Origin of the sequence: Jiangella mangrovi (genome assembly GCF_014204975.1) — a bacterium.
Classification (GTDB): Bacteria; Actinomycetota; Actinomycetes; order Jiangellales; family Jiangellaceae; genus Jiangella; species Jiangella mangrovi.
In genome coordinates this window covers 2,111,826-2,169,496 of the sequence record NZ_JACHMM010000001.1, presented here as the reverse complement: position 1 = coordinate 2,169,496, position 57,671 = coordinate 2,111,826, and the positions used below count along the sequence as shown (strand labels likewise).

At 72.2% G+C, this 57,671-nt stretch carries 44 protein-coding genes and 1 pseudogene (1 of these 45 only partly in view); 27 read left to right on the top strand and 18 right to left on the bottom strand.

All coding sequences use genetic code 11. The features are described 5' to 3' along the window. Together HD601_RS10045 and HD601_RS35615 are read right to left on the bottom strand one after the other, a co-directional pair. A protein-coding gene (locus tag HD601_RS10045) for a GNAT family N-acetyltransferase (protein WP_184821475.1) crosses the window boundary here: on the bottom strand, positions 1–435 show its beginning. The gene continues 609 nt to the left of window position 1, outside the view; 435 of the gene's 1,044 nt are visible here — the first part of the coding sequence; its start codon is at positions 433–435; its stop codon lies beyond the left edge, outside the window. A 74-nt stretch (positions 436–509) separates the two neighbouring features. Further along, complete coding sequence (locus HD601_RS35615) at positions 510–1,484, bottom strand: CAP domain-containing protein (protein ID WP_184821472.1); 975 nt, start codon at positions 1,482–1,484, stop codon at positions 510–512. 230 nt (positions 1,485–1,714) lie between these two features. Here HD601_RS35615 and HD601_RS10035 point away from each other — a divergent pair, with 230 nt between their 5' ends. Next, a complete protein-coding gene (locus tag HD601_RS10035; RefSeq protein ID WP_246400351.1) occupies positions 1,715–2,161 on the top strand; it encodes a (deoxy)nucleoside triphosphate pyrophosphohydrolase in 447 nt (148 codons plus the stop codon). 79 nt (positions 2,162–2,240) lie between these two features. After that, complete coding sequence (locus HD601_RS10030) at positions 2,241–2,921, top strand: DUF1707 SHOCT-like domain-containing protein (RefSeq protein ID WP_184821469.1); 681 nt, start codon at positions 2,241–2,243, stop codon at positions 2,919–2,921. A gap of 291 nt (positions 2,922–3,212) precedes the next feature. Here HD601_RS10030 and HD601_RS35610 read toward each other — a convergent pair whose 3' ends face one another. The 4 genes from HD601_RS35610 to HD601_RS10010 form a co-directional block, all read right to left on the bottom strand. Then, positions 3,213–5,435, bottom strand: coding sequence for an Ig-like domain-containing protein (locus HD601_RS35610; RefSeq protein WP_184821468.1), 2,223 nt, complete (start codon positions 5,433–5,435; stop codon positions 3,213–3,215). Between the two features lie 219 nt (positions 5,436–5,654). Then, positions 5,655–8,546: a BTAD domain-containing putative transcriptional regulator gene (locus HD601_RS10020; RefSeq protein WP_184821467.1), complete on the bottom strand. Its 2,892-nt coding sequence runs from the start codon at positions 8,544–8,546 to the stop codon at positions 5,655–5,657. Further along, on the bottom strand, positions 8,543–11,434 hold the full coding sequence (locus tag HD601_RS10015; RefSeq protein ID WP_184821466.1) for a BTAD domain-containing putative transcriptional regulator: 2,892 nt from the start codon (positions 11,432–11,434) through the stop codon (positions 8,543–8,545). Before HD601_RS10015 ends, HD601_RS10020 begins: the two co-directional genes overlap by 4 nt. Before the next feature lie 87 nt (positions 11,435–11,521). Next, positions 11,522–12,160: a TetR/AcrR family transcriptional regulator C-terminal domain-containing protein gene (locus tag HD601_RS10010; RefSeq protein WP_221440778.1), complete on the bottom strand. Its 639-nt coding sequence runs from the start codon at positions 12,158–12,160 to the stop codon at positions 11,522–11,524. Between the two features lie 106 nt (positions 12,161–12,266). On the opposite strand from HD601_RS10010, the gene pdhA reads away from it, so the two are divergent. From pdhA to HD601_RS09995, 3 genes are read left to right on the top strand one after another with little or no spacing between them, the layout of a single operon-like run. After that, complete coding sequence (gene pdhA / locus HD601_RS10005; protein WP_221440776.1) at positions 12,267–13,343, top strand: pyruvate dehydrogenase (acetyl-transferring) E1 component subunit alpha; 1,077 nt, start codon at positions 12,267–12,269, stop codon at positions 13,341–13,343. Position 13,344: 1 nt separating this feature from the next. Beyond that, positions 13,345–14,352: an alpha-ketoacid dehydrogenase subunit beta gene (locus HD601_RS10000; RefSeq protein ID WP_184821465.1), complete on the top strand. Its 1,008-nt coding sequence runs from the start codon at positions 13,345–13,347 to the stop codon at positions 14,350–14,352. Positions 14,353–14,365: 13 nt separating this feature from the next. Beyond that, positions 14,366–15,643, top strand: coding sequence for a dihydrolipoamide acetyltransferase family protein (locus tag HD601_RS09995; RefSeq protein ID WP_184821464.1), 1,278 nt, complete (start codon positions 14,366–14,368; stop codon positions 15,641–15,643). A 26-nt stretch (positions 15,644–15,669) separates the two neighbouring features. Here the strand turns inward: HD601_RS09995 and HD601_RS09990 are convergent, their stop codons facing one another. Genes HD601_RS09990 through HD601_RS09980 form a run of 3 tightly spaced genes read right to left on the bottom strand, consistent with a single transcriptional unit; the run spans position 15,670 to position 18,068 of the window. Further along, a complete protein-coding gene (locus HD601_RS09990; RefSeq protein WP_184821462.1) occupies positions 15,670–16,593 on the bottom strand; it encodes a bifunctional helix-turn-helix transcriptional regulator/GNAT family N-acetyltransferase in 924 nt (307 codons plus the stop codon). A 30-nt stretch (positions 16,594–16,623) separates the two neighbouring features. Then, entirely contained in the window at positions 16,624–17,451 is an 828-nt protein-coding gene (locus HD601_RS35605) for a tetrahydrofolate dehydrogenase/cyclohydrolase catalytic domain-containing protein (RefSeq protein WP_184821460.1), read from the bottom strand. Continuing rightward, a complete protein-coding gene (locus HD601_RS09980) occupies positions 17,448–18,068 on the bottom strand; it encodes a cyclodeaminase/cyclohydrolase family protein (protein WP_184821459.1) in 621 nt (206 codons plus the stop codon). The genes HD601_RS35605 and HD601_RS09980 overlap by 4 nt, the downstream gene beginning before the upstream one ends. Before the next feature lie 196 nt (positions 18,069–18,264). Here HD601_RS09980 and HD601_RS09975 point away from each other — a divergent pair, with 196 nt between their 5' ends. The 4 genes from HD601_RS09975 to HD601_RS09960 all read left to right on the top strand — a co-directional run bounded on the left by HD601_RS09975 (position 18,265) and on the right by HD601_RS09960 (position 23,310). Further along, positions 18,265–19,305: a serine hydrolase domain-containing protein gene (locus tag HD601_RS09975; RefSeq protein WP_184821458.1), complete on the top strand. Its 1,041-nt coding sequence runs from the start codon at positions 18,265–18,267 to the stop codon at positions 19,303–19,305. A gap of 265 nt (positions 19,306–19,570) precedes the next feature. Then, positions 19,571–21,103, top strand: a complete 1,533-nt coding sequence (locus tag HD601_RS09970; protein WP_184821457.1) for a UDP-N-acetylglucosamine 1-carboxyvinyltransferase — start codon at positions 19,571–19,573, stop codon at positions 21,101–21,103. A 283-nt stretch (positions 21,104–21,386) separates the two neighbouring features. After that, positions 21,387–22,826, top strand: a complete 1,440-nt coding sequence (locus HD601_RS09965) for a DNA-3-methyladenine glycosylase 2 family protein (RefSeq protein WP_184821456.1) — start codon at positions 21,387–21,389, stop codon at positions 22,824–22,826. Positions 22,827–22,836: 10 nt separating this feature from the next. Then, positions 22,837–23,310 (top strand): methylated-DNA--[protein]-cysteine S-methyltransferase, encoded by a 474-nt coding sequence (locus HD601_RS09960; protein WP_184821455.1) that lies wholly within the window; start codon positions 22,837–22,839, stop codon positions 23,308–23,310. 15 nt (positions 23,311–23,325) lie between these two features. On the opposite strand, the gene HD601_RS09955 is transcribed toward HD601_RS09960, so the two are convergent. Next, the gene (locus HD601_RS09955; RefSeq protein ID WP_184821453.1) at positions 23,326–23,649 is read right to left on the bottom strand and encodes a hypothetical protein; all 324 of its coding nucleotides are present in this window, start codon (positions 23,647–23,649) and stop codon (positions 23,326–23,328) included. Positions 23,650–23,729: 80 nt separating this feature from the next. Here HD601_RS09955 and HD601_RS09950 point away from each other — a divergent pair, with 80 nt between their 5' ends. Together HD601_RS09950 and HD601_RS09945 are read left to right on the top strand one after the other, a co-directional pair. Beyond that, positions 23,730–24,518: an Fpg/Nei family DNA glycosylase gene (locus tag HD601_RS09950; protein ID WP_184821452.1), complete on the top strand. Its 789-nt coding sequence runs from the start codon at positions 23,730–23,732 to the stop codon at positions 24,516–24,518. An 89-nt stretch (positions 24,519–24,607) separates the two neighbouring features. Beyond that, positions 24,608–25,168 (top strand): hypothetical protein, encoded by a 561-nt coding sequence (locus tag HD601_RS09945; protein WP_184821450.1) that lies wholly within the window; start codon positions 24,608–24,610, stop codon positions 25,166–25,168. A 114-nt stretch (positions 25,169–25,282) separates the two neighbouring features. Here HD601_RS09945 and HD601_RS09940 read toward each other — a convergent pair whose 3' ends face one another. Beyond that, positions 25,283–25,975 (bottom strand): EcsC family protein, encoded by a 693-nt coding sequence (locus HD601_RS09940; protein WP_184821448.1) that lies wholly within the window; start codon positions 25,973–25,975, stop codon positions 25,283–25,285. Between the two features lie 85 nt (positions 25,976–26,060). On the opposite strand from HD601_RS09940, the gene aat reads away from it, so the two are divergent. Both aat and HD601_RS09930 read left to right on the top strand, forming a co-directional pair. Then, positions 26,061–26,774 carry a leucyl/phenylalanyl-tRNA--protein transferase gene (gene aat, locus HD601_RS09935; RefSeq protein ID WP_184821446.1) on the top strand — a complete coding sequence of 238 codons (714 nt, stop codon included), beginning with the start codon at positions 26,061–26,063 and terminating at the stop codon, positions 26,772–26,774. Between the two features lie 4 nt (positions 26,775–26,778). Next, positions 26,779–27,642 carry an Fpg/Nei family DNA glycosylase gene (locus tag HD601_RS09930; RefSeq protein ID WP_184821444.1) on the top strand — a complete coding sequence of 288 codons (864 nt, stop codon included), beginning with the start codon at positions 26,779–26,781 and terminating at the stop codon, positions 27,640–27,642. A gap of 3 nt (positions 27,643–27,645) precedes the next feature. Here the strand turns inward: HD601_RS09930 and HD601_RS09925 are convergent, their stop codons facing one another. Then, positions 27,646–28,272 (bottom strand): FMN-dependent NADH-azoreductase, encoded by a 627-nt coding sequence (locus tag HD601_RS09925; protein WP_184821441.1) that lies wholly within the window; start codon positions 28,270–28,272, stop codon positions 27,646–27,648. Positions 28,273–28,303: 31 nt separating this feature from the next. Between HD601_RS09925 and HD601_RS09920 the strand changes: the two genes are divergently transcribed. The 9 genes and pseudogenes from HD601_RS09920 (at position 28,304) to HD601_RS35600 (ending at position 39,943) form a co-directional block, all read left to right on the top strand. Beyond that, positions 28,304–28,945 (top strand): TetR family transcriptional regulator, encoded by a 642-nt coding sequence (locus tag HD601_RS09920; RefSeq protein WP_221440774.1) that lies wholly within the window; start codon positions 28,304–28,306, stop codon positions 28,943–28,945. 63 nt (positions 28,946–29,008) lie between these two features. Then, entirely contained in the window at positions 29,009–30,046 is a 1,038-nt protein-coding gene (locus HD601_RS09915) for a LacI family DNA-binding transcriptional regulator (protein WP_184821437.1), read from the top strand. Between the two features lie 55 nt (positions 30,047–30,101). Further along, a complete protein-coding gene (gene araB, locus HD601_RS09910) occupies positions 30,102–31,772 on the top strand; it encodes a ribulokinase (protein ID WP_221440772.1) in 1,671 nt (556 codons plus the stop codon). Then, positions 31,769–32,425 carry an L-ribulose-5-phosphate 4-epimerase gene (locus HD601_RS09905; RefSeq protein WP_184821435.1) on the top strand — a complete coding sequence of 219 codons (657 nt, stop codon included), beginning with the start codon at positions 31,769–31,771 and terminating at the stop codon, positions 32,423–32,425. Before araB ends, HD601_RS09905 begins: the two co-directional genes overlap by 4 nt. 28 nt (positions 32,426–32,453) lie before the next feature. Beyond that, entirely contained in the window at positions 32,454–33,962 is a 1,509-nt protein-coding gene (gene araA, locus HD601_RS09900; protein WP_221440770.1) for an L-arabinose isomerase, read from the top strand. Between the two features lie 310 nt (positions 33,963–34,272). Further along, entirely contained in the window at positions 34,273–37,374 is a 3,102-nt protein-coding gene (locus HD601_RS09895) for a beta-L-arabinofuranosidase domain-containing protein (RefSeq protein WP_184821431.1), read from the top strand. A 105-nt stretch (positions 37,375–37,479) separates the two neighbouring features. After that, the gene (locus HD601_RS09890; protein ID WP_184821429.1) at positions 37,480–38,682 is read left to right on the top strand and encodes a cytochrome P450; all 1,203 of its coding nucleotides are present in this window, start codon (positions 37,480–37,482) and stop codon (positions 38,680–38,682) included. A gap of 138 nt (positions 38,683–38,820) precedes the next feature. Then, a pseudogene (locus HD601_RS36245) lies at positions 38,821–39,102 on the top strand (hypothetical protein); the annotation flags it as partial. Between the two features lie 34 nt (positions 39,103–39,136). After that, entirely contained in the window at positions 39,137–39,943 is an 807-nt protein-coding gene (locus HD601_RS35600) for an RCC1 domain-containing protein (RefSeq protein WP_184821427.1), read from the top strand. Between the two features lie 76 nt (positions 39,944–40,019). Here the strand turns inward: HD601_RS35600 and HD601_RS09875 are convergent, their stop codons facing one another. From HD601_RS09875 to HD601_RS09865, 3 genes are all read right to left on the bottom strand, one after another. Further along, a complete protein-coding gene (locus HD601_RS09875) occupies positions 40,020–43,157 on the bottom strand; it encodes a family 43 glycosylhydrolase (RefSeq protein WP_184821425.1) in 3,138 nt (1,045 codons plus the stop codon). Between the two features lie 90 nt (positions 43,158–43,247). After that, on the bottom strand, positions 43,248–47,954 hold the full coding sequence (locus HD601_RS09870) for an Ig-like domain-containing protein (protein WP_221440768.1): 4,707 nt from the start codon (positions 47,952–47,954) through the stop codon (positions 43,248–43,250). A gap of 238 nt (positions 47,955–48,192) precedes the next feature. Then, a complete protein-coding gene (locus tag HD601_RS09865; protein ID WP_184821423.1) occupies positions 48,193–49,218 on the bottom strand; it encodes a LacI family DNA-binding transcriptional regulator in 1,026 nt (341 codons plus the stop codon). A gap of 288 nt (positions 49,219–49,506) precedes the next feature. Between HD601_RS09865 and HD601_RS09860 the strand changes: the two genes are divergently transcribed. From HD601_RS09860 to HD601_RS09840, 5 genes are all read left to right on the top strand, one after another. After that, a complete protein-coding gene (locus tag HD601_RS09860; RefSeq protein WP_184821421.1) occupies positions 49,507–50,829 on the top strand; it encodes an extracellular solute-binding protein in 1,323 nt (440 codons plus the stop codon). Positions 50,830–51,029: 200 nt separating this feature from the next. Next, positions 51,030–51,875, top strand: coding sequence for a carbohydrate ABC transporter permease (locus HD601_RS09855; RefSeq protein ID WP_184821419.1), 846 nt, complete (start codon positions 51,030–51,032; stop codon positions 51,873–51,875). A 10-nt stretch (positions 51,876–51,885) separates the two neighbouring features. Then, complete coding sequence (locus HD601_RS09850) at positions 51,886–52,710, top strand: carbohydrate ABC transporter permease (protein WP_184821418.1); 825 nt, start codon at positions 51,886–51,888, stop codon at positions 52,708–52,710. 66 nt (positions 52,711–52,776) lie between these two features. Next, positions 52,777–54,726 carry a beta-L-arabinofuranosidase domain-containing protein gene (locus HD601_RS09845; protein ID WP_221440764.1) on the top strand — a complete coding sequence of 650 codons (1,950 nt, stop codon included), beginning with the start codon at positions 52,777–52,779 and terminating at the stop codon, positions 54,724–54,726. A gap of 9 nt (positions 54,727–54,735) precedes the next feature. Continuing rightward, positions 54,736–55,416 (top strand): RraA family protein, encoded by a 681-nt coding sequence (locus HD601_RS09840; protein WP_184821417.1) that lies wholly within the window; start codon positions 54,736–54,738, stop codon positions 55,414–55,416. 13 nt (positions 55,417–55,429) lie between these two features. On the opposite strand, the gene HD601_RS09835 is transcribed toward HD601_RS09840, so the two are convergent. The 3 genes from HD601_RS09835 to ulaA are packed head-to-tail and all read right to left on the bottom strand — an operon-like array spanning position 55,430 to position 57,647. Continuing rightward, positions 55,430–55,888, bottom strand: coding sequence for a PTS sugar transporter subunit IIA (locus HD601_RS09835; RefSeq protein WP_184821416.1), 459 nt, complete (start codon positions 55,886–55,888; stop codon positions 55,430–55,432). Beyond that, positions 55,885–56,193, bottom strand: a complete 309-nt coding sequence (locus HD601_RS09830; protein ID WP_184821415.1) for a PTS sugar transporter subunit IIB — start codon at positions 56,191–56,193, stop codon at positions 55,885–55,887. Before HD601_RS09830 ends, HD601_RS09835 begins: the two co-directional genes overlap by 4 nt. Positions 56,194–56,201: 8 nt before the next feature. Continuing rightward, on the bottom strand, positions 56,202–57,647 hold the full coding sequence (gene ulaA, locus HD601_RS09825; RefSeq protein ID WP_184821414.1) for a PTS ascorbate transporter subunit IIC: 1,446 nt from the start codon (positions 57,645–57,647) through the stop codon (positions 56,202–56,204). Between the last annotated feature and the right edge of the window lie 24 nt (positions 57,648–57,671).

Here is a 57,671-nt window from a genome sequence, read left to right as displayed (position 1 = left end):
CGGCAGCTCGACCTCGGCGGCGGCGAGGCGCTGCCGGGCCCGGCCCTCGGACCAGGCGACGAGGGCTCGGCCGATGCCGCGGCGCCGGTGGCCGGGATGCACGGCGCCGAACAGGACCGGGCCGTGCGTGCCCTCGGTGACCGGCCGGTACTCGACCCAGGCGTAGGCGCGCAGCGCGCCGTCGGCGTCGAACCCGGCGACGCTGTCGAGCGCGGGGTCGCGCCAGGCGCCCTTGAACCGGTCGACCAGCTCGTACTCGGCGACCCGCTCGGTCGCCCGGTCGTGGTCGTCGACCACCCGGCACAGCGCGAACCAGGCGGGGACGTCGGCGGGCGTCAGCGGTCGCCAGGTCAGGCCCACGTCGGACGGGAGGGCCGGCAGCTCGGCCGGCGCCGCGGCCCGCACGGCGAGCGGCTGATGGTCGACGGTGCTCACGGCTCACACCGTAGGCCCCGCCGATACCCGCCGCGAGCGAATTTCCGCCCGGCCGCACGCTGCCGAAACAGCCGTCAGTCGGTGCCGAGCATCAGCGTCCACCACGACTTCAGCCCGAGCAGTCCGCCGCGCTCCGTCCCGACGCCCACCGAGGTGTACGAGCAGTCCAGCAGCCGGTCACGCTCGTCGCCGCCGTCCTCCCACGACCGCACGACCTGTTGCGCGTTGTTCATGCCCTCGGACAGGTTCTCGCCGACGCGGGCGGTGTAGCCCTCGGCGGCGGCCCGCTCACCGGGTCCTTCGCCGTCGGGGTTGACGTGGGAGTAGTAGGAGCGCTCCTGCATGTCCTCGCTGTGCGCCCGGGACGCCAGCGTGAGCCGCGGGTCGACCCGCAGCGCGGGACAGCCGGCCTCGGCACGTGCCTCGTCGACCTCGGCGACCATCTGCTGCTCGGCCTGGGAGAGCTCGAGGATCGGCAGGTCCGGCAGCCCCGAGTCGGGGTCGTCGGTGGGCTCGTCGGTCGGATCGTCCGTGGGATCGGGCTCGGAGGGCTCCGACGGCTCGGACGGCGACGGCGACGGGTCGGGGTCCTCGGAGGACGGGTCGTCGGTCGGCTCGTCCGGCGACGTCGGGCGGTCGCCGGGCTCGCGCGGCGGCGTGGTGGCCACCAGGTCCTCGTCCTCGTCGGACCCGCCGGCACCCGAGCCCGAACCAGAACCCGAACCGTCCGAACCGGGGGACTCCTCCTCGCCGGTCTCCTCGGGCGACGGCGTCGCGGAGTCCGTCGGCGACGGGGTCTCGCCGGCATCGGTCGGGGTGCTGGACGGCGAGCCGTCGGGATTCGAGGTCGAGGAGGTGCCCGGCGTCTCGAACGCGGGCATCCGGGAGCCGCCCTCGGCGCGCGCGGTCAGCGTGGGTGCGCCGTCGGTGATCGCCATGACGAGGCCGGCGATGGTCAGGAGCGGCAGCACCACCAGGAGGCCGATCCTGGCCAGCAGGGCCGTTCGACCGGTCGGCCATTGACGGTACCGCGGCAGGTTCGAGGTCACGGGGGCAAATCCTTTCGATCCGGGACCGACGCGCCGGTCCCGGTCATATCGGGGGGAGCTGACATTCCGTAGCCATCGCCCAGTTTTGTCCCGAAACCGCGCATCTCAAACATCGATCAAGAAGACCGACATGAACACGGATGGTCATACACCGAGAATGCCGAGGTCATGCCGGTGAACACCCCCTCCGAAGAACTGGTGGCCCGGCAGCATCGGGGAAGATGTCCCGCATGAGCGAACCGCAGTCGCCGGCGCCGGGCCGGCTCGTCGTCGCGGCGGCGATCGTCGACGACCTCGCGCGGCCCACGCGGCTGCTGGCGGCGCGGCGCAGCGAGCCGCCCGAGCTGGCCGGAGGCTGGGAGTTCCCCGGCGGCAAGGTGGAGCCCGGCGAGCAGCCGCTCGAGGCGCTGCACCGCGAGCTGCACGAGGAGCTCGGCATCGCCGTCGAGGTCGGCGCCGAGCTGCCCGGCCCGTTCGACGGACGGTGGGCGCTGGGGCCCGGGCTGACCATGCGGCTGTGGCTGGCCGTCGTCACCGACGGGGTGCCGGCGCCGCTCGAGGACCACGACGAGCTGCGCTGGCTCGGACCGGGCCAGTGGGCCTCGGTGCCCTGGCTGCCGGCCGACGTCGAGGTGGTGGACGCCCTGATCGCGCGGTCGCCGTCGGCCCGGGTCTGAGCCGCAGCTGTCGCCGTCGGGCGAAGAGTCCACTGAGCGGTGGACGACGGCGGCAGCCTGCGGCACTAGCCTGGCCGGTATGACCACCGCTCCCGATCCCGCCGACCCGGCCCGCGAGCCCCGGGTCCTGCGCGGCGTGCGCGCCTCTGACGCCGAGCGCGAGCAGGTCGTCCAGGCGCTGTCCGAGCACGCGACCACCGGGCGGCTCACGCTGGCCGAGCTCGAGGAGCGCATCGGCCAGGCCTACACGGCCGTCACCCGCGACGACCTCGACCGGCTGACCACCGATCTGCCGTCGCCGACCGGCGAGCTCGCGACCACCGCGACGACGCAGCCGGTGGCGTCGGACGGCCCGCGACGCTCGTCCACGCGCTGGATCGTCGCCTTCATGGGCGGCACGGAGAAGCGTGGCCGCTGGCGGGCGGCCGAGCGCATCAACGCCATCGCGGTCATGGGCGGCCACGACATCGACCTGCGCCACGCCGAGCTGGACTCCGACGAGACCACCATCGTCGCGATCTCGGTGATGGGCGGCATGGACATCTACGTGCCCGACACCATCGACGTCGAGGTCGGCGGGTTCTCGCTGATGGGCGGTACCGGCGAGCGGGGCAGCCGCCGGCCGGCCCGGGCCGGCGCGCCGCGCATCAAGGTGCTCGCGTACAACCTGATGGGCGGCATCGACGTGTGGCGGCTGCCCGAAGAGGCGAAGGACCTGTCGCTGAAGCAGGCCAAGAAGCTGGCGAAGCGCGCCGAGTAGCGCTGCCGCCCAGAGATACAGGCGGCCCCGCAGGCCGGGCACGGACCTGCGGGGCCGGTCTATATCCGGGACAGCTCCCCCGTGGAAGCGCCCGTGGGCGAGCGCGAGAGCGAGGCGGTGGAGGACTTCCTCGTCTCTCGCGCTGACTCAAACACTAGGCAGGCCCACTTTCAGATCGCTTTCATCGCGCATTCACCCCTGGTCAGGGCGGATCCGGACATGACAGCGGCCCCGGACCCCGCACGGAGCGGGGGTCGGGGCCGCCGGTGTGAACTACTGGAACGACGAGCCTCAGGCCGTCGTGCCGTTGCGCCGGGCGCGGATCGCGATGGCGACACCGCCCAGGGCGAGCAGCGCGACGCCGACCACGATCATCCAGGTGTTGGACGAACCGGTGTCGGGCAGCTCGTCGCCGTCGTCGTCGCCCTCAGCGGCGACGGTGAACGACACCGAGGCCTCCGAGGTCGTCAGCTCCGGGTCGCCGCCCTCGACGGTCGCGGAGGCGGTGAGCGTGTACTCACCGTTCTGCAGCGACTCGGCGGGGGTGAACGTCCAGGCGCCGTCGTCGCCGACCTCGAGGTCGCCCTCCCACTCGTCGGCGGCGGTCTGGACCCGCTCCGACGACTCGGTGACGGTGCCCTCGATCGCCAGGCTCAGCGTGGTGCCCGGGGCGGCGGTGCCGCTGAACACGACGTCACCGGTGACGGTCGAACCGTCCTCCGGCTCGGCGATGGTGACCGACGGCAGCGTGATGCCGAGGTCGGCGACCGTGACGGCCTGGGTGTCGCCGTCGAAGGTCTGCGTGACGGTGGCGTCGAAGCGCTGGCCGGCCGGCAGGTCCGCCGACGGGGTGAGGCTCCAGCTGCCGTCGTCGCCGACGGTCGCCTCGCCGTACGCCTCGTCGCCGACCGTCAGCGTCACCGTCGCGCCGGGCTGGCCGGTGCCGGTGAAGCCGGGGCGAGCGTTGCCGGTGGTCTGGCCGTCGCTGGGCGACGCGACCGTCAGCTGCTCGACCTGTGCCTCGGTCGAGGTGAAGGTGCCCTCGACGGTCTCGGACCGCGAGAAGTTGCCGTACGACGCGGTGACCTCGTAGGTGTGCTCACCCGGGGCCAGCTCGTCGGTGACGGGCACCGAGAAGGTGCCGTCGTCGGTGATGCGGGCCTCGTAGCTCTGCTCGCCGTCGACGACCACGTGGATCTTGTGCGTCGACCGGGCCGCCTCGACGGTGCCGGTGAAGGTCGGCCGGGGGCCGGTCTCGCCGCCGTCCTCGGGCGTCGCGACCGCGGGGGTGCTGACGGCGACCGCCAGCTCCCAGTCGCTGCCCAGCAGCGTCAGCGCGTTGTACTCGCCGGTGGCCAGCGAGTAGCCGATGCTGAAGTCGGCGTCGCCGGTGTTGGGCGACTGGGCCGGGTTCCAGCTGTCGCACTCGAGCCGGCCGTCGTGCGTCGAGCCCGAGTTGACGCCCAGCGCGTAGTTGCCGACGACGACCGAGCCGCCGCTGTCGCCGCCCAGCATGCAGGCGTTGAAGATGAAGCCGGTGACGGACTGGTCACCGACCGGCGTGCTCTGGGCCGGGACCAGGATCTCGCCGCAGGTCCAGCCCGAGGTGGCGCCGGACTTGCAGGCCTGGGCGCCCGCGACGGCGCCGATGGGGCCGCGGATGGTGACCGAGGCCTCGTCGGGCGCGCCGGAGCCGCCGCCCCAGCCGGCCACCTGCGGCACCGAGGTCCAGTCGGCGCCGGTGACGTCGACCAGGCCGCCGTCGTGCTCGCCGCCGAAGTGGAACGAGCCCGGGACGAACTCACCCAGGTCCGCGCCGGGGAAGTCCGCCGCCCAGTCCTCGGAGTCCCAGATGGGACCGTCGAGGTCGATGTGGTGCACCGGGTAGGTGAACTGCTCACCGGTGTCCTCGCTGACGCCGCAGTGCCCGGCGGTCAGGAAGCGCGAGTTGCCCTCGGAGTCGTAGCCGCTGAACCCGACGGAGCAGCGGCTGAGGTCGAACGCGCCGGTCTCGTCCGGCTCGCTGACCTGGTAGGCGTAGCCGTAGCCACCCTTGTGGTCGGCGGCCGGCAGGACCTTGCGCTCGGTGTTCATGGCGGCCAGCGGGCCGACCACGACGTTCGCACCGGTCGCCTCGACCGAGGCGGCGTCCGCCTCGCTCGCGACGTTGATGGTGACGTCGTTGCCGTCGATCGAGGTGCCGAGCACGTCGATACCCCGGTCGCGCAGCACCGTGGCCGCGTCGGAGGCGGCACGTGCCTGCTCCGCGTTGGCCAGGTACTGCTCGGGTGCGACGCCGAGGTCGCGCTGGATCGCCTCTTGCAGAGTCGCCGGCAGCTGGGCCGCCAGCTCGATGAAGTCGTCGGCGGCGAATGTCGGGACGGACACCGGGATCTGTTCGTCGGCCTGAGCCGCGATGCTGGAGGCGAAGACGCCTCCGTACACCACGGTCGAGGCGACGACCAGCCCGGCGACCCGTGCCGCCGTTCGCCGACGCGGCAGCGTTGTGGTCACAAATTCTCCAAATACTCCACTTGACATGGCGTTGCCCGGAATCGCCCATTCAGTCGGAATAGTGCGCCTGACGTGCGGAAACCCGGGCGAGATCACGTTACACAAGTCGCTGGGACCGTGACAGCATCATCACCATGTGGTCACACTGAATTCCCCGAACATTTCGGGTGAGAATTCGCCAGACCATTGTTTGTCCGGACGAATCCGGACACGTGGCTTTCAGCGGCCTCCGGCGCTGAGGGCGAGCTCCGCGCGGGCCTCCGCGGCCAGCCGGACATGGCGGTTCTCGGCCGCGACGGCGACGGCGTCGGCCGCGGCCTCGCTGCCGTCGGCGCCGAAGTGGCGCAGCGTCCGTGCGGTGTCGAGCAGCGACAGCGCCCGCATCCACGTCGACCCGAGCGCCTCGGCGACCTCGACGGCGTGCCGGCAGGACCGCAGCGCCGGTTCGCGCTCGCCGGCGGCCCGGTGCACCGCCACGGCCACGACGGCCTCGTAGTGCGCGTCGTAGGACACCGGCTGCGGGGTCTCGACGGCGTTCGCCGCGGCGAGGTCGGCGCGCGCGTCGGCGACCCGCCCGAGCCCGGCGTGCCCCCGCGCACGCGTGCGCAGGCAGCGGGCCCGCACCTGGGGAGACAGGAACTCGCGGTCGTCCACGCAGGCCTCGATGACGTCGACGGCGTCCTGGTAGCGCCCCGCCTCGACGTGGATGCAGGCCTGGTTCTCGAACATGATGAGCTCGCCGTACCGGTCGCCGAGCTCGCGGCGCAGCCCGATGGCCCGGCCGGCCGCCTCGAGCGCCTCGTCGAGCCGGTGCTGGGCGGCCAGCACGAGCGTCAGGTTCGTCCAGGCCGCCGCGGTGATGGCGGGGTCGGACGGCTGCGCCGCCGCGCGCAGCACCGTGCGCGCCGTCTCTTCGTCGTCGCCGCTGTCGCAGCACTCGCGGGCCACCGCGTCGAGCAGCACCAGCATGCCCGCGGCGTGGTCGACGGCGGGATACTCGCCGCGGGCCAGCTCGGCGCGGGCCAGCGACACCAGCAGGGTCCGGCGCGGGTGCAGCCAGGCGTGGATCTCGCAGCGGTCGGCGAACGGGCGCCCGCCCGGGCAGTCGCGCGGTGGTTCGGGCAGGCCGGGCACGCGGTCTCCGGGGCGCAGCGTCAGCCGGGCGTTGCGCAGGCTCAGCAGCAGGTGGCCGAGCAGCCGGCGGCGCGCCTCGGCGGCCGACACGGGGTCGGCGACGGCGCGGACGTGGTCATCGACGAGGTCGTGCCAGCCGTAGGCGCCGGCGTCGAGCGGCTCGACCAGCCGGATGTCGGCCAGCCGGTCCAGCAGCCGGCGCGCCTCGGCGACGTCGACGTCCCAGACGACGGCCGCCGTCTCGGGGTCGACGGCGGTGCCGGGCAGCGCGGCGAGGAGGCGGTAGCGCTGCGCCTGGACCGGCTGCAGGCTGAGGTAGGTGGCGTCGAGCATGGTGCGCACGGCCAGCCCGCCCGCGCGCAGCTCGCCGAGGCGGTCGCCGTCGCGCAGCCGGCCGGCGAAGTGCCCGATGGGCCAGGCCGGCCGGGTGGCCAGCCGGCCCGCGGCGATGCGGACCGCCAGCGGCGACCCGGCGCAGCGCTCGAGCACGGCGGCGGTGGCCTCGGGCTCCGCGGCCAGCCGGTCGGGTCCGACGACGGAGCCCAGCAGCCGGCGGGCCTCCGACTCGGAGAACATGCCGAGGTCGACCCTGGCGTCGGCCGGGAGGGTGGGCAGGCGGCGCCGGCTGGTGACGATGACGGCGGACCCGGGATCGGGCGGCAGCAGCGTCGCCACCGTCTCGGGGTCGGCGTCGTCGAGGAGCACGAGCAGCCGGCGCCCGGCGCACAGCTGCCGGAACAGCTCGGCCCGCTCGTGCGGGCACGGCGGCAGATCCGAGCCGCCGACGCCCAGCGTGCGCAGTAGCGCGGCCAGGGCGTCGGTTCCCAGCGCCGAGGCGTCGGTGCTGGTGCGCAGGTCGGCGAAGAGCTGGCCGTCGGGATAGCGGTCGCGCAGCTCGTGCGCCACCCGCAGCGCCAGCGTCGTCTTGCCGGTGCCGCCCGGACCGGACACGACCACCGTCCGGCACCGGCCGTCCGGCGGGGGTCCGTCGCGCAGCGCCGTCGTCAACGCGGCGACCTCGTCGGCCCGGCCCACGAAGGACGGCGGCCGGGCGGGGAGCTGAGCCGGCGCCTGCGTGACCGCGACCGGCGTGGCGGCCGGTGCGGGAAGGGCGGAGCGCCGTTCCGGCTGATCGATGGCGGACGGGACGGCCTCGGCGGTGCCGGCCAGCAGCCGCCCGTGCAGGTCGGCCAGCTCGGTGCCAGGCCGGCGGCCCAGCGCCCGCAGCGCGCGCACGGTGTCGTGGAAGACGGCGAGCGCGTCGCCCTGCCGGCCCTGCGCGGTGAGCGCGAGCATGAGCTGCCCGGCGGCGCGCTCGCGGTGCGGGTGCGCGGCCACCAGCTCGCGCAGCTCCCGCACCAGGCCGTCGTCGGGGCCGTGCAGTGTGCGCCGGATCTCGTGCGCGCGCTCGGCGGCGGTGAGCACCTCGTCGAGCAGCGACGGCGCGGTCTGCCGGGCCAGCGTGTCGGGCCAGAGGCCGGCCAGCGGGTTGCCCCGCCACAGCTCGAGCGCCTCGTCGAGCAGCGCCAGCTCGTGGGCGGGCTCGTCGGCGGCCCGGGCGGCGGTGAACAAAGCCCGGAACCGGGCGACGTCGACGACGTCGGGCGGCAGGCCGAGCCGGTAGCCCTCGCCGGCGGACTCGACGGCGGCCCGGCCGAGCAGGGCGCGCAGCCGCGCGACGTGCGTCTGCAGCGCCGCCCGCGGGTGCTCGGGCTGGTCGACGGGCCAGAGCAGCCGGGTCAGCGTGGCCTGCGAGACGACGGCGCCGGGCCGCAGCGCCAGCGCGGCGAGGACGACGGCCGGCCGCCCGGACGGAATCGGCACCGGGACGCCGTCGCGCCGGACCTCGACCACCCCCAGCAGCCGGACGTCCAGCCGGCCGGCCGGTTCGTCGCCGGGCCGGCCCACCGACCCGCCGCCCGGTCGCTCGCCCGGACCGAGGTCCAGGCGGGCGTCCAGGTCCGGCGTCGGGGTCACTGCCGCTCCGCCACCAGCGCCCGCAGCTCGTCGGCGCGCGGGGACTCGAGGGACTCGAAGATGTGCAGGGCTGCCGTCCAGTGCAGCTGCGCGGTCTCGGCGTCGCCCTGCCGGGACCGGCTGTACCCGAGCTCGCTGAGTGCCTCGGCCTCGACGTCGGCGAGGTGACCCTCGCGGGCCAGCGCCGCGGCGCGAGCGGCCGGGCCGCCGCCGTCGGCACCGGCCCGGCGCAGCGCGTGCGCCTCTTTGACCAGGCCGGTGGCCTGCAGCGGGATGGAGTCGAGCTCCGCGGCGACCGTGACCGCCCGCTCGAAACCGGCGACCGCGCGGTCGGACGCGCCGGTCTCGAGGTCGAGGTGGGCGACGGCGAGCAGCTGGTCGAACAGCTCGACGCCCGGCTCGTCGCCGACGCCGGCGCCGGTGCGCTCGAGGTTGCGGCGGGCGTCGTCGTAGCGGCCCATGCTGATCTGGACGTCGGCGAGGTTGCGCCGGCAGCGCCGCCGCACCTCGGGAGCGAGCACGTCCTCGGCGTCGGCGCACCGCTCGAACAGCTCGGCGGCCTCTTCGTACCGGCCGTCGAGCTCGTGCCAGACGGCCATGTTGTGCAACATGATGACCTCGCCGTAGCGGTCGCCCAGCTCGCGGCGGACGGCCAGGCCGCGGGCGCCGGCCTCGAGCGCGTCCTCGCGCCGGCTCTGCGCCCCCAGCGAGAGCGCGAGCGAGTGCCAGGCGCGCGCCGTCAGCACCGGGTCGCCGAGCTTGGCCGGGACGTCGAGCACGGCCCGCGAGAGGTCCTCGGTGTGCACCTCGCGGCAGCACTCGTAGCGCGAGCGGGCCAGCGCGAGCAGCAGCGCGGCGGACTCGTCGACGACGTCCTGCTGGTCCGAGTGCAGGCCGGACAGCCCGAGCGACGTCATGAGCGACGTGTGCGGGTGCAGCCAGGCGTGCACCTCGGCGCGCTCGGCGAAGTCGCGGCCGGCGACCTCGTGCGGGAACCAGGCCCCGGACTCGACGACGGTGCCGCCGGGCCGCAGCACCGGCCAGAGGTTGTGCAGGCAGCGCAGGTAGTAGCGGACCAGCCGGCGCCGGGCCGCGGTGACGCGGTGCGGGTCGGCGACGGCGCGCAGGTGGTCGTCGACGAGGTCGTGCCAGCGGTACTCGTCGGGCGCGGAGGAGTCGATGAGCCGGACGTCGACCAGGTGCTCGAGCACGCCGCGGGCGTCGTCGGGGCCGACGTCCCAGGTGGCGGCCGCGGTCTCGACGTCGACGGCGGGACCGGGCACGGCCGCCAGCAGCCGGAACCGGAACGCGATGGCGGGGTCGAGGCCCTGCACCGACGCCATGAGCATGGAGCGGACGCTGAGGTCGCCCATCTCGAGCTCGTCGAGGCGGCTGGTGAGCAGCCGCTCGGCGAAGTGGTCGATGGGCCAGGCCGGCCGGGTGACCAGCCGGCCGCCGGCGATCCGCAGCGCCAGCGGCGAGCCCTGGCAGGCGCCGATGACCAGCGCTGTCGCGTCGGGCTCCGCGGCCAGGCGGTCGTGCCCGACCATCGACTCGAGCAGCTCGTAGGCGTCGTCGTCGGTGAACAGCGCGAGGTCGATCTGCACGTCGGCCGGGATCATGCTCAGCTGCGGCCGGCTCGTCACCAGCACGCTGCAGCCGCCGGCGCCGGGCAGCAGCGGCGTCACCTGGGCGGCGTCGTGGGCGTCGTCGAGCACGACCAGCAGCCGCCGGTGCGCGCACGCGGAGCGGAACAGCGCCGCCCGCTCGTCGCGCGTCGCCGGGATGTCCTCCTCGGGCGTGGCGAGCGCGCGCAGGAACTCGGCCAGGACATCGGCGGGGTCGGCCGGGGCGGTGGACCCGCGCAGCTCGGCGAAGAGCTGGCCGTCGGGGTGCGCCTCGCGCAGCGCGTGCCCCACGTGCAGGGCCAGCGTCGTCTTCCCCGACCCGCCCGGCCCCGAGATCAGCCCGAGCCGGGCCCACTCGCGGTTCTCGGACAACACGGCCGTGAGCAGGTCGATCTCGTGCTCGCGGCCGACGAACCGCGTGGTCGACCGGGGCAGCTGCACCGGCGGCCGAACGACCGGCGTCGCCGCGCCACCGCCCCCCGCACCCGAGCCCGTTCGCCCGTCGGCCGCCGTCGCCAGCAGCGTCGGGTCGGTGTCGAGGATGCGCCGGTGCAGGTCGGTGAGCTCCGGGCCGGGGTCGATGCCGAGGTCGTCGCGCAGCACGGTCACGACCTCGTGGTACGCCGCGAGCGCGTCGCCCTGACGGCCCTGGCGGTACAGCGCCAGCATGAGCTGCGCCCAGAGCCGCTCGCGCCACGGGTGCGCCGCGACCAGCCGGCGCAGCGACGGCACGAACTCCTCGTCGGTGCGGTCCAGGCGCAGCCGCAGCTCGTTCATCCGCTCGGTGGCCGAGAGCAGCTCCTCGACCAGCAGCGGCGCGGTGGCCTTCTCGAGGTCGGCGGGGTTGAGCCCGGCGAGCGGGTCGCCGCGCCACAGCGCCAGCGCCTCGCGCAGCAGGGTCAGCTCGGCGACCGGCTCGGCGTCGCGGCCCGCGGCGACCAGCTCGCGGAACCGGGTGACGTCGACGCCGTCGGGCGGGAGGTCGAGCCGGTAGCCGTCGCCGGCCGCCTGGACGAACCCCTCGCCGAGCGCAGCGCGCAGCCGGGCGACGTGGGTCTGGATGGCGGCCCGCGGGTGCACGGGCTCGTCGTCGGGCCAGAGCCAGCCGGCCAGGGCGTCGACGGGCACGACGGTGCCGGGACGGGCCGCGAGCGCTGCGAGGATGACAGTGGGCCGGCCGGGTGGCACCGGGATGGCTACCCCGTCGCGGTGCACCTCGACCGGACCCAGAAGTGCGACCTCAAGCCGCGCCCGGCCCACCAGCTCTCACCCCTCCGTCCCCCTGCCAACGCCACCGTACCGGTGACTGCAAGGTGATCGCACAGTCATCCCGGTGCCGGAGACGGCTCAGCCCTCGGCCGGGGTGAGGATCAGCTCCAGCACCGTCGTGACGTGGGCCGCGGCGTCGTCCTCGGTGGGGGCCGGGTCCAACCCGAACATCCGCCGCCGGTGCCGCTCACCCATGAGCAGCGTGAACAGCTGTTCGGCCAGCACCTCGTGGTCGCCGGCGCGGACGGCGATGCGCTCCGGCGGCAGTGCGGCGAGCAGGCCGGCCAGCACGCCGATGTAGCGGCGCGGGCCGTTGGCGTAGTGGCGGGCGGCGAGGTCGGGGAACGTCGCCGCCTCGCCGGTGACCAGCCGGTGCAGCCCGATGGCCTCGTCGGACAGCATGAGCCGGACCAGCCGGACGCCGAAGGCGTGCAGGTCGGTGACGGGGTCGCCGGCGTCGGGCGCGACGGCGTTGACGACGCGGTCGCCGAGCCGGCGGACGACGGCCACGAACAGGTCGGCCTTGTCGCCGACGGTGGTGTAGACGGTGCGCTTGGCCACGCGCGCCTCCGCCGCCACGACCTCGATGGTCGTGCCGCCGTAGCCGTGGGCGAGGAACTGCCGCATGGCGGTCTCGAGCAGGGCGTCGCGCCGCCCGGCGCGATCGGCGTCGCGCGGCCGGCCACGCGGCGCTGTCGCCGCCCCCCGAGCAGTCACCACACCATCCTGGCGCGAGGTAGTCTTGGTTGCAATGAAACGCTAACGTTTCATTGTTCCCCGGCCACCGCCGGGCCCACCGCTGCGCGTCCCGGGGACGCGCCCCGTGACAACGAAGGGCGGGAGCAACGTGGCGACCACCAGTCGTAGGCGTCCTGCGCGCTCGGCCAAGAATTCCGAGGAGCTGCTCGGTTACTACCGGCAGATGCTCCTGGTGCGCCGATTCGAGGAGCGCACCGCGCAGGCCTACACCGAGGCGAAGATCGGTGGGTACTGCCACCTGAACCTCGGCGAAGAGGCCACCGTCGTCGGCCTCATGGCGGCCATCGAGGAGCGCGACTACCTCTTCACCAACTACCGCGACCACGGCTACGCGCTGATCCGCGGCATGGACCCCGGCCGCGTCATGGCCGAGCTGTACGGCCGGCAGGACGGCGTCAGCAAGGGCTGGGGCGGGTCGATGCACCTGTTCGACACCGACGTGCGCCAGCTCGGCGGCTACGGCATCGTCGGCGGCCAGCTGCCGCTCGCGGCCGGCGCCGCGCTCGCGGTCTCGTACCGCGACGGCGACGAGGTCGTCATGTGCCAGATGGGCGACGGCACCACGAACATCGGCGCCTTCCACGAGACGCTGAACATGGCGACGCTCTGGGACCTCCCCATCGTGTTCGTCGTCGTCAACAACCACCTCGGCATGGGCACGACGGTCGAGATGTCCTCCGCGGAGCCGGAGCTGTACAAGCGCGCCTCGGCGTACCGCATGGAGTCCGCGCGGGTCGACGGCAACGACGTCATCGCCGTCCGCGACGCCGCGAAGGTCGCCGTCGAGCGGGCCCGCAAGGAGCAGAAGCCGTACCTCCTCGAGACCGTGAGCGGCCGGCTGAAGGGCCACTCCGTCGTCGACCCCGCCGCGTACCGCAGCAAGGACGAGGTCGAGGCCGTCCGCGCCCAGGACCCCGTCGCCGCGCTGCACGACGCGCTGGTCGACGGCAAGGTCGCCGACGCCGACCAGCTGGCCGAGGTCGACGCCGAGGTCCACCGCATCGTCAAGGCCGCCGTCGAGTTCGCGGAGAAGAGCCCGGCGCCCGAGGTGTCCTCGCTGTTCGACTACACCTACGCCTCGCCGGTGCCGAACGACTCGCGCCGCCTCCCCGCTGACCCGCTGTTCCCGGTAGGAGCCTGACATGGCCGTCATGAGTTACCGCCAGGCGCTGCACGACACCCTGCGCGCCGAGATGCTCCGCGACCCGGACGTCTTCCTGATGGGTGAGGAGATCGGCCGGTTCGAGGGGTCGTACAAGATCACCGCCGGCCTGCTCGACGAGTTCGGCCCGAAGCGCGTGCGCGACACCCCGATCGCCGAAGAGGGCTTCACCGGCGCCGCCGTCGGCGCGGCCATGCTCGGCCTGCGCCCGGTCGTCGAGATCATGACGATCAACTTCTCGCTGCTCGCGCTCGACCAGATCGTCAACCACGCCGCGAAGATCTACGGCATGTTCGGCGGCCAGAAGTCGGTGCCCATGGTCATCCGCACGCCCGGTGGCGGCGGCCAGCAGCTCGCGGCCACGCACTCGCAGAACGTCGAGCTGTTCTACGCGTTCACCCCCGGCCTCAAGGTCGTGGCGCCGTCGTCGCCGGCCGACGCGAAGGCGCTGCTGCTCGCGTCCATCCGCGACAACGACCCGGTGCTGTTCCTCGAGAACCTCGCGCTCTACAACACCAAGGGCGAGGTCCCCGACGGCGACGTCGCGGGCGAGATCGGCCGCGCGGCGGTGACGCGGGAGGGGACGGACATCACGCTGGTCGCGTACTCGCGCATGGCGCACGTCGCGCTGCAGGTCGCCGAGAAGCTGGCGGCCGACGAGGGCATCTCGGCCGAGGTGGTCGACCTGCGAAGCCTCCGTCCGCTGGACCGCCCGACCATCATCGAGTCGGTCAAGAAGACCTCGTGCGCCGTGGTGCTCGAGGACGACTGGCTCACCTACGGCATCGGCGCGGAGGTCGCGGCCTCCATCTCCGACGGCGCCTTCGACTACCTCGACGCCCCGGTCCGCCGGGTCGCCATGGCCGAGGTGCCGCTGCCCTACGCGAAGTCGCTCGAGCTGGCGGCGCTGCCGTCGGCCAACGACGTCGTCACCGCCGTCCACCAGACCCTCGACGCCGTCGGCCGCCGGTCCGTCGGCGCGCACTGAGGAGGTCGTCTCGATGTCCGAGATCCTCATGCCCCGCCTCTCCGACACCATGGAGGAGGGCGTCGTCGCCGCCTGGCGCAAGCAGGTCGGCGACGAGGTCAAGACCGGTGACGTCCTGGTCGAGATCGAGACCGACAAAGCCGTCATGGAGCACGAGGCCTACGAGGACGGCGTGCTCGCCGAGATCCTCGTGAAGGAGGGCGACACCGCTCCCATCGGCGCGCCGATCGCCCGCCTCGTGGGCGCCGGTGAGCCGGTCGGCGGCACCGCCCCGGCCCCCGAGCCGACGGCAGCACCCGAGCCCACGGCTGAGGCTCCTGCTGCCGAGCCGGTGGCGGCCCCGGAGGCTCCTGCGCCGACGGCATCCGCCGTGGTCACCCGGCCCGACGGCGAGCGCATCCTGTCCTCGCCGCTGGCGCGGCGCGACGCCCGCGACCTCGGCGTCGACCTGGCTGCCGTCGAGGGCTCCGGCCCCGGCGGGCGGATCATCCGCGCCGACGTCGCGAAGGCCGCGGCCAACGGTGCGGCGACGGCGCCCGCCGCGGCACCGTCCGCCCCGGCCGCACCCGCGCAGCCGCAAGCTGCCCCCGTCGTCGATGAGACGGACGAGCTGATCCCGCTGACGTCGATCCGCAAGACGATCGCGCGCCGGCTGACCGAGAGCATGCAGTCGTCGCCGCACTTCTACGTGACGAAGACGATCGACGCCGGCCCGCTGTCGGAGCTGCGGGCGCAGCTGAACGAGCGCCTCGTGGCGGCGGACCGGAAGAAGGTCAGCGTCAACGACATCATCGTGCGGGCCGCGGCCGTGGTGCTGCGCGACCACCCGGTGGTGAACTCGTCGTTCACGCCCGAGGCGATCGTGCGGCACGGGCGCATCCACGTCGGCATCGCGGTGGCGACCGAGACCGGGCTGGTCGTGCCGGTCATCCGCGACGCCGACACGAAGAGCCTCACCAGCATCTCGGCCGAGACCCGCACGCTGGCCGGCAAGGCCCGCGACCGCAAGCTGGGCCTGGACGAGATGACCGGCGGCACGTTCACCGTCAGCAACCTCGGCATGTACGGCATCGACCACTTCACCGCCGTCATCAACCCGCCCGAGGCGGCGATCCTGGCGGTCGGCGCGGTGCGGTCCGAGCCGGGCGTGAAGAACGGCGAGCTGGCGGTCGTGCAGAAGATGACGATGACGCTGTCGTCGGACCACCGGGTCATCGACGGCGCGCAGGCCGCGGAGTTCGTGCGCGACCTCGCCGCCGTCCTCCAGGACCCCTGGCTGGCGATCGCCTAGCGCCGTCGCCCCGCATGATCATCAAGCTAGAGCTGGAGCCGCCAGATCTGGCCGACCAGGTCGTGGCCGAAGCTGTGGTGCCGGTTCTCCTCGACCAGCTCGAAGCCGGCCTTCTGGTAGATGCGCCGGGCGGCCACGAGCACGTCGTTGGTCCACAGGATCATCGACGCGTAGCCGGCCGCCCGGGCGAACTCGAGGCACTCAGCGACCAGCCGGGTGCCGATGCCGGCGCCGCGGGCGTCGGGGTCGACCAGCAGCAGCCGTAGCTGCGCCGTCGTCTCGTCCTTGCGCACGCAGAACACGGCCCCGACCGGGCGGCCGTCGAGCTCGGCGACCCACGCGTTCTCGCGGGCCGGGTCGTGGTGCTCGACGTAGTCGGCGACGATGCGCGCCACCAGGCCCTCGTAACTGCGGTCCCAGCCGTACTCCTGCGCGTAGAGGACGGCGTTGCGCTGCACCACCCAGCCGAGGTCGCCGGGGCGCAGGCCGCGGACGACGACGGTGCGCGGCCGCTCGGACTCGCTCAGCAGCCGGCGGACGGAGTCGAGGTCGGCGACCAGCCGGCGCCGGTCGGCCTCGGGCAGCGCGTCGAGGAGGTGCTTGGCCTGCCGGTCGGACCGGTCGACGAGGTCGGCTCGCGCCGCGCGGCCCGCGTCGGTCAAGGCGGCCAGCAGCTTGCGGCCGTCGGCGGCCGAGCGGGTCCGCTCGATCAGCCCGGCCGCCTCGAACCGGGCCAGTGTGCGGCTGAGCTGGGCGGCGTCGACGTCGAGCGCGGCGCGCAGCTCGCCCACCTCGGTGACGTCACGCTGCCCGAGCTCGAAGACGATGCGCGCCTCGGTGAGCGAGAACCCCGAGCGCAGCAGCTCCTGGTCGAGGAAGCCCATGACGCGCGTGTAGAAGCGGTTGAACTGCCGGACCGCGGCCACCTGGTCGCGTTGCACCTCGGTCATACCGTTGACTGTATCAACAAAACCCTTGACTCAGTCAACGACATTCTGGAGGAGCAGCGCCGTCGTCACCGGGCCGACGCCGCCGGGGACCGGCGTCAGGGCCGACGCAACCGACGCGACCGCCGGGTCGACGTCGCCCGCGAGCCCGCCGTCGGGCGTCGGGTTGGTGCCGACGTCGACGACGACCGCCCCGGCACGGACGTGCTCGGGGGTGATCAGGTGCGTGCGGCCCACCGCCGCCACCAGCACGTCCGCCGTCGACGTCACGGCCGCGAGGTCGCGCGTGCGCGAATGGCACACCGTCACCGTCGCGTCGCGGTCGAGCAGCAGGTGCGCCAGCGGCTTTCCGACGACGGCGGACCGGCCGACCACGACGGCCCGCGCCCCGGCGAGGTCGACGGCGTACTCGTCCAGCAGGGCGACGACGGCGGCCGCGGTGGCCGGCGCATAGGCGGGCCGGCCCACGGCGAGCCGCCCCAGCGAGAGCGGGTTGGCGCCGTCGACGTCCTTGGCCGGGTCGATGGCGCCGGACACCTCGGCGAGCGCGAGGCCGGCCGGCAGCGGCGTCTGCAGCATGACGCCGTCGACGGCGTCATCCTGGCTGAGAGCGGTGAGCCGGGCCGTGATGTCGCCCGCCGTCGCCAGAGGGCCCAGGTCGGCGACGTCGCAGTCGATGCCCACTTTGCCGGCCGCGGACGCGAGCGACCGGACGTACCAGGCGCTCGCCTCGTCGTCGGTGGCCGTGACGATGACCAGCCGAGGGGCACGCCCACCGGCCCGCCGGGCACCGGCCAGTTCCGTCACCCGCGCACGGATCCGGGCGGCGAGCTCCCTCCCGCCGAGCGGCTGGGCCGTCACGCCCCCACCTGCCGGCGCACCGCGGCCGTCACCTCGTCGGCCCGGGCCGCGAGGTCGTCGACCTCGCCCGCCGTCGCCGCCAGCCGCTCGCGCACGGCCTGGTCGGTGACGCCGGAGAGGTTGATCTCGACGTTCAGCCGGGCCGTCGTCGCCGCGGCCCGGGCGGCCTCGGCTGCGGCCGCGACGTCGGTGACCACGTTCCGGTTGCCGACCGGCAGCAGCTCCTCGGCCATGGCGACCAGGTGCGACGCCGCGACGATGACGGCGGCGGGCGGCTCGGCGGCCGCGGCCAGCGCCGCCGCGATCGCCTCGGAGCGGGCCGCCTTCTCCTCGTCGGTCTCGCGCGGGAGCTGGTAGGTCTCGGTGACGGCGAAGAACGCCTCGGCGTCGTCCTCGGCCAGCTCGAGAGCGTCGGTGCGCAGCGCGTCGGCCTTGACCAGGACCCGCTCGACGACGTCGGCGTGCTCCTCGTACTTCGGGCCGGTGCTGTAGCGGGCCACCATGCCCAGCAGCGCCGCCGACTGCGCGGCGTGCAGGGCCGCGACGGCGCCGCCGCCCGGCGCCGGGACACGGTCGGCCAGGCTGTCCAGGAAGGCGCCGATGGTCTCGTCGCGCACGGGGTCTCCTCGGGTCGGCTGGAGGCTCGCTCGCCGTACCCAGTCTCTCCCGCGCCGACACGTTTCGCTCCCGGCACACGTTGTCTCAGTGAGTTCAGTCGGTGAGACAACCCTCACGGTTTGGCGCGCCGGAGGCTGATCATGAAGGCAGTGGCGCCAACCCCCGTACGCCACCACAACTGAAGAGGCGGCGATCATGACGAGAGCCATCGAGACCCTGCTGACTCGCGCCGTGGATCGCGCGGTCTTCCCGGGTGCGGTCTGGGCCGTCGGCGATCCCGACGGCGTGCGCGCCCAGGGAGCCTGCGGCCTGCTCGACCCCACGGTGCCCGACGACCCCATGCGGGCCGACACCGTCTTCGACCTCGCCAGCCTGACCAAGATCGTCGCCGTCTGGTCCTGCATCGGCACGCTGTGGGAGGCCGGCGCCCTCAACCTCGACCGCCCGCTCACGCAGTACCTGCCCGACCTCGACGGCTACGACCTCGGCGGCGTCACCGCCCAGCAGCTGCTCACCCACACCGCCGGTGTGCCGCTGCGGGCCAACCTCGAGGCGCTGTACGGCACCGAGCGCACCGCCGTCGAGCGTGGGATCCTCCGCGAGCGGCTCCGGCACCGCCCCGGCCAGGTCGTCGAGTACACCGACCGCGCCGCGTTGGTCCTCGGCATCCTCGCCGAACGGCTCAGCGGCCTCCGGCTCGACGTGCTGAGCCGCGAGTACGCGTGGGACGCCCTGCACATGCGGTCGACGGCGTTCGGCCCGGTCCCGGCCGCCGACGTCGCACGATGCGCCCCGACGGAGTGGGACGAGCCGTCCGGGCGGCACCTGCGCGGGACGCCGCACGACTACTCGGCCCGCCTGCTGGGCGTGTGCGGCAGCGCGGGCGTCTTCTCGGACGTGGGCGACCTCGGCCGCTTCCTGCGCTACCTGCTGGCCCCGGACCAGGCACCGCGGCGGCCCGGGTTCGGCCCGGCCTGGGTGAAGGAGTCGCTCAAGGTCCAGACCGGGACGCTGCACCCGACGCGCGGGCTGTTCTGGCACCCCGCGCCCGCGCCGGCCGGCGTCGACGGGAGCGAGGTGTGGGCGCACTTCGGCTTCACCGGGACCGCCATGTGGGTGTCGCTGCGGCGGCGACGGTGGGCGGTGCTGCTGACCAACAAGCTCTACTACACCCGCGACAGCCACCCGATCCTCGACGTCCGCACGTCGTTCGCCCGCCTGGCCTTCGACCTCTGAGGCCGGGGCAGGCCCGAGCCCGCGCCAGAGATCGGCCGTCCGGATGGGTGGGTCGCGCCGGATGTGCGATTCGCCCGTGACCGATGCGCCGCGACGGGCCGGCGTGTTCTATGCTCCCGGCGGCTGCATCGCGGTGGATCGGGCGCCTCTCGCCCGCGGGCCGGACCTCATGACGCGAATGAGACCTCGCTCACGACGCAACGCCTGCGTACCAATGTGACGAATGTGGCGTCCGTTAACTCATGGCTGAGATATCGTTCCGCTCGTGGCAGACGACTACCGCAGCCAGATCGGGCGGCTGATCCGCGACTCGCGGCAGCACCGGGGCTGGACCCAGAGCCAGCTCGCCGACGCGCTCGGCACCAGCCAGAGCGCGATCCACCGCATCGAGCACGGACAGCAGAACCTGAGCCTCGAGATGATCGCGCGCATCGGCGAGTCGCTGGACAAGCAGATCGTGTCGCTCGCGCCGCCGCAGGGGCCGGTGCACCTGCGGGTCAGCGGCGGGCAGCGGCTCAGCGGCAGCATCGAGGTGCGGTCCAGCAAGAACGCCAGCGTCGCGCTGCTGTGCGCCAGTCTGCTGAACAAGGGCAAGACCACCCTGCGCGGCATCGCGCGCATCGAAGAGGTCAACCGCATCATCGAGGTGCTGCAGAGCATCGGCATCGGCACCCGCTGGCTGGGCGGGGGCCGCGACCTCGAGATCACGCCGCCCGAGCGGCTCGACCTCGACAGCATGGACGTCGAGGCGGCCCGGCGCACCCGCAGCGTCATCATGTTCCTCGGTCCGCTGCTGCACCGCGAGGTCCGGTTCAAGCTGCCCTACGCCGGGGGCTGCAACCTCGGCACCCGCACTGTCGAGCCGCACATGTCCGCGCTGCGCCCGTTCGGCCTCGAGCTGAAGGCGACCGGTGGCTACTACCACGCCGAGGTCGACCGCTCGATGTCGCCGCACCGGCCCATCGTGCTGATCGAGCGCGGCGACACCGTCACCGAGAACGCCCTCATGGCGGCCGCGCGCGACGAGGGCGTCACCGTCATCCGCAACGCCAGCTCCAACTACATGGTCCAGGACCTCTGTTTCTTCCTGACCCGCCTCGGCGTGCGCATCGAGGGCATCGGCACCACGACGCTGACGGTGCACGGGCGTTCCGAGATCGACGTCGACGTCGACTACGCGCCGTCCGAGGACCCGATCGAGGCGATGAGCCTGCTGGCCGCCGCCATCGTCACGGGCTCGGAGATCACGGTGCGCCGGGCGCCCATCGAGTTCCTCGAGATCGAGCTCGCGCTGCTCGAAGAGATGGGTCTCGACTACGACCGCAGCGGCGAGTACGTCGCGGCGAACGGCGAGACGCGCCTGGTCGACCTCACGGTGCGCCCGTCGAACCTGCGCGCGCCGCACGACAAGATCCACCCGATGCCGTTCCCCGGCCTGAACATCGACAACCTGCCGTTCTTCGCGCTCATCGCGGCCACGGCCAACGGCCAGACGATGATCCACGACTGGGTCTACGAGAACCGCGCCATCTACCTCACCGAGCTGACGAAGCTCGGCGGCAACGTCACGCTGCTCGACCCGCACCGGGTGCTGGTCGAGGGTCCGACGCGGTGGTCCGGGACGGAGATCATCTGCCCGCCGGCGCTGCGTCCGGCCGTCGTGGTGCTGCTGGCGATGATGGCCGCGAAGGGCACGTCGGTGCTGCGCAACGTGTACGTCATCAACCGCGGCTACGAGGACCTGGCCGCCCGGCTGTCCGTGCTCGGCGCCCGCATCGAGGCGTTCCGCGACATCTGACCGATTTCTTCCGATTCCGTGTCACAACCGGGCGCGGCTGGGCACTTACCCCCACGTGGCGTGCCACCTCACCCCGTTCAACGGGGGACGGGTGAGGGGCGCGGTGCCGTCGCCGGGAGGTCACCTCGCCTGGCTGGTAGGACGCACCCGACGCGACACCGCGAGGGGTCAGGGCGCCGTCACGCCCTGGCCCCGCCGCCGTCCCGGCCGGCCGGCAACGCCTCGAACGGTCATGTCCGATTCCCGCTAGAAACCGGAGCCTCCGGCGGGTGAGACTGGACGCATGCTGGATGAAGAGGCGTGTTACCGCGCAGTTCAGGGCCGCGACGCCCGATTCGACGGTGTCTTCTACATCGGCGTCACCTCGACCGGCATCTACTGCCGCCCGAGCTGCCCGGCCATGACCCCGAAGCGCCAGAACGTGCACTTCTACCGCACCGCCGCGCAGGCGCAGACGGCCGGCTTCCGGGCCTGCCGGCGCTGCCGGCCCGACGCGACGCCGGGCTCGGCGGAGTGGAACGTCCGCGCCGACGTCGTCGGCCGGGCGATGCGCCTGATCGCCGACGGCGTCGTCGACCGCGACGGCGTGGCGGGGCTCGCGGGCCGGCTGGGCTACAGCGAGCGCCAGGTGCACCGGACGCTGGTCGAGGAGGTCGGCGCCGGCCCGCTGCGGCTGGCGCGGTCGCAGCGCGCGCACACGGCGCGGGTGCTCCTCGAGACCACCGAGCTGCCGGTCACCGAGATCGGCTTCGCCGCCGGGTTCTCGAGCATCCGCCAGTTCAACGACACGATCCGCGAGGTCTACGCGCTTACGCCGAGCGAGCTGCGCGGCAGAGCGCGCCGGGCCGGCCGGCACAAGACCCCGGGCACCATCGAACTGCGGCTGGCCTACCGGCAGCCGGCCGACCTCCGCGGCGTGCTCGACTTCCTGGCGCCGCGGGCGGTGCCCGGCATCGAGGAGGTCGACGGCGACACCTACCGGCGCAGCCTGACGCTGCCGCACGGCACGGGGGTCGCCGAGCTGACGCCGCGGGACGGCTACGTGCAGGCGACGCTCCGGCTGGCCGACCCGCGCGACCTGACGGCGGCGGTGGCCCGCTGCCGCCGGGTGCTGGACCTCGACGCCGACCCCCAGGCCGTCGACGACCTGCTCGGCGCCGACCCCGCGCTCGGCCCGCTGGTGGCCGCGCACCCGGGGCGGCGGGTCCCGGGCACCGTCGACGGCGACGAGCTCGCGGTCCGCGGGGTGCTGGGCCAGCAGATCTCCGTGCTGGCGGCGCGCACCGTCGCCGGCCGGCTGGTGGCCGAGCACGGCAAGCCGCTGGACGCGCCGGTCGGCACCGTCACCCATGCGTTCCCGACGGCGTCCGTCCTGGCCTCCGTCGACCCGTCGTCGTTCCCCATGCCACGCAGCCGGCAGCGCACGCTGCACGAGCTGACCAGCCGGCTGGCCGACTGCAGCCTCCGCCTCGATCCCGGCGTCGACCGCGACGAGGCCGAGCGGCAGCTGCTCGACGTGCCCGGCATCGGCCCGTGGACGGCTCGCTACGTGCGCATGCGGGCGCTCGCCGATCCCGATGTCTTCCTTCCCACCGACCTCGGCGTCAAGCACGCCATGGCCGGGCTCGGGCTGCCGTCCGATCCGCGGGCGGTCGCCGACCTGGCCGAGAACTGGCGGCCGTGGCGCTCGTACGCGCTGCTGCATGTCTGGTCCACCCTCTGAAAGGCAGATCATGACCACGTACTGGACCACCATCGACAGCCCCGTCGGCACGCTCTGGCTCACCGGCGACGGAACCGCGCTGACCGGCCTCTACATGGAGCGGCCCGCTGTGCTCGACCTGCCCGGCTGGGTCGAGGACGACACCTCGTTCGCCGCGGCCCGCGAGCAGCTGGCCGCGTACTTCGCCGGCGAGCTGCGGGAGTTCTCGCTGCCGCTCAACCCCGTCGGCACCCCGTTCCAGCAGCAGGTCTGGGCGGCGCTGCGGGCGATCCCGTACGGCGAGACCCGCAGCTACCGCGAGATCGCCGAGCAGCTGGGCCGCCCGACGGCGTCGCGTGCGGTGGGCGCCGCGAACGGCCGCAACCCGATCTCCGTCATCGTCCCCTGCCACCGCGTGGTCGGCTCGTCCGGCGTGCTGACGGGGTACGCCTGGGGTCTGGAGCGCAAGCGGGCGCTGCTGGACCTCGAGGTCACCGCACGCTGACGCCGTCGGCGCCCGTCACCACTCCCAGCCGTCGTGCCTGAGGGCGCTCTCGATCATCAGCCGCCGGATCGCGGGCGGCGCGTCGGGAAGCGGCAGCCCGGCCAGCCGCGCGGCGTCGGCCAGCAGGTCGTCGTACGCGCGGGTGGCCGCGGCCAGGTGATGGGCTCGCGCCCAGCGGCCCTGGTCGCGCTCGAGCCGGCGGATCTCGCCGACGACGCGGGTGAGGCGGAGCTGGACGGTAAGCGTCTCGAACGGGTCGGCCATGACGACGGGCGCGGACCGGCCACCGGGCCAGCGCCTGCGCAACGCCCGGGTGAGGTCGTGGAAATGCGACTCCATGGTGGGCTCCTGACCAGCATCGTAGCCAGCCTGGTCCGGCTTGACGAGGGGTTTGTCGGTGTCGTGTGCGAGGGTGAGGCATGCCCGAAGGCGACACCGTCTGGCTCGCCACCCGGAGGCTGCACGACGCGCTGGCCGGCGACGTCCTGGTCCGCACCGACTTCCGGGTGCCGCGGCTGGCCACGACCAACCTCTCCGGGCGCACGGTGGTCGAGTCGGTGGCGCGCGGCAAGCACCTGCTCACCCGGATCAGCGGCGAGCTGACGTTGCACACGCATCTGCGCATGGACGGCGCCTGGCGGGTGTTCGGCGCCGGGCAGCCATGGCGTGGCGGGCCGGTGTTCCAGATCCGGGTCGTGCTGGCGACGGCGAAGCGCGAGGCGGTCGGCTACCGGCTCCCCGTCGTCGAACTGATCCGCACGTCCGACGAGTCCACCGTCGTCGGCCACCTCGGCCCGGATCTGCTCGGGGCGGACTGGTCCGCGGACGAGGCGCTGGCGCGGCTGCTGCGCACTCCGTCGCGGCCCGTCGGCGAGGCGCTGCTGGACCAGCGGGTGCTGGCCGGCATCGGCAACATGTACATGGCCGAGCTGTGCTTCCTGGCCGCGGTGTCGCCGTACGCGCCGGTCTCCGCGGTGGCGGACCTTCCGGCGCTCGTCGACGACGCGCACCGGCTGCTGCACGCGGGCATCGAGACCCGCCGCCAGGTGACGACCGGCGATCCGCGGCCGGGCAGGCAGCACTGGGTGTACCGCCGGGCGCGGCGGCCGTGCTGGAAGTGCGGCACCCCGATCCGCACCGGCTCCATCGGCACCGCGCCGCAGGACCGGGTCAGCTTCTGGTGCCCGCGCTGCCAGCCGGCTCCCTGACCGCCGAGATGCGGCCCGGGACCTGAACGCCATAACCTTTCTGGGGAAGACGAGGGGGCTCGTCACGTGACCGAAAGGTTTGCTGCCGCATGCCCCTCCATGCCTTCGCCGACGAATCCATTCGGACGTCGGCGAACGTGTACGTCCTTGCCGCGCTCCTGATCGACGAGGCCGACATGACGTCGGTGCGTGTGGAGGCGCGTCTGCTCGGCAAGGGTTCCCAGCCACGATTCCACTGGCGTGACCAAGTTCCTGCCGACCGGCGCAAGGCAGCGGCCTTCGTCCTCGGGCTACGCCTGAACCACCTCGTGGTCGTGGGTGCCGGGATCGATCCGCGACGGCAGGAACGCGCCCGCCGCAAGTGCCTCCACGAGCTGCTGACCCAGCTCGAGAACCAAGGTGTCGAGCACGCCTGGCTGGAGTCGCGCGACCCGGTGAGTGACGGACGAGACATCGCAGCGGTGCGCGCGTTTCGTGCCGCCCACCTGATCAGTGAGATCCGCGTCGAGCACGAGCACGCCGTCAATGAGCCGCTGCTTTGGGTAGCGGACCTGGTCGCTGGTGCCGTCGGCGCTGCCGAGGCCGGTGAGCCTCAGTACAAGCTGATCATCGCGGATGGAGTGACCGAGCACCGCATCGAGGTCGACTGAAAGCGCGAGGCCGAGGCCCCGGTATACCCCGGGTTCCTCGGCCCTACTTCCGACCGCTCCGAAGCGGTCAGCTTGCTTACAGAATAGCGTATGCCCCTCGATCTGGCCCGAGTGTCAGGCGCGCTCGACGGTGACGTTGGAGGGGAACTCGCGGCCGGCGAACTTGCCGATCGCGTAGGTCGAGAAGGCGTCGATGCCCGCGGCGACCGCGCCGCCGACCAGCGGCACCCGGCGCACCAGGGCCAGCGTCGCGTGCTTGCCGCCGATGCGGGCCACCAGCTGCGACGTGACGGCGGCGACCGCGCGCTCGACGACCGCGGGGTCGGGCTCGTTGATGCCGGTGGCGATGTCGAACGGCCGGCCCGGGAGGTCGCGCCCGCGCAGCGACTCCTCGACGCCGTCGCGGCCGAGCAGAGTGACGAGCGCCGCCGTGCGGACCCGGGGGTCGGCGAGGTCGTAGCCGCGCAGGTGCGCGATGGCGGCGGCCATGCGCAGGTGCAGGATGGCGATGCCGGCGATGTTGGCGGGGACCGTCACCGGCATGGCGACGACGCCGCCGACGTTGGTGACGAAACCCTGCACGCCGGCCAGCCGGACGTGCTGCTCGACGACGTCGCGGATGGCGAGCTCGACGTCGCCGCGCTTGTCGAGGTGCCGGCGGGCGATCTCGCGTGCACCCGGGAAACCGGGGAAGCCCTCGATGGCCCGGGACATGAACTGGTTCGCACCACGCGCGGCCACGAGGGGCGCGGCCCGGCGCGCCGCGGTCGTGCCCGCCCAGGTACCGATGGTCCGTCGCACACCCATGCCTCCACTGTACGTGCGCGCGCCCGCGATCGGATTACGCTGACGAAGGACCGCAGTAGTCGTGACGGTGCCGGAAGGAGGGCCTGTGCCCGTCGAGCCACCGCCGACGCGATGGGAGCTGCCGAGCACGTCCGGCGACGACGACCTCGTCGCGTTCGGCGCCGATCTCGAGCCGGGGACGCTGCTGGCGGCGTACCGCAACGGCCTGTTCCCCATGCCGGTCGACCAACTTCTCGGCCGCGCCACCGACCTCGCCTGGTGGTCGCCGAACCCGCGCGGCGTGCTGCCCATGGGCGGGCTCAAGGTGTCGCGGTCGCTGCGGCAGTCGACCCACAGGTTCGAGGTGCGCGTCGACACCGCCTTCCACGACGTCATCGAGGCGTGCGCCGACCCCACCCGGCCGGGCGCCTGGATCAGCGACGACATCCGCAAGGCCTACGAGCGGCTGCACCGGCTCGGCTGGGCGCACTCCGTCGAGGCGTGGACCGCCGACGGCCGGTTGGCCGGCGGGCTCTACGGCGTCGCGATCGGCGGGCTGTTCGCGGGCGAGTCGATGTTCCACGCGCGCCAGCGGTGGGGCCGCGACGCCTCCAAGGTCGCCCTCGTCGCGCTGGTCGAGATCATGCGCGCCGAACACCCCGTCGGCCGGCTGCTCGACGTGCAGTGGGGTACGCGCCACCTCGCCAGCCTCGGCGTCGTCGAGATCCCGCGGCCCGAGTACCTCAGCCGGCTGCGCCGCGCCCTCGAGCTGCCGCTCCCCCCGGCGTTCGCCGAACGCGCCGCGCACAGGGCACACTGAACCCATGCCGGAACTGCCGGAGGTCGAAGCGCTCGCCGCCTTCCTGCGCGAGAAGGCCGTGGGCAAGACCGTCGCTCGCGTCGACGTCGCCGCCATCAGCGTGCTCAAGACCTTCGACCCGCCCCTCACGGCGCTCGGCGGGCTCACCGTCACCAGCGTGAGCCGCCACGGCAAATTCGTCGACCTCGACTGCGACGGCGTGCACCTCGTCATCCACCTCGCCCGGGCCGGCTGGCTGCGCTGGAGCGACGCGCTCTCGCCGAAGCCGCCCAAGCCGGGCAGCGGGCCGCTCGCGCTGCGCGTCCACCTCGACGACGAGTCCGGCTTCGACCTCACCGAGGCCGGCACCCGCAAGCGGCTGGCGGTCTACGTGGTGCGCGACCCCGCCGACGTGCCCGGCATCGCCCGCCTCGGCGTCGACCCGCTCTCCGACGAGTTCACCATCGACCGCCTGCAGCAGATCCTCACGAAGGCCGGCCGGGCCCAGATCAAGGGCGTCCTGCGCGACCAGGCGGTCATCGCCGGCATCGGCAACGCCTACTCCGACGAGGTGCTGCACGCCGCGAAGCTGTCGCCGTTCCAGCCGTCGTCCGCCCTCGACGCCGACGGCGTGGCGAACCTGCACGCCGTCATCATCGACGAGCTGACGACGGCGCTGAAGCGGGCCGAGGGACTCGCCGCCAAGGACCTCAAGGACAGCAAGCGCACCAACATGCGGGTGCACGGCCGCACGGGCGAGACCTGCCCGGTCTGCGGCGACGTCGTCCGCGAGGTGTCCTTCGCCGACTCCTCGCTGCAGTACTGCGCCACCTGCCAGACCGGCGGCAAGATCCTCGCCGACCGGCGCATGTCCAAGCTGCTCAAGTAACCGTCACAGCCCGGCGGCGACGGCGCGCGCCTGCCGTCTCGCGGTGGCCCGCCCGGCGGCCACGTCGCCCGTCGTCGCGTCGGGCCGCAGCTCGATCGTCCGGACGTCGTCCACGCCGGCCCAGCGCAGCCAGCCCTCCAGGTACGAGGTCTGGAAGTCCGCACCGAACGCCGGGCCGCGGCCGGGCGCGTACACGGCGCTCGTGTAGACGATGACCGCCTTCTTGCCGCGCAGCAGTCCCCGGTAGCCGTCGGCCGGGTCGAACGCGAACACCAGGCCGGGCTGGCTCACGACGTCGATGAACTGCTTGAGCACGTACGGCACGCCGTGGTTCCACATCGGGACACTGAACAGGTAGTGGTCGGCGGCGTCGAAGCGGGCGAACGCGGCTGTGACGTGCTGCCACACCTCGCGCTGCGCGGCGTCGAGGTCCTGCCCGCCGAAAACCGCCATCTTGGCGTGCGCCGCCGTCGGGCCGAACTCCGGCAGCGTGCCGTCCCACAGGTCCCACCGGGTGACGGCGTGGTCCGGGTGGGCCTCCCGGTAGGCGGCGACGAAGTCGTTCGCCAGGTCCAGCGATTCCGAGGCGGTGCCGCGGGGCGAGGCGGAGAGATGCAGCAGGGACGACATGGGCGGTCCTTTCTGGACTACAGTCCGGTTCGTGTCCAGTGATAAGACCGGACCACGGTCCGCTTATTCCGCGCTGGTCGAGCTGCGCTCCACGCCACCGCACGAGCGGGCCGACGCCGCCCGCAACCGGGTCGCCGTGCTCGACGCGGCCGCCCGGCTCTTCGCGGCCCAGGGCGTCGACGGCGTGACGATGGACGCCGTCGCGGCCGCCGCCGGCGTGGGCAAGGGCACGGTGTTCCGCCGGTTCGGCGACAAGGCCGGGCTGGCGGTCGCCCTGCTGGACGAGCGGGAGCGCGAACTCCAGGAGGCGATCCTGTCCGGCCCGGCGCCGCTCGGCCCCGGCCCCCTGAGCGACGACGGCGTCAGCCCCGGTGACCGCCTGGCCGCCTTCGTGGACGCCTACCTCGACTACGCGCTGGCCCATCTCGACCTGCTGCGGATGTCCGAGACGGCCTCGCCGGGCGCGCGCTACCGGATCGGGGCGTACCGGTTCTGGCATCGGCACGTCGCGCTGCTGCTCACGGCCGCCGCACCCGGCGGCGACGCGGAGGCGCTGGCGCACGCCGTCCTCGCGCCGCTGGCCGCCGAGCACCTGCGCGCGGTCGTGGCCGAGCTCGGCGCCGAGCGTGCCCGGGCCGCAGCGCACACCGTCGTCGCCGGTCTGCTCGTCTAGCGCGGAACGGGTGGATTTGTTAGCGTTCACAGCACGCTGCCGACAAGGTGAGAAGGGGTGGGTATGACGCATGGGACGGCCGGCCGGAGCCCGGTCATGGCCGACGTCGCGCGGATCGCGGGCGTCTCGCACCAGACGGTGTCCCGCGTCCTCAACCACCACCCCAACGTCCGCCCGACCACCCGCGACCGCGTCCTCGCCGCCATCCAGGAGCTCGGGTACCGGCGCAACCTGTCGGCCCGCGCGCTGGTGACCCGGCGCACCAACACCCTCGGCGTCGTCGCGTTCGACACCACGCTGTACGGGCCGGCCAGCACGCTGTTCGGGCTCGAACAGGCCGCCCGCGACGCCGGCTACTTCATCAGCATCGTCAGCCTCAAGACCATCAACCGCAAGACCGTCGGCGAGGCTCTGGACTACCTCGCCGCACAGGCGGTCGACGGGCTGATCGCCATCGCGCCGCAGGTCGAGGCCGCGGCCGCCGTCTCCGCGCTCGAGGGCACCGTCCCCGTGGTCGCGGTCGAGGGCGGCGAGGCCGGCGGCATGCCCGTCGTCGCCGTCGACCAGATGCACGGCGCCGAGCTGGCCACACAGCACCTGCTCGACCTCGGGCACCGCACCGTCTGGCACGTCGCCGGGCCGGTCGACTGGCTCGAGGCCGAGGGCCGCCGTGACGGCTGGCGGGCTGCGCTTGAGTCCGCCGGGGCCGAGGTCCCGCCGGTCGTCGAGGGCGACTGGAGCCCGCGCTCGGGCTACGAGGCGGGCCGGCACATCGCCGCCGAGGCCCGGGCCGGCCGCGCCACCGCGGTCTTCGTCGCCAACGACCAGATGGCGCTCGGCCTGCTGCGTGCGCTGCACGAGGCCGGCGTCAGGGTGCCGCACGACGTCAGCATCGTCGGCTTCGACGACATCCCGGAGTCGGAGTTCCTCACGCCGCCCCTGACCACGGTGCGCCAGGACTTCGCCGAGGTGGGTCACAAGAGCATCGCGCTGCTGCTCGACCTCATCGACACCGGCCCCCGGACGGAGGCGGAGCGCATCGTCGTCCCGCCGGCACTCGTCATCCGCAGCAGCACGACGGCCCCTGCGGCCACCGCCTGAGACCCGACCGGACGATAATGCGCAGCATCGGAAAGAACCGCCCCGAGGAGACATTGTGAGCGATAACAACGGCGACGCGGTGGTCGTCGGCGTCGACTACGGAACGCTGTCCGGACGGGCCGTGGTGGTCCGCGTCTCCGACGGCGCGGAGCTCGGCAGCGCCGTCCACGCGTACACACACGGCGTCGTCGACCGCGAGCTGCCCGGCACCGGCGAGCGGCTGCCACCGGACTGGGCGCTGCAGGTCCCGTCGGACTACATCGACGTGCTGAAGACGGCGGTCCCGCAGGCCGTGGCCGAGGCCGGCGTCGACCCGGCGAACGTCATCGGCATCGCCACCGACTTCACCGCCTGCACCATGGTCCCGACGCTGGCCGACGGCACGCCGCTGAACGAGCTACCGCAGTTCGCCGGTCGCAAGCACGCCTACATCAAGCTGTGGAAGCACCACGCCGCCCAGTCGCACGCCGACCGCATCAACACGCTGGCGGCCGAGCGCGGCGAGTCCTGGCTGCCGCGCTACGGCGGGCTGATCTCCTCGGAGTGGGAGTTCGCCAAGGGCCTGCAGCTGCTCGAGGAAGACCCGGAGGTCTACGCGGCCACCGAGCGCTGGGTCGAGGCCGCCGACTGGATCGTCTGGCAGCTCTGCGGCACCTATGTCCGCAACGCCTGCACCGCCGGCTACAAGGGCATCCGTCAGGACGGCGGCTACCCGTCGCGCGAGTTCCTGGCCGCGCTGAACCCGGAGTTCGCCGGGTTCGTCGAGGACAAGCTGGACCAGCCCATCGGCCAGCTCGGCGACCGCGCCGGCGGGCTGACGGCGCAGGCCGCGCAGTGGACCGGGCTGCCCGAGGGCATCGCCGTCGCCGTCGGCAACGTCGACGCGCACGTGACGGCGCCGGCCGCCCAGGCGGTCGAGCCGGGCCAGATGGTCGCGATCATGGGCACGTCGACCTGCCACGTCATGAACGGCGACGTGCTGCGCGAGGTGCCGGGCATGTGTGGCGTCGTCGACGGCGGCATCATCGCCGGGCTGCAGGGCTACGAGGCCGGGCAGAGCGGCGTCGGCGACATCTTCGGCTGGTTCGTCGACAGCTCCGTCCCCGCGAGCTACGCCGCCGAGGCCGCCCAGCGCGGCCAGAGCGTCCACGACTACCTCACCGAGCTGGCGGCGGCGCAGCAGGTCGGCGAGCACGGGCTGATCGCGCTGGACTGGCAGAGCGGCAACCGCTCGGTGCTGGTCGACCACGAGCTGTCCGGCGTGGTCGTCGGCCAGACGCTGGCCACGAAGCCCGAGGACGTCTACCGCGCGCTCATCGAGGCGACGGCGTTCGGCACCCGCACCATCATCGACACGTTCAACGCCTCCGGCGTCGAGGTGACCGAGCTGATCATCGCCGGCGGGCTGCTGAAGAACCGGCTGATCATGCAGATCTACGCCGACGTCACCGGGCTGGCGCTCAGCGTCATCGGCTCCGAGCAGGGCCCGGCGCTCGGCTCGGCCATCCACGCCGCGGTCGCGGCGGGCGCCTACCCCGACGTCCGGGCCGGCGCGGCCGCCATGGGCAACGTCGAGCGCGGGGTCTTCCAGCCCGACCCCGACCGCGCGAAGGCCTACGACGCGCTCTACGCCGAGTACGTGACGCTGCACGACTACTTCGGCCGCGGCGGCAACGACGTCATGCACCGGCTCCGGGCGATCAAGCGCGCGGCGGTGGCCCGATGACGCTCGCGTTCGCGGAGCTGCGCCGCAAGGTCTGCGACCTGCACGCGGAGCTGACCCGCAACCAGCTGGTCACCTGGACCTCGGGCAACGTGTCCGGCCGGGTGCCGGGCGAGGACCTGTTCGTCATCAAGGCGTCCGGTGTGAGCTACGACGAGCTCACACCGGAGGCGATCGTCGTCTGCGACCTCGACGGCAAGCTCGTCGACGGCGAGCTGTCGTCGTCGAGCGACACCGACGCGCACGCCTACGTCTACCGGAACCTGCCGGAGGTCGGCGGTCAGGTGCACACGCACTCGACCTACGCGACGGCGTGGGCGGCGCGGGCCGAGCCGATCCCGTGCGTCCTGACGGCCATGGCCGACGAGTTCGGCGGCGAGATCCCGGTCGGCCCGTTCGCCCTCATCGGCGACGACTCCATCGGCCGCGGCATCGTCGAGACCCTGACGGGGCACCGCTCGCCCGCGGTGCTCATGCAGAATCACGGCGTCTTCACCATCGGCAAGGACGCCCGCGCGGCCGTCAAGGCGGCCGTGATGTGCGAGGACGTGGCCAGGACGGTGCACATCGCCCGGCAGCTCGGCGAACCTCTGCCGATCCCGGCCGAGGACATCGACCGGCTGTACGACCGGTACCAGAACGTCTACGGGCAGTGACCCGGCGACCCCCCACGAGGAGATGACGATGGACGACGTGTTCGGTCAGCGCGAAGTCTGGTTCCTGACCGGTAGTCAGGGGCTGTACGGCGAGGACACGCTGCGACAGGTGGCCGAGCAGTCTCAGGAGGTCGCCCGCGCCCTCGACGAGGCCGGCGACATCCCAGTGCGCGTGGTGTGGAAGCCGGTGCTCACCTCGGCCGACGCGATCCGCCGCGTCGCGCTCGAGGCCAACGCGGACGACTCCTGCGTCGGGCTGATCGCCTGGATGCACACGTTCTCGCCGGCGAAGATGTGGATCGCCGGCCTCGACGCGCTGCGCACGCCGCTGCTGCACCTGCACACGCAGGCGAACCGGTCGCTGCCGTGGGCCGAGCTCGACATGGACTTCATGAACCTCAACCAGGCCGCGCACGGCGACCGCGAGTTCGGCTACATCCAGGCCCGGCTCGGTGTCGCCCGCTCGACCGTCGCCGGCCACGTCAGCGACCCCGGCGTGGTGAGCCGCGTGGCCGACTGGGTGCGCGCCGCCATCGGCTACACCGAGGTGCACCAGCTGAAGCTCGCACGCTTCGGCGACAACATGCGCGACGTCGCCGTCACCGAGGGCGACAAGGTCGAGGCGCAGCTGCGCCTCGGCGTCTCCGTCAACACCTACGGCGTCAACGACCTCGTGGCGGTGGTCGACGACGCCAGCGACGCCGAGGTCGACGCGCTGGCCGCCGAGTACGAGGACACCTACGCCCTCGCGCCGGAGCTGCGCAAAGACGGCGACCGGCACGAGTCGCTGCGCTACGCCGCGCGCATCGAGGCCGGCCTGCGCTCGTTCCTGACGCAGGGCGGGTTCCGGGCCTTCACCACGAACTTCGAGGACCTCGGCGGGCTGCGCCAGCTCCCCGGCCTCGCGGTCCAGCGGCTCATGGCCGACGGCTACGGCTTCGGCGGCGAGGGCGACTGGAAGACGTCGGTCATGGTCCGGACGCTCAAGACCATGGCCGCCGGGCTGCCGGGCGGCACGTCGTTCATGGAGGACTACACGTACCACTTCGGGCCGGGCGAGCCGAAGATCCTCGGGGCGCACATGCTCGAGGTCTGCCCGTCCATCGCCGGGGCGACGCCGTCGTGCGAGATCCATCCGCTGGGCATCGGCAACCGCGAGGACCCGGTCCGGCTGGTGTTCGACGCCGCCCCCGGCCCGGCCGTCGTGGTCGGGCTGGCCGACGTCGGCGACCGGTTCCGGCTGGTCGCCAACGAGATCGACGTCGTGCCGCCGGACGAGCCGCTGCCGAACCTGCCGGTGGCGCGCGCCGTCTGGAAGCCTCGGCCGAGCCTGTCGACGTCAGCGGAGGCCTGGCTGACCGCCGGCGGCCCGCACCACACCGTCCTGTCGCAGGCGATCGGCTCGGACGTGCTGTCCCTTTTCGCCGACATGGTCCGCACCGAGCTGCTGGTCATCGACGCCGACACGACGGCCCGTCAGTTCCGCAACGAGCTGCGCTGGAACCAGGCCTACCACCGGCTGGCCCAGGGCTTCTGATCGACCGCTGGGGCCGCTCGTCGCCGCGCTGACGGCGGGCGGCCCCGCAGGGGCAAACCGTGGGCCGATACCCCTTGTGAGGCCCACCACTTTTCGTGTCAAATGTGGCATAGTACTTTCGGACTCGCCGGACCCAGTCTGGGTCGTCAGCTCTGACGCTCACCGGCCGTAAGACCACACAGCCCGCCGCACCCGGGCAACGGTGCAAGAGGAGGGGAGACGACCGGCGGTCATTGTTACCGCTAACACGCAGCCATCAGGGTCGTCACGACCACCCGCAGTGCCGAGCTCGCAATGAAGGGAACGAAGCATGACCATCGAGAAGCCAGGCCTGAGCCGCCGTACGTTCGTGCGCGCATCCGCGATCGGCGCGGCCGCGGTCGCCACCACGCAGGCCATCCCGGGTGCCGCTGCCGCAGCGGCGGAGACCACGGGCACGGCCGCCGACGCGACCGCCGCCACCGCCCCCTACGTCGGTGCAGGCAGCAACGCCCCCGTCCGGCCCTTCTGGCTGCATGAGGTCAAGCTGGGCACCGGTCTGCTGCAGGAGAAGCGCGACCGCATGAAGGCGTTTCTGCAGGCGTACGACGAGCGCCGCTTCCTGGTGCTCTTCAACCAGCAGGCCGGCCGGCCGAACCCGGCCGGGGTGTCGAACCCGGGCGGCTGGGAGAACGGCGGCCTGCTGAGCGGGCACTGGGCCGGCCACTACATGAGCGCCCTCGCCCAGGCCTACGCCGACCAGGGCGAGCAGGTCTTCAAGACCAAGCTCGACTGGATGGTCACCGAGCTCGCCGCGTGCCAGGCGGCCATCACCGCCCGCATGACCGCGGAGCCGGAGGAGCCGGAAGAGCCCGAGGAGCCGGTCATCGGCCGGGTGCCGGGCCGGTTCGGCAACGGCCTGCGGCTCAACGGCGGCAGCGCGGCCGAGCACGTGCGGCTGCCCCAGGAGGCGGTCTCGCAGCTCACCGACTTCACGATCGCGACCTGGGTCAACCTCGCCTCAACGACGAGCTGGAGCCGGATCTTCGACTTCGGCACCGGCACCACCGTCAACATGTTCCTGACCGCTCGCGCCTCGGGTGGCCTGCCCCGGTTCGCCATCACGACCAGCGGCGGCAGCGGCGAGCAGCTGATCAACGGCACGTCGCAGATCCCGACCGGCCAGTGGGTGCACATGGCCGTCACCCTGAACGGGACCGTCGGCACGCTCTACGTCAACGGCGCGGTGTCCGGCACCAACACCAACATCACGCTGAACCCGACGAACCTCGGCGCGCCGGGCAACGTCTGGATCGGCCGGTCGCAGTACGGCGACCCCATGCTCAACGCGACCATCGACGAGTTCCACATCTTCGACCGGGCGCTGAGCGCGGCCGAGGTCCAGTCGCTGCAGGACTCGCCGGCGGGCACCACTGGCGGCGGCAACATCGCCTGGTACCGCTGCGACGAGACCGAGGGCTCCACGCTGCTGGACTCCTCGCCGAACGGCCGCGGCGCGGGCATCGTGCCGGTGCCCAACGAGGACGACCAAGAGCTGTGGAAGCCGGTCTACCCGGGCTACGTGGGCGCCATCCCGGAGGACGCCGTCATCCGCCTGGCGCCCCCGCGCTTCGCCGTCTACGGCGGCAACCTCAACACCAACGTCTGGGCGCCATGGTACACGCAGCACAAGATCATGCGCGGCCTGCTGGACGCGTACTACCTGACCGGCAACCAGACCGCGCTCGACGTCGTCACCAAGATGGCGAACTGGGCGCACATGGCCCTCACCACCGGCGACAAGAACCACCCGCAGTACACGGGGCCGATCACCCGCAGCGACCTCAACTACATGTGGGACACCTACATCGCCGGCGAGCTCGGCGGCGCCAACGAGATCTTCCCGGAGATCTTCGCGCTGACCGGTGACGAGCAGCACCTCGACACCGCGAAGCTCTTCGACAACCGCGAGTCGCTGTTCGACGCGGCCGTCGAGGACCGCGACATCCTCGTGCTGACCAACCCGAGGGACTACGGCCGGCGCCGGCCGAACCGGCTGCACGTCAACATGCATGTGCCGAACTTCACCGGTTACCTGCGCATCTTCGAGCAGTCCGGCGAGCAGGACTACTTCGACGCGGCGAAGCACTTCTTCACCTGGATCGTCCCGCACCGGATGTTCAGCCACGGCGGCACCGGCGGCGACGTCCCGGGCTTCAGCTCGAACATCGAGATGTTCCAGAACCGGGACAACATCGCCAACGCGATCGCCCAGGGCGGCGCCGAGACCTGCTCCGTCTACAACGTGTCCAAGCTGGGTCGCAACCTGTTCTTCCACACGCAGGACGCGGCGTACATGGACCACTACGAGCGCGCGCTGTTCAACCAGCTCGCCGGGTCGCGCGGTGACACGACCAGCGTCAGCAACCCGCAGGTGACCTACTTCCAGCCACTGACGCCGGGGGCGAGCAAGTCCTACAGCCAGACCGGCACCTGCTGTGGCGGCACGGGCCTGGAGATCCACACGAAGTACCAGGAGTCCGTCTACGCGAGGTCCGCCGACGGTTCGGCCCTCTGGGTCAACCTGTACGTGCCGTCGACGCTGACCTGGGCCGAGAAGGGTCTCGTCGTCTCGCAGGAGACGGCCTTCCCGCGCCAGGACAGCACGCGGATCACCATCCAGAGCGGCGGCGGCCTGTTCGACCTCAACCTCCGGGTCCCCGCCTGGGTGGAGCGCGGGTTCACCGTGCAGATCAACGGCCGTCCGGCACCGATCCGGTCGGCCGAGCCGGGCACCTACTCGACGATCCGCCGCACCTGGCGGCCCGGGGACGTCATCGACATCTCGATGCCGTTCAGCATCCGGATCGAGCGGGCCATCGACCGGCCGGACACCCAGTCCATCATGTGGGGCCCGCTCCTCATGCCGATCCTCGGCAGCCCGGGTGCCGCCGGCACCTACCGTCAGCTGTCGCTGTACAAGGACCTCAAGCTCGACGGCGACTACTCGCGGACGGCCATCACGTCGGCCGGCCGCAGCGCCGCGGGCGACCAGCTGTTCGAGACGCACGGCCTCGGTCTGCGTCCGTGGTACGTCGGCGACACCCAGCGGCACTCGGCGTACTTCCGCCGCGTCGAGCCGCAGATCGTCTTCGGCAGCATCGACTCCGGTGTGCCGAACGTGAAGCGGAACGACGGGCTGCCGAAGTACGACGTCCCGGTCACCGGCATCCCGCAGCCGGGCACCGACGGCCTGACGTTCCTCGACGTCGTGTGGGACAACGCGCCGTTCAAGAACCACGGCGCGTTCGTCTCGACGGTCGCGAAGACGGCCGACGAGTTCGTCGGCCTCGGCCTGCTGACCGAGGACCAGAAGGACACGCTGGTCTCGACGGCCGCCAGCCAGGCCGTCCGGGCCGAGCTCGCGGTCTGAGCCGGCGGTTCCGACGCACCACCACGGGAGCCCCTTCGCCCGGCCACGCGCCGGGTGGAGGGGCTCTCCCCGTACGCTTTGCACGACCTCATCGAAGGCGGGACAGTGACTGACGATTTCGGGCCCATGGAGCTGTGGGAGCCGCAGACCCGCCGCGATCCGTACCCGTTCTACGCCCGCGTGCGTGCCGCCGGCCGTCCCGTCCCGCAGTACGACCCGGCCGGCAACCGGTTCTGGATCGTCGCCCGCCACGCCGACGTGCTCGAGGGCCTGCAGCACCCGGACATCGGGCACGAGCTGCACCGGCACCAGGAGCGCGACGTGTCGCCCTGGGACGAGCCGAGCCCGACCGAGCACATCTCGTCGCGCCAGCTCATCGCCCTGGACCCGCCCGACCACACGCGGCTGCGGCGCCTGGTCAGCACGGCGTTCACCCCCCGCACGGTGGCCCGGCTCGAGGACTGGATCGCCGGGGTCGCCGCCGACCTCGTCGCCCGGGCCCGCGCGCTGGGCGGCTTCGACGCCGTCACCGATCTGGCCGACCCGCTCCCCGTCAACGTCATCGCGCAACTGGTCGGCGTGCCCGACGAGGACCGGGCCCGGTTCCGCGAGTGGTCGGCCGTCATCGTGTCCGCGTCGGACTGGGACGGCTCGGCCACGCTGGCCTTCGCCGACTACATCGATGACCTCGCCGCACGGAAGCGGGCCGAGCCGCGGGACGACCTGCTTTCCGGGTTGGTCGCGCTCGAGGCCCAGGGCGACGCGCTCGATCGGAACGAGCTGGTCGCCATGGTGCAGCTGCTGCTCATCGCCGGCCAGGAGACCACCGTCGACGTCATCGCCAACGGCCTGCGGCTGCTGCTCACGCACCCGGAGCAGTGGCAGGACCTCCGCGACGATCCGTCGATCGCGGGCGCCGTCGTCGAAGAGGTGCTGCGCTTCCGCGGGCCGGTCGAGATCGTCCCGCCGCGCTTCGCGTTCCGCGACATCGAGCTCGCCGGCGGGACGATCCCCGCGTTCGAGCGGGTGGGCCTGTCACTGTGGGGCGCCAACCGCGACCCCGAGGTCTTCACCGACCCCGACGTGTTCGACATCCACCGCACCGACGTCTCGCACCACATCGCCTTCGGCCACGGCATCCACTTCTGCCTGGGCGCGCCGCTGGGCCGGCTGGAGGCGCGGCTCATGCTCGAGGCCGTGGCCCGCGAGCTGCCGGACCTGCGCCTCGCGCCCGGCGCCGGCGACGCCCAGGACGTCCGGCTGCACCACGGGGGCGTGCTCCCGCTCGAGGTGGGGAATGGATCTTGACCAGGCCTTGTGTGAGCGGTAACAATGATCTTGTCCGCACACACCCCGTCATTGACCCGCACGGGCGCTCGCATCTGTTGTTAGCGCTCACATTCCTGGCGTCCGGTGGTCGGTGACAGGTCCCATGGGAGGGGATCCATGTCGAACGCACCTTCCGCAGCACGAGGTGCCACAGCAATGATCGCGGTGATGGCCGCCGCGGCCCTGATGGCGAGCGGCTCGCAGGTGGCCGGCGCGGCGCCGACCGTGCCGAGCCCGACCCCGTCGGACCGCCTCGCCGCCCGAGACGGCGAAGCCCTGGTCGTGGCGTCGGACGGCACCGTCAGGTCGTGGGACGGCGATCCGTTCGCGGCGCCGGTCACGATCTCGGGGCTGAGCGACGTCATCGCCGTGTCGGCCGGCGGTGACCACAGTCTGGCGCTGACCTCCACCGGTGAGGTGTGGGCGTGGGGGGGTGAACTCCTCCGGCCAGCTGGGCGACGGCACCACCACCGACCGCGCCACGCCCGTCCAGGTCGACGACACCAACCTCACCGACGTCGCGGCCATCTCCGCCGGCGAGGACCACAGCCTGGCCATCGACGCGAACGGCGTCGCCTGGGCGTGGGGCGAGAACTCCTCCGGCCAGCTGGGCGACGGCACCACGACCGACCGCAGCGCGCCGGTCCAGGTCGACGACACGAACCTCGGCACCGTCACGGCCGTCTCCGGTGGTGGCGCGCACAGCCTGGCCGTCGACTCCCACGGCCTCGTCTGGTCGTGGGGCGACAACGCCTTCGGCCAGCTGGGCGACGGCACGACGACCGACCGCATCACCCCCGTCCAGGTCGACGACACGAACCTCACCAACGCCACCGCCATCTCCGCGGGCGGCGCGCACAACCTGGCCATCCAGAACGGGGCCGTCTGGGCGTGGGGCGACAACTTCTGGGGCCAGCTCGGTGACGGCACCTTCGACGACAGCTCCGTCCCGGTGCAGGCGGCGACGGGATTCAACGCGGGGTGGACCGACATCTCCGCCGGGTACGACCACAGCGTGGCCACCTACGGCACCGAGGTCTACACCTGGGGTTACGTCGTCAAGGGTCCGTGCTGCCTGGCCGAACCGATCGCGCTCGACGGCCTGACCGACACCGTCGCCATCACGGCCGGCCCCACCGGGTGGTTCGGTCCGCACCTTGCCGTCCAGTCCGACGGCACGGCCTGGTTCTGGGGGGAGGCCTTCTTCAGCCCCGAGGAGGCACCGGACTTCGACTGGTAGATCGTCAGGTGCAACGGCTCGGGCCGGTCCCGTCCAGTCGACTGGACGGAACCGGCCCGAGTGCTGTGCGGTGCTATCAGCTACACGAGGCTGCGGTGTACTCGCCGTACTCGCGCGAGGTGACCTCGTCGCCGTCGACGACGCCGGTGGCCTCCACCGTCACCGCGCCCGCCGGAACCTCCGCCGTGCGCGTCGCGAGGGTCTGCTCCACAGTGTCGCCGGGAGCGACGTCGTGGAACGTGCGGACGCCGTAGGCCGTCTCGATGCGCAGGTCGGCCGGGCCGTCGTGGTCGTTCGTCACGCTCACCGCGACGAAGCCCGTGCGACCCAGGCAGCTGGTCTCGGCCGCGACGGTGACCGGCACCCGCGGGCCCATGCCCGGGTCGTCCGCGAAGACCCGCCACTCCGTCGCCGCGACCGCGGAGAACGTCGTGCCGTTGCCGTTCGCGGAGATCAGCGCGCGGAGCCGGTCCGTGGTGACCGGTGCGAACGTGACGGTGTTGAACGCGGTCGAGCTCGTGCCGTAGCCGGACGCGTCCTCGACGTCGGCCCAGCCGTCGCCGTCCCAGTACTGCAGGACCCACGTCTGCGGCTCGGCCACGCCCTCGCCGGTGCCCTGGGGCTGGTCGCGCCAGAACTTGATCTCCGCGCCGGTGAGCCGGATCGGCCGGGACCAGGTGTACTGGGCCCACTGGGTGGCCGGCCGGGTGCCGGACCAGGTGCCCCAGATCTGCGCCTGGCTCGGGTTGTTCGGGTCGAGACCGTCGTTCAGCGCCCCGACGGCGTTCCACCCGGCCGTGTAGGACGCGGTGGCGGTGCCCAGCGCGGCGACGTTGCCGCCGACCGGCCCGGTGATGTCCGCCGGGATGACCACGGAGCGGCTCGTCTCGACGTTGCCGGCCCGGTCGGTCGCCCGGAAGAACACCTGCTGCCGCTGCGAGCCGTACGCCTGGACCGGCGTCCGGTACGGGGTCCACGCACCGCCCGCGCCGATGGCGTACTCGATGCGGGCCAGGCCGGACGTGGCGTCGGTGGCCGCGATGCTGACCGTCCGTTCCGCCTCGTCGAGGGTCCCGGTGCTCACCGGGGCGACGCGGTCGATGCGGACGCCGAGGCTCGCCGCTGGCGACGTGTTGCCGGCCCGGTCCGTGGCGGTCGCGACGACGGTGTGCGTGCCGTCACCCGTGACGGTGACGTCGGTGTAGCGCGCCGGACCCGTCTCGACCGGGGTGCCGCCGTCGACCGTCGACTCGAAGGTGACCCGGCCGCCGCGGTCGTCGGCGCCGGCGACCCGCACCCGCACGTCGGACCGGAACCAGCCGGCGCTGCCCGCACTGCCGCTCGGCGACAGCGTCACCGTCGGCGCCGTCTCGTCGCCCTCGGTGTCGCCCGGGTCGATGACGGTGACGGTGGCGCTGACCCGGCCGCCCGCATAGCCGAGGACGGAGCCCTCGACCGCCAGCGAGCCCGGCGCCGCCACGTCGGACGCCTCGAGCGCGTCCCAGAACGCCGGGATCTGCAGTGTCTCGCCCGACGACGGGAACGTCACCGGAACCGTGCCGGGCAGCTCCGTCTCGCCGACCTCGACCGTCATCGCGGGCGGGGTGACCGACGCCGGCTGCTCGGCCAGCACCTTCCACTCCTCGACCGCGACGGCGGAGTACGTCTGGCCGTTGGTCGAGCCGTTGAACGTGGCCCGGACCTGCGTGGTCGTCACCGGCGAGAACGTCGTGTTCTGGTAGCCGCTCGTGCCGGTGCCGTAGCCACTGGGGTTCGGCACGTCGCGCCACTGCCCGTCGCCGGTCGCGTCCCAGTACTGGATCTTCCACGACGCGGGAGCCGCGACGCCGACGCCCGAGCCCTGCGGCTGGTCGTTCCAGAACTCGATCTGCGAGCCGGACAGCCGCATCGGCCGGTCCCAGGTGTACTGGGCCCACTGCTGCGGCGGGTTGTTGCCCGTCCACGTGCCCCACATGTCCGGCGGCAGCGGGTTGGGCCGCACGATCTCGTCGTTGAGTGCCTTCACCCAGTACTGCGTGGGCACCGGCGTGTTCGAGACCGTGACCGTCGCCTCCTGGGCGACGTTGGCCCGCGGAGTGACGTCCTTGACCTTCGCCGGCGTCGTCACCACCGGCTTGATGCGGGCCGGCGTCTGCGTGTCGTCCCACTCCACCCGGTCGATGGCCACCGAACGGCGGAAGTGGTTGCCGCCGACGGCGTCGGCGGTGTGGTACGCGAGCCACCATTCGCCGTTGAACTCGATGATGCCCGGGTGGCTGGTCGTCGACGACACCGGGGCGAGGATCCGGCCGCGGTACGTCCAGGGCCCGGTGGGCGACGGGGCCGTGCCGTAGGCGATGCACGCGTGGTAGTTGGCCGGGGTGCACGCCGACGTCGGGCCGGCGTTGTTGCCGGCGTAGGCCATGTAATAGGTCCCGTTGCGCTTGAAGACCCAGGCCGCCTCGAAGAAGCCGGTGAGGCCGGTGACGTTGCGCACCGCGCCGATGGGCGTCTTCATGTCCTGCTGGAGCTCGAGCATGCGCAGGTTGCTGAAGCTGCCCCAGTAGACGTAGACGCGCTGGTTCGGCGCCTCGCCGTCGATGAGGATCGTCGGGTCGATGTTGTGGATGGTGTTCGCCGTGGGCACCCGCTGCGAGATGATCGGGGCGCCCACGTGGTCGGTCCACGGTCCCGTCGGGGTGTCCGACACCGCGACGCCGATGCCGAACTTGTCGCTGGCCGGGCTCGCGGCCTCGTTGACCGGGACGTACCAGTAGTAGCGGCCGTCGACGCCGCGCACGACCTGCCCGGCGTAGGCGCGGCCGGGCGTGGCCCAGCTGAAGACCTGCTCGGGGCGCATGAGCGACGGGTGGTGGGTCCACTCGCCGGTCTCGACGTCCGAGGTCACGAACGCGCCCCACTCGTTCATGATGAAGTCGTTGCGGGTCGGGCCGGCCTCGTCGTGGCCGGTGAAGATGTAGAGCTGGTCCGCGCCGGTCGCGTTGCCCGGCGTGCCGGCCGGCACCACGATGGGCGCCGGGTCGGCCGAGTAGTAGCTGCCGTCACCGAGGATCGGGTTGACGGTGTTCGTGAAGGTGATGGGCTCGGCGGCGGCCGCCGGGGCCACGGGGGCGAGCAGTCCCGCGGCGAGCGTTGCGGCGACGGCAGCCGGCCCACTGCGGAAAAGCCGGCTGCGGCGTCGGGTGCTGGTCATGGCTGTCTCCTGACGATCGGGGGTCGGTCAGGGGCCCTCGGGGCGCAGGTGCTGCGCCCCGAGGGCCGAGAGAGGTGGTGCCGGCAGCGACTACCCGCAGGCGGTCGCCGGGTACTCCTGCACCACTCGTGCCGTCCTGCCGTTGCGGTCGATGGCGGTGACCGTCACCTGGCCGGCGGGGATGCTCGCCTGCTTGGTGGCGAACAGCTGGAACGCCGCGGCACCGGGCTCGATGCCGTCGAGCTGCCGGAAGCCGTACGGCGTCGACAGCGTGATGTCCAGCCTGGTGGGCTCGCCGTTCGTCGCGCGGACCTCGATGACGGCACGGCGCCCGAGGCAGCGCGCCTGGGTGCTCACCGTCACCGCCGGCGGCGTGCCGCCGTCACCCACCGTCAGCAGCAGCGTCGTGGACGTGGTGCCCGCGTCGCCGACGTAGTCGGGCAGGATCAGGTGGCCGGTGACCGTGTAGGTGCCCGGCGTGTTGACGATGGCGGGGTCGAAGTTCCAGTCCACGCCGATCGCCTGGTTGTCGCGCGAGCCGTCGTTGTACGACACCTCCACCTTCGTGGGCAGGTGCGGCTGCTCGCCCACGTCGACGGATTGCTCGAACTGCTCGGCGCCCTGGATCGAGATGCCGCCCGGCGAGTTCTCCGGCCGCACGTAGATCCGGGCCTCGGCGATCAGGCCGTACGTCGTGTTGGTGCCGTAGACGACGAACGGGTCGACGTTGGTCTCGGCCACCATCTCCGGCGTGATCTCCTGCCAGGTGAACGGCAGGGAGCCCCGCGGACCGCTCGAGTACTCGACGTCGAGCGTGGCCGGCAGCGTCGGGACCTCGCCGACCACCGTCCGCATGAGCACCGGCTGGTCCACCTCGCTGACCGTGTCGCCGTTGGCCCGCCACCGCAGCACACCCGTCCCGGCCCCGCCGCTCTGCACACCGAAGATCCGGATGCGCAGGTTGGTGGTCGTGATCGGCTGGAAGTCGAGGTGGTTGTAGGCGTTGCGGGTCAGGGCGCCGGCGTAGGTCGAGGTGCCGGTGAGCGTGACGGGCGTCCAGGTCTGGCCGTCCGTCGAGCTCTCGACGACATAGGTGTCGGCCCGGGGCATCCGGGTGCCGCCGTTGTCGTCGTACCAGTAGATGTCCGTGGACCCGAGGAGCACCGGGGAGTCCCACGAGTACCGGATCCACGCGGTGTTGGCCACGCTGGTGCCGTTGGCCGGCTGTCCCCACGAGCCCCAGCCGTTGCCGGCGCCGGGGTTGGAGCTGGCCGGAGTGGTCGGCTCGTTCACCCGCAGCGGGTTCTCCCACGGAGCGCTGCCGCTGGTGGTGATCGTCGCCAGTGCGCCGAACTCCGCCGACGTCGCCTTCTCGGTGAGCTGCACCTCGACGTCGCGCTGGGTGGTCAGCTCGCCGTCCGTCGCCGCCAGCCGGAACACGTAGGTCCCCGCGATGGTGCCGGTGACCTGCGTCGTCAGGGCGTCGTCGTTGCCGAAGATGACGCCCGCGCCAACGGGCTTGGAGACGGTCGACCAGCCGTAGGTCAGCTCGCCGGAGTCCGGGATGCCGTCGTCGGTGATGACGCCGACGAGGTTGGTGGACAGGTTGCCGTCACGGGACCGGTCGACGGTGACCGTCACCGACGGCGGGTCGTTGACCACGTCCGGCACCTCGCGGCCGGAGTCGAAGACCTGGATCTCCGAGATGGCCGTGTAGTACGACGGGGTGTTGGTGAAGGCCACGCGCACCCGGTCGGTCGTGACGGCGTCGAAGAGGGCCTCGTTGAACTTGGGGCCGGGGATCTTCGGCGACTTCCACACCTCGGGCACGGTGACCCAGCCGCCGTTGCCGTCGGGCACCTGGATCGTGTAGCGCTGCGGCTCGCGGTAGCCGCCGGTCTGGCGGTCGCTGACGAACCACACCTTGATGTTGTCGAAGCGGGTCGGCTCACCGAGGTCCAGCTCGACGTAGCCGCCGGGCTCCGTGGTGCCGTAGTTGCCCCAGTACGGCTCGTTGACGGTGACGCCGTCGGTCACCGCGTCCAGCGCGACCGGGCGCTCGGTGACCTTGATGGCGCCGGGGGTGGAGTTCCGCGACCCCGGCCAGCCGGGCGTGTGGAACTGCCGCCACGACGTCGGGCGGACACCCTGCTGGGTGTACGACGACGACAGCACGGCGCCGTCGGCCAGGTTCGGCGCGTCCTCGCCGAGGTCGACGCCTGCGGTGCGCAGGTACGACGCGACCCGGGCGTCCTCGATGTCGGTGTCGACCGCCGTGGGCAGCTCGGCGCCCTCGGCGGAGGCGACGGTGACGGTCAGGCCCTCGTCGGACTCGACGACCTCGTTGCTGTTCGGGTCGAAGACGAACCGGCCGAGCGCGTCGGCGGTGGCCTGCTTCTCGCCGTCGACGAACAGGCTGTAGCCGGCGCCGAGGCCGTAGTGCGTGCCGTCCTCGTCCCAGACGATCGTGACGTCCTTGCCGTGGTAGCGCAGGTTGTTGACCATGAAGTGGTCGTAGCCGAGGTCGATCGGCCACAGCTCGATCTTGTCGTCGGACCGGGGCTGGATGCCGCCCATGTCCTCGACATAGATGTAGTTCATGTTGCCGAGCATCACGTGGTTCGGGTTGTTGCGGTTGTAGGTGCGCGTCGTCGGGTTCCAGTTCGAGTAGTACTCGGACTGGTTGGCCACGCGGGCGTCACCGTTGGGGAAGATGCTCCACGCCATCCAGTTCAGCAGGCGTGCGGCGTACTCCGGGGTGATGTACTTCCCCTCCGGGTCGTAGTGCCGCAACGCCGACCGGACGGCGCGGTACTGGACCGTGAAGTTGATGTTGGAGAAGTTGTTCGACCCGCCGATCCCGAACTTCGACCGGTCGTACTGGTTGGCCGTGTAGAACGGGAAGATCGGGAAGTTGTCGCCGTAGCGCAGGAACCGGTAGCCGTCGACGTAGGTCTCGTAGTCGTCGAACGGGATGAGGTTCTGGGCGTAGATGTCGTAGAGGTTCGACTCCTTCGCCGGGATGAGGTCGCGCTCGGCCTCGGTCAGCGGGTTCTGGTTCCCGCCCGACCACGCGCCGTGCGAGGTGCCGGCCAGGAACATCCGCATCTCCTGGCTCCACAGCCGGCCCAGAATCGACTCGCGGATGTCGTCGGCCGTGTCGCCCATCTCGTCGACCTTGGCCTCGTCGGCCCCGGCCATGGCGTAGAGCTGGCGGGCCGCGTCGAACGCGCCCCACACGTAGGCCGACTCGGGCCGCTCGATCGTCTGCGCACCGGGAGCCCCCGCGTTCGCCTTGGGGTAGCCGAAGGTGATCGCGTCGGCGTCGTTGCCGGGCATGTAGTTGGTGTCGTAGGCGATGAGCTTGTCGTCGTTGCCGTCGTAGTGCTCGAGCTGGCCCTTGCCGTCCCACTCGAAGTAGTGGGCGAAGTGCTCGGCCACCGCCGGCCCGCCGCCGTGGACGTTGTAGGCCTCGAGGCCCGCGGTGCCCAGGTACTGCGAGTAGTGGTTGTTCCAGCTGGTGTGGCCGGGGCTGTCGAGGAAGGCCGACGAGCCGGAGAGCTCACCGATGTTCATGATCTGCCCGTACGCCAGGTACGGGTTGCGGATCCACTTGGTGTCCTGCAGGTGCATCGGCTGGGTGAGAGCGACGGCGTTCTGGTACAGGTTCACGCCCTCGATGGTGGTCGGGTACTGGTAGACGTAGCCCGGCTCGTTCGCGTCGAGGCTGTTGTAGCGCTCGCCCCACCAGCGGTAGACGATCGCCTTCTCGATGCCCGCGCTGGGCACGTCGATGTAGGGGATGTCGGCCGCCCAGCGGCGGTTGAACTCGGTGATGGCGGTGCGTGCGGCCTCGGCCGGCGCCAGCTCCACGTAGTCGTAGAAGCTGGCCTGCGAGTCCGGCATGGTGGCGGAGTACAGCGCACCGACCACGGACAGGTCGACGGAGCCGCCCGCGGGGACGGTGACCTCACGGTCGAGGGTCGTCCCGTTGCGCGTGAAGCCCGCCGCCTTGAGCCCGACCGTCACCCGCGACCACGGGGTGTCGTTGAGGCCGTTGTTCGAGCCGCTGGTCAGCGTGCGGGTGCCGGTCAGCTCGTCGGACGCCGAGGTCGAGGTCGTCGCGAGCGGTGCGGCCGCCCGGACGGTGAAGGTGACGGGCTCGGCGCCCGGGTTGCTGAACGTCAGGGCCGTGACGGCGACGTTGTCGTACGTGATGAACTTCGTCTGGTCGGCCACCACGCCGGTGGAGCCGATGGTGTACCGGCCCTTGGCATGGCTCGGCGCGTTCCACCGCTCCGTCCCGACCTCGGCCACGGTCTGACCGGGCACCGTGACGGTGTAGAAGTTGCCCAGGTTGTTCGGCCCGCCCGCGTACGCGCTGCCGGCGAAGCCCATGGTGCCGAACTGGCTGCCGCCGCGCATGTAGAGCGTGCGCCCGCGCGTCTGCAGGACGTTGTTGCCGGCGGTGCCCCGGACCCCGAGGATGCGGTCGAGGTAGTAGTCGGTGCCACCGGCGGCGAGGTCCTTCTCGAAGATCGACTGGTGCATGCTGCCGGCGGTGTAGGGCACCCCCGGCTCCAGCGTGGCCGCGACCTGGGCCTCGTTGAGGTACGTGGGCTCGCCGATGTCCATCGTGTCGGTCAGGCCGTTGGTGTAGAGGCCGACGTCACTCTCGTTGCCCGGCAGTACGTGCGAATCCGCGTAGGCGACGCTCGGTACCAGCACGAGCCCGCCACAGACCATCGCGCCGCTGGCCGCGGCGGCGATGGCACTTCTGAATCTTCGTCCCGACATCACCGTGTCCTCTCCATCGGGGAACTGGGGTGGAACAGGGGTGGAACAGGCCGCTCGGGCCCAGGATTGTGAACGCTCACAACGCGTTCGGGTCGTGCTCGGATCTCTGGTGCCGTGGTGAGCAAGGTGGCAGCGGATCACCTCTTCACGGGTGTCGGTGGGGCGGTCCTCCGACGGAGATGCGATTGTTAGCGCTCACACCACCGCAGTCGGCAGGTCTCGTCGAACGTCGTCTCGGTCATCCCGGCACCGTCGAGCCACGGATCACCACACGGGTGTCCAGTGCCTCGACCCCGGATCGCGGCTCGCCGTCGATGGCGGCGAACAAACGCTGCGCCGCCACCCGGCCGAGCCGCTCGAAGTTCATGTCGACGCTGGTCAGGGCCGGCCGCGCGCCACTGGTGAAGATCTCCCAATTGTCGAAGCCCATGACCGCGACGTCGTCGGGGACGGTGCGCCCGTGCTCCCGCAGCGCGTCCATGACGCCGCGGGCCACCTGGTCGCTGCCGCAGAGGATCGCGTCGAGCTCGGGGTGCTGGCCGATCAGCATGGACGCCGCGGCCCGGCCCCAGCTCTCGGTCCACGACCCGAACCGGACCTCGCCGACCTGCGCCAGGCCGTGGTCGTCGAGCGCGGCGAGCGCACCCTTGGCGCGTTCCTGCGAGGCGCCGTAGGTGGGGTCGCCGGTGATGTGGGCGATGCGCGTACGCCCGGTCGAGACGAGGTGGTCGACGGCGCTGCGGCCGGCGCCGACGTTGTCGACCACGATGGACAGGTCTTCGGGGTCCTCGGACGGCGCGTAGGCGTAGACGACCGGGACGGACAGGTCGCGGCCCAGCGACTGCCGCGGGTCGGTGCGGCTCCCCACGACGATGAGGCCGTCGACCCGGCGGCTGAGCAGAGCCTGGACGTGGTGCTTCTCGCGGATGGCGTCGCCGCGGGCGTCGCACAGGAAGACGGCCACGCTGTCGGCGCCGAACGCGTCCTCGGCCCCCATGAGGATCGGGATCGAGAACCGGCCCTCGAGGTCGTTCGTGAGCAGGCCCACGGTGCCGGTGCGGTCGGCCAGCAGGCTGCGCGCCAGCTCGTTCGGTGAGAACGAGAGCTGTTCGGCCGCCTCGACCACGCGCGCACGGGTCTCGGCGCGGACCTGCTTGCGGCCGTTGAGTGCCTTGGACGCGGTGGCGACCGAGACCCCGGCCAGGCGGGCGACGTCGTTCAACGTCACCTTGCGCGAGACCGGCGACGGCACTTCGGGCTTCATGTTCTGGGTGCCTCCGTTGCGAACATTTCGGCTCACTGTACCGGCGTGTCCCGAAACTGCCTAGAGGTGTTTTCAAGATTCTGCAACGGGGTGGTGGAGCTTTCGTTTCGGTTCAGTGAATTCCCATGCCAGAGAGGGTTGACGTCGCGTAGTCGAGTCCCTACGGTCGCAGAAAGCCTTTTCGGCACTTTCGTAACGACGCGGCCTGAGCACTCGCAGCACGGCCCGCCGACCCGGTGCCGGCACGGAGGCATTCCCATCACATTCGGTCCCACCGGGAGACGAACGATGCGACGTAGTACCAGGACACGGGCGACGACGGCCGTGACCGCTGCTGTGCTGGCGCTCGTAGTGAGCGCCTGCGGCGGTGACGACGGCGACACGGACACCACCGGCGGTGACGGTGAGGCCACCGGCGACTCCTCGGAGGACTCGCTGGCCGAAGGCGTCGACGACGGCAGCACCATCACCATGTGGACCCGGGCGGCCACCGAGGCGCAGTCACAGCGCCTCGTCGACGCCTACAACGCCAGCCACGAGAACCAGGTCGAGCTGACGGTCATCCCGACCGACGACTACCTGCCGCGCGTCGGCACGGCGGCGGGTGCCGGCGAGCTGCCGGACGTGCTCAGCCTCGACGTCGTGTTCGTGCCGCAGTTCACCACCGCGGGCGCGTACCTCGACATCACCGACCGCATCGACGCACTGCCGTTCGCCGACGACCTCGCGCAGTCGCACATCGAGGTCGGCACGCAGGACGGCGCCAAGTACGTCGTGCCGCACACCATGGACCTGTCGGTCCTCTTCTACAACAAGGACCTGTACACGCAGGCCGGCCTCGACCCCGAGGCTCCGCCCACCACCATGGAGGAGTTCGCCGAGCACGCCCGCGCCATCGACGCCCTGGGCGGCGACGTCAGCGGCACGTTCTTCGGCGGCAACTGCGGCGGCTGCTACGTCTTCACCTGGTGGCCGAGCATCTGGGCCTCCGGTGCGGACGTCATGAACGACGACGGCACCGAGTCGTTCCTGGCAGAGCCCGAGGCACAGGCCGTCTACGACATCTGGAAGGGCCTCGTCGACGACGACATCGTCGCGCCGGGCACGCAGGACGAGGCCGGCCCGACGTGGACCGGCGTCTTCCCCGAGGGCAACATCGGCGTCATGCCGATGCCGTCCACGACGCTCGGCCTCATGCCCGACACCTTCGAGACCGGCGTCGCGCCGATCCCGGGCGTCGGCGGCGGCGAGTCGACCTTCGTCGGCGGCGACGCCGTGGGCATCTCCAGCAACAGCGAGATCCCGGACGCGGCGTGGAACTTCATCGCCTGGACGCTGGGCGACGAGGCGCAGGTCGAGGTGCTGGCGCAGAACCGCGACGTCGTGGCCCGCACGGACCTCGCGTCGAACGAATACTCCGACCAGGACCCGCGCCTGGTGACCATCAACGAGGTCGCCGGTGTCGGCCGCACGCCGTACTCCATGCGCTTCGGCGAGACGTTCAACGACCCGCAGGGTCCGTGGCTGCCGCTGGTGCGCAACTACGTGTTCGGCGACGGCTCCACGCTCGAGCAGGACAACGAGGCGGTCGACGCGTCGCTGCAGAGCTAGGCGAGGTGGCGGGGCCGCGCAGCATCCCTCCGCAGCCGGCCCCGCCGCACCGCCCGCCCGACCGCAGCTGACGCCGTCGTCGACCGAAGAGGAAGGACCGTCGCTTGGCCAGCCCAGTCCTGCGCGAGCCCGCGGCTCCGCCGGCACACCCACCCACGAGCTCCCGGGCGTGGTGGCGCACACGGACGTTCCAGGGAGCGATGTACGCCGCGCCGGCCGCCCTCTTCGTCCTGCTGTTCTTCGTCCTCCCGCTGCTGCTGGTGGGGCAGATGTCGGCCAGCGAGAGGCCGCTGCTCCAGGGCGGCCAGGGCATCAACTTCCCCGACAACTACGCCGGCATCGCCGACGACCGGCTGTTCTGGCCGGCGGTCGGCTTCACGCTGAAGTACACCGTCATCGTCGTGGTGGTCCTGCTGGTCCTCTCGATGGGGATGGCACTGCTGGTGCAGAACCGCCGCCGCGGCGTCGGGTTCCTCCGCACCGCCTACTTCCTGCCGGTCTCGCTGGGCCTGGCGTCGGCGTCGCTGCTGTTCTGGGGGTTCTACAGCCCGCAGATCGGCCCCATCGACCCGTTCCTGCAGTGGCTCGGCATCACCGACGAGCCGGTCCGCTGGATCGGGACGCCCACCATGGCACTGATCTCCTCGATCATCCTGGTGGTCTGGAAGTTCGCCGGGTTCTTCATGCTGATCCTGCTGGTCGGGCTGCAGTCGATCCCGAACGAGGTCTACGAGGCCGCCCGGGTCGACGGCGCCAGCAAGGTGCAGTCGTTCTTCCGCATCACGCTGCCGCTGCTGCGCCCGTCGATCGCGCTCTGCCTGATCATCTCGGTCACCGGGTCGCTGCTGGCGTTCGACCAGTTCTTCATCCTGACCAACGGCGGTCCGGACAACTCCACCACCACCGTGGTGATGATGATCTACCGGGAGGCGTTCCGCCGGTTCGACCTCGGGTCGGCCGCCGCGCTGTCCGTCGTCGTGCTCCTGGTGCTGCTCGTGATCAACATCGCCCAGTTCCGCTACCTGCGCCGCGGCGCGGACGACTGAGGGGCGACCGATGAGACTGCAACAGGCCATCGGCCGCACCTCGTTCTGGGTGTTCGGCGGCGGGCTCGCGCTCATGTTCCTGATCCCGCTGATCTGGACTGGCGTCGCGTCGGTGTCGCCGCACGGCGCCACGGCGCAGCAGGAGGGCTACGGTTTCGCCAACTACCGCACGCTGACGGAGTACGACGCCGGACTGCCCACCTACCTGTGGAACAGCGCGTACGTCTCGATCCTCACCGTGATCTTCACACTGGTCCTGTCGCTGCTCGGCGGCTACGCGTTCGCCCGGTTCCGCTTCCCCGGCCGCGACGTGCTGTTCCTGCTGATCATCGCGATCCTCATGGTCCCCTACGCGACGCTGCTGGTGCCGCTGTGGGTGCTCATGGGCGAGATCGGGCTGCGGAACTCGCTGTTCGGCCTGGCGCTCGTGCTGACGCTGTACCAGCTGCCGTTCTCGATGTTCATGATGCGCATCTCCTTCGAGGCGGTCCCGCGCGAGATCGAGGAGTCCGCGCTGGTCGACGGCTGCGGCACGTTCGGCGTGCTGCGCCGGGTGCTGGTGTACGCCGTCTGGCCGGGCATGATCACCGTCGGGCTGTTCGCGTTCCTGCACGCCTGGAACGACTTCATCGCGCCCCTGTTCATGATCAACGACAGCTCACGCTACCCGTTGTCGCTGGCCATCGCCACGCTGCGGCAGCAGACCATGGGCGCCGTCGACTTCGGCGCCACCCAGGCCGGCGTCGTCATCATGGCGCTGCCCTGCCTGATCCTCTTCGTCCTCCTGCAACGGCACTACGTGCGCGGCTTCATGTCCGGAGCACTGAAGGGATGAGAGCCGCGACCGCGCCGCTCTCCCCGTCCCGCCGTCCCACCGACCCCACCTGGAGGTGAATGCATCGTGCCCGCCGACCTGACCGCCGATGCCGGAAACCGCGACGACACCGGCGGCCGGCCCGTCGTGCCGAGCACCGGCAAGCTGCGCCCGCTCGGACTGCGCGAGGTGCGCATCACCGGAGGATTCTGGGGCCGGCGCCAGACCGTCAACGCCTCCGCCACGCTCGAGCACAACCTCGGCTGGGAGCGCCGGGTCGGCTGGATCGACAACTTCGCCGCCACCGTCGAGGGCCGGGTGGGCAGCGACCGCCGCGGCCGCGAGTTCTCCGACTCCGACGTGTACAAGCTGATCGAGGGCATGGCCTGGGAGGTCGCCCGCACCGGCGACGCGTTCGCGGCGGAGTCGATCGCCGAGCTGTCGAAGGTCATCGAGCGGGCGCAGGAGCCCGACGGCTACCTCAACACCGCGTTCGGCCACGACGGCCAGGGCGCCCGCTACTCCGACCTCGAGTGGGGCCACGAGCTCTACTGCTACGGGCACCTCATCCAGGCCGGCGTCGCGCTGATGCGCACCGGCGCCGACAGCCCGCTCGTCGACGTCGTGATCCGCGCCGCCGACCACGTCTGCGCGACGTTCGGCCCGGACGGCAACCAGGGCTTCTGCGGGCACCCCGTCGTCGAGATGGCGCTGGTCGAGCTGTACCGCGTCACCGGCGAGCGGCGCTACCTCGACCAGGCCGCACTGTTCGTCGAGCGGCGCGGCCACGGCACGCTCGCCGACATCGAGTTCGGCCGCTCCTACTTCCAGGACGACGTGCCGGTCCGCGACGCCGACGCGTTCCACGGGCACGCCGTCCGCGCCCTCTACCTGGCCTCGGGCATCGTCGACGTCGCCGTCGAGACCGGCGACGACGAGCTGCTGGCCGCCGTCGAGCGTCAGTGGGAGGCGACGGTCGCGCGGCGCACCTACATCACCGGCGGCATGGGCTCGCGGCACATGGACGAGGCGTTCGGCGACGACTACTTCCTGCCGCCGGACCGCGCCTACTCCGAGACCTGCGCCGCGGTGGCGTCCGTGCAGCTGGCGTGGCGGCTGCTGCTGGCCACGGGCTCGACGCGCTACGCCGACCTCGCCGAGCGGACGCTGTACAACGTCATCGCGACCTCGCCGGCCGACGATGGCCGCTCCTTCTTCTACGTCAACACGCTGCACCGCCGCCGCGTCGGCCCGCTGCCGGCGGCCGACCGGCACCACCCGCGGGCGGAGTCGACCGTCCGGGCGCCCTGGTTCGACGTGTCGTGCTGCCCGAACAACCTGGCCCGCACGTTCGCCAGCCTGGCCGCGTACCTCGTCACCGCCGACGACGACGGCCTGCAGGTGCACCAGTACGCCGACGCCGACGTCTCCACCCGGCTCGGCGCCGGCCGGCCCGCCGGTGTCGAGATGCGCACCGGCTATCCGGCCGACGGCGCCGTCGTCCTGCGAGTCACGGAGACGTCCGAGGTCCCGTGGACGCTGTCCGTGCGGGTGCCCGCATGGGCGGGCGACGGCGCCGTCCTGGTCGAGCCCGACGGCACCCGCCGTCCCGTCGCACCCGGCGTCGCCGCGGTGACCGCCGCGTTCGCCGTCGGCGACGAGATCCGCCTCGAGCTGCCCATGGAACCGCGCTGGGTCCGCGCCGACCCCCGCATCGACGCGCTGCGCGGCACCGTCGCCGCGGAGCGCGGCCCGCTGGTGCTGTGCGCCGAGTCCACCGACCTGCCGGCCGGCCGCGACATCGCCGCGGTCCGGGTCGACCCGGCGGCCCCACTCGCCCCCGACGGCGACGGCTCGGTCCTCGCCGTCGGGGCGCTGGCCTCCGAGAACGACGGCGCATGGCCGTACGCTGCGGGCGCCGGCGCCCCGGGCGGCGGCACCACACCGGCACCGATCCGGCTGGTGCCGTACCACTCATGGGCCTCCCGCGGCCCGTCGACGATGCGGGTCTGGCTGCCGGCAGTGGACTCTGACTAGAGTCAGAGGATGTTCGAGAACCTGACGACGGCCCACCTCGCCGACGCGTGCCTGCGGGCGGGGGTGCCGGTGCGGTGCGCCGGTTCGTCCCCGGTGCTACCGGGGCAGCGGGCGGCCGGGCGTGCGCTGCCCTGCGTCCACGTCGGCAGCGTCGACGTGTTCCTCGAGGCGTACGAGTCGGCCGGGCCCGGTGACGTGCTGGTGGTCGACAACGGCGGCCGGCGCGACGAGGCGTGCGTCGGCGACCTCGCGGTGCTCGAGGCACGCGCGGCCGGGCTGTCGGGCGTCGTCATCTGGGGCCTGCACCGCGACACCGCGGACATCCGCGCCATCGGGCTGCCGGTGTTCAGCCTCGGTGCGCTGCCGACCGGCCCGCAGCGGCTCGACCCGCGGCCGGCCGACGGCGGGCTGGTGCGGGCGTCGCTCGGCGACTTCTCCGTCACCCGCGACGACGCGATCCTGGCCGACGACGACGGCGTGGTCGCGGTGCCCCTGGACCGGGCGGACGAGCTGACCACGCTGGCCGCGGCGATCCGCGACACCGAGCGGCGGCAGGCCGAGCTGGTCGCGGGCGGCACCACGCTGCGCGACCAGCTGCGGTTCGGCGACTACCTCGCCCGCCGCCGCGCGGAGCCGGACCACACCTTCCGCGACCACCTCCGCGCCATCGGCGGTGCCATCGAGGAGTGAGCTGCCGGCCCGCTCACTCCGACGGGGGACGGACGGCGCTCAGCGCACGCACCGCCGTGGCGCGGTCCGGCGCCAGCCGGAGCTGGTCGGCCAGGCCCTCGAGCAGGTGCTCGGCCAGGCTCTGCAGCAGCGCGAGGTGCGCGGAGTCATCCGGAGAGCCGAACGCCAGCACGACGTCGACCGGGTCGTTCTGGTCGTGACCGAACTCGACCGGCGCCGACAGCACGGCCGCCGACAGGCACAGCCGCAGCACGCCGTCCTCTGGGCGGGCGTGCGCCAGCGCGATGCCGGGCGCCAGCACCATGTACGGACCGTGCTCCTCGGCGATCGCGATGCAACGCTCCGGGTACCGCGGCTCAAGCGCGCCCGAGCTGACCAGCGGCGCGCAGGCGGCGTGCACCGCGCCGCGCCAGTCCGCCGCCCTGACGTCGACGACGGCGTCGACGACGGGATCGGCACCGGGCTCCGTCACGACAGCCAGCCCTGCGCCCGCAGCGCCTCGTCGAGCTGGCGGCGCAACCCGTCGACGTCCATGAAGTTGCTGATGGCGAGCACGACCGGCGCCACCGAGCCGAGGTCGTCGGCGTGCAGGCCCTGGGCGATGGCGACGTCGGCCTTCATGCCGCGCGCCGACGACACGTCGGTGTGCTCGACCTTCGCCTCGACGCCGAGCGACTGCAGGGCCTTCTCGGCGTTCATCTTGAGGATCAGACTGCTGCCCATGCCGACGCCGCAGACGGTCAGGACGGTCAGCGGGCGGTTCGGTGCTGGCGACATCGGGGGACTCACCGTTCTCTCGACGCTTCGGCTTCGGACTGCTCGTCGGGCTCCGGCTCCGACTCTGCCAGGGTCTCGTCGTCGCGGCGCTGCAGACGCTTGAGGAACCAGGTCCAGACCCCGAAGACCACCACGACGACGAGGCCGACCAGGAGGACGGCGTTGTCGCCGAACCCGGAGAACAGCTCACCGAGACCGAGCAGCAACAGGATGATCAGGTACCAGTCCGGGTCGGCCAGCGTGGCCAGCTCGGGTGCGGTGTCGGAGAGCAGGTTCCAGCCCAGCCATTGGCCGAATGCCAGCGAGACGCCCGTGACGACGCCGGCCAGCGTGGCGCCGCGCCAGCCGCCGAACGCGTTGCCGAACACCGCCGCGCCGGCGCCCACGAAGAACAGCATGATCATCGGTGGCACCAGCACGAACCAGCCGGCCGCCGCGAACACGCCCATGAGCACGAGGAACGTCGCCGTCGTCGAGACGAACCCGAGCATGACGGCGCTCGGCGCGACGGGGAAGATCGTCGGCGCGTCGAGGGCCGGACGCGAGCCCGGGATGGCCTTCTCGCTGATGCCGGTGAACGCCGGCACGATCTCCGCGAGGAACATGCGCACGCCGTAGAGCAGGATCGCGATGCCGGCGGCGAACCGCAGCGCCGCGATGACGCCCCACACCCACGGGTTGATCTCCGGGTCGTACGCGGCGGCCTGCTCGTCGACGACGCCACCGTCGGCGAAGGCCAGCCCGACCAGCATGATCAGGCCGATGACGACCGCCGTCGACACCGTCACGTCCTTGAAGAACGAGAGCCGCCTCGGCAGCCGCACCTGCTCGACGTCGTGCTTCTCCGGGTCGCCCACCAACGGCGCGAGCCGCCCGCTCAGCCACGCGACCGACGAGCTCGTGTGCCCGTAGCCCCAGTCGTCGGAGGAGATGACGCGGCGCATCATCGGCGCGATGAACAGCGGCTGGACCGTCCAGTAGCAGCCGGCCACGGCCGACCCGACCAGCACGAGCTGCCAGCGGTCGAGCTCGCCGAAGACCTGCACCAGCGACGCCGTGATGACGACCGCCATCCAGAACAGCAGGTGCCCGGTCAGATAGACGTAGCGGGTCCTGAGCACGCGGACCAGCACCAGGTGCAGCACGAAGCCCAGCGTGATGACCAGCGCGACGTCGCTGCCGTGGGTGCCGAGGAACTCGTCGAGGGTGTTGCTCGACGACGGCGGGTCGAGGCCGACCGCGCTGGCGACGATCGCCTGGAACGACGCCAGACCGGCGACGAACACGTCGACGCCGATGAACAGGATGATGATGCCGATGGTGGCCCGGATGGCGCCGCCCACGACGTCCTCGACCGGCTTGCGCTGCAACAACAGGCCGATGGCCGTGATGGCGCCGATGAGGATCGAGACCTCGTTGAACAGGTTGGTGGCGATGAACTCGAGAACGTCCACGTATCGTGTCTCCCCGAAATCGGC

Bases quoted from the DNA above. Each gene is read 5' to 3' on its own strand.
- HD601_RS09860 (WP_184821421.1), top strand. From the start codon at position 49,507: ATGCGACGTAGTACCAGGACACGGGCGACGACGGCCGTGACCGCTGCT.
- HD601_RS10000 (WP_184821465.1), top strand. From the start codon at position 13,345: ATGGCCGTCATGAGTTACCGCCAGGCGCTGCACGACACCCTGCGCGCC.
- HD601_RS09945 (WP_184821450.1), top strand. From the start codon at position 24,608: ATGCCCCTCCATGCCTTCGCCGACGAATCCATTCGGACGTCGGCGAAC.
- HD601_RS09955 (WP_184821453.1), bottom strand. From the start codon at position 23,649: ATGGAGTCGCATTTCCACGACCTCACCCGGGCGTTGCGCAGGCGCTGG.
- araA (WP_221440770.1), top strand. From the start codon at position 32,454: ATGGACGACGTGTTCGGTCAGCGCGAAGTCTGGTTCCTGACCGGTAGT.
- HD601_RS09925 (WP_184821441.1), bottom strand. From the start codon at position 28,272: ATGTCGTCCCTGCTGCATCTCTCCGCCTCGCCCCGCGGCACCGCCTCG.
- HD601_RS09975 (WP_184821458.1), top strand. From the start codon at position 18,265: ATGACGAGAGCCATCGAGACCCTGCTGACTCGCGCCGTGGATCGCGCG.
- HD601_RS09905 (WP_184821435.1), top strand. From the start codon at position 31,769: ATGACGCTCGCGTTCGCGGAGCTGCGCCGCAAGGTCTGCGACCTGCAC.
- HD601_RS09870 (WP_221440768.1), bottom strand. From the start codon at position 47,954: ATGTCGGGACGAAGATTCAGAAGTGCCATCGCCGCCGCGGCCAGCGGC.
- HD601_RS09940 (WP_184821448.1), bottom strand. From the start codon at position 25,975: ATGGGTGTGCGACGGACCATCGGTACCTGGGCGGGCACGACCGCGGCG.
- HD601_RS09855 (WP_184821419.1), top strand. From the start codon at position 51,030: ATGTACGCCGCGCCGGCCGCCCTCTTCGTCCTGCTGTTCTTCGTCCTC.
- HD601_RS09915 (WP_184821437.1), top strand. From the start codon at position 29,009: ATGACGCATGGGACGGCCGGCCGGAGCCCGGTCATGGCCGACGTCGCG.
- HD601_RS09960 (WP_184821455.1), top strand. From the start codon at position 22,837: ATGACCACGTACTGGACCACCATCGACAGCCCCGTCGGCACGCTCTGG.
- HD601_RS10035 (WP_246400351.1), top strand. From the start codon at position 1,715: ATGAGCGAACCGCAGTCGCCGGCGCCGGGCCGGCTCGTCGTCGCGGCG.
- HD601_RS09930 (WP_184821444.1), top strand. From the start codon at position 26,779: ATGCCGGAACTGCCGGAGGTCGAAGCGCTCGCCGCCTTCCTGCGCGAG.
- HD601_RS09830 (WP_184821415.1), bottom strand. From the start codon at position 56,193: ATGTCGCCAGCACCGAACCGCCCGCTGACCGTCCTGACCGTCTGCGGC.
- HD601_RS09990 (WP_184821462.1), bottom strand. From the start codon at position 16,593: ATGACCGAGGTGCAACGCGACCAGGTGGCCGCGGTCCGGCAGTTCAAC.
- HD601_RS09850 (WP_184821418.1), top strand. From the start codon at position 51,886: ATGAGACTGCAACAGGCCATCGGCCGCACCTCGTTCTGGGTGTTCGGC.
- HD601_RS09840 (WP_184821417.1), top strand. From the start codon at position 54,736: ATGTTCGAGAACCTGACGACGGCCCACCTCGCCGACGCGTGCCTGCGG.
- HD601_RS09865 (WP_184821423.1), bottom strand. From the start codon at position 49,218: ATGAAGCCCGAAGTGCCGTCGCCGGTCTCGCGCAAGGTGACGTTGAAC.
- HD601_RS09895 (WP_184821431.1), top strand. From the start codon at position 34,273: ATGACCATCGAGAAGCCAGGCCTGAGCCGCCGTACGTTCGTGCGCGCA.
- HD601_RS10030 (WP_184821469.1), top strand. From the start codon at position 2,241: ATGACCACCGCTCCCGATCCCGCCGACCCGGCCCGCGAGCCCCGGGTC.
- HD601_RS09950 (WP_184821452.1), top strand. From the start codon at position 23,730: ATGCCCGAAGGCGACACCGTCTGGCTCGCCACCCGGAGGCTGCACGAC.
- HD601_RS09965 (WP_184821456.1), top strand. From the start codon at position 21,387: ATGCTGGATGAAGAGGCGTGTTACCGCGCAGTTCAGGGCCGCGACGCC.
- HD601_RS09995 (WP_184821464.1), top strand. From the start codon at position 14,366: ATGTCCGAGATCCTCATGCCCCGCCTCTCCGACACCATGGAGGAGGGC.
- HD601_RS09875 (WP_184821425.1), bottom strand. From the start codon at position 43,157: ATGACCAGCACCCGACGCCGCAGCCGGCTTTTCCGCAGTGGGCCGGCT.